Annotated in this window: 56 protein-coding genes, 4 tRNA genes and 3 pseudogenes (2 of these 63 cut by a window edge); 39 read left to right on the top strand and 24 right to left on the bottom strand. The window is 67.7% G+C overall.

The features are described 5' to 3' along the window. From A0O31_RS04850 to dnaX, 4 genes are all read right to left on the bottom strand, one after another. A protein-coding gene (locus tag A0O31_RS04850; protein ID WP_071676906.1) for a 2-oxoacid:acceptor oxidoreductase subunit alpha crosses the window boundary here: on the bottom strand, positions 1-1,495 show its 5' portion. Its footprint begins 356 nt before the window's first position; the window shows 1,495 of its 1,851 coding nt (coding positions 1-1,495); it begins with the start codon at positions 1,493-1,495; the stop codon falls past the left edge of the window. 67 nt (positions 1,496-1,562) lie between these two features. Further along, positions 1,563-2,024, bottom strand: coding sequence for an HD domain-containing protein (locus tag A0O31_RS04845; protein WP_071676905.1), 462 nt, complete (start codon positions 2,022-2,024; stop codon positions 1,563-1,565). Position 2,025: 1 nt separating this feature from the next. After that, positions 2,026-2,307 (bottom strand): metal-sensitive transcriptional regulator, encoded by a 282-nt coding sequence (locus A0O31_RS04840; RefSeq protein WP_039459634.1) that lies wholly within the window; start codon positions 2,305-2,307, stop codon positions 2,026-2,028. Between the two features lie 7 nt (positions 2,308-2,314). Continuing rightward, entirely contained in the window at positions 2,315-3,928 is a 1,614-nt protein-coding gene (gene dnaX / locus A0O31_RS04835; RefSeq protein WP_071676904.1) for a DNA polymerase III subunit gamma/tau, read from the bottom strand. A 17-nt stretch (positions 3,929-3,945) separates the two neighbouring features. On the opposite strand from dnaX, the gene A0O31_RS04830 reads away from it, so the two are divergent. Next, entirely contained in the window at positions 3,946-4,437 is a 492-nt protein-coding gene (locus A0O31_RS04830) for a hypothetical protein (RefSeq protein ID WP_152024397.1), read from the top strand. After that, complete coding sequence (gene argB, locus A0O31_RS04825) at positions 4,430-5,197, top strand: acetylglutamate kinase (protein WP_071676903.1); 768 nt, start codon at positions 4,430-4,432, stop codon at positions 5,195-5,197. Before A0O31_RS04830 ends, argB begins: the two co-directional genes overlap by 8 nt. Here argB and A0O31_RS04820 read toward each other — a convergent pair. Genes A0O31_RS04820 through A0O31_RS04805 form a run of 4 tightly spaced genes read right to left on the bottom strand, consistent with a single transcriptional unit; the run spans position 5,166 to position 7,140 of the window. Beyond that, positions 5,166-5,663 carry a type 1 glutamine amidotransferase domain-containing protein gene (locus A0O31_RS04820; protein ID WP_071676902.1) on the bottom strand — a complete coding sequence of 166 codons (498 nt, stop codon included), beginning with the start codon at positions 5,661-5,663 and terminating at the stop codon, positions 5,166-5,168. The two genes, argB and A0O31_RS04820, sit on opposite strands and share 32 nt — an antisense overlap. Continuing rightward, a complete protein-coding gene (locus A0O31_RS04815) occupies positions 5,626-6,096 on the bottom strand; it encodes an NUDIX hydrolase (RefSeq protein ID WP_071677919.1) in 471 nt (156 codons plus the stop codon). The genes A0O31_RS04820 and A0O31_RS04815 overlap by 38 nt, the downstream gene beginning before the upstream one ends. A gap of 29 nt (positions 6,097-6,125) precedes the next feature. Next, positions 6,126-6,719, bottom strand: a complete 594-nt coding sequence (locus tag A0O31_RS04810; protein ID WP_071676901.1) for a MazG family protein — start codon at positions 6,717-6,719, stop codon at positions 6,126-6,128. Continuing rightward, positions 6,694-7,140, bottom strand: a complete 447-nt coding sequence (locus A0O31_RS04805; protein ID WP_071676900.1) for a hypothetical protein — start codon at positions 7,138-7,140, stop codon at positions 6,694-6,696. Before A0O31_RS04805 ends, A0O31_RS04810 begins: the two co-directional genes overlap by 26 nt. Positions 7,141-7,218: 78 nt before the next feature. Here A0O31_RS04805 and A0O31_RS04800 point away from each other — a divergent pair, with 78 nt between their 5' ends. From A0O31_RS04800 to A0O31_RS04790, 3 genes are read left to right on the top strand one after another with little or no spacing between them, the layout of a single operon-like run. Next, complete coding sequence (locus tag A0O31_RS04800) at positions 7,219-7,638, top strand: copper chaperone PCu(A)C (protein WP_071676899.1); 420 nt, start codon at positions 7,219-7,221, stop codon at positions 7,636-7,638. Next, on the top strand, positions 7,635-8,216 hold the full coding sequence (locus A0O31_RS04795) for an SCO family protein (RefSeq protein ID WP_071676898.1): 582 nt from the start codon (positions 7,635-7,637) through the stop codon (positions 8,214-8,216). Before A0O31_RS04800 ends, A0O31_RS04795 begins: the two co-directional genes overlap by 4 nt. An 8-nt stretch (positions 8,217-8,224) precedes the next feature. Then, positions 8,225-8,551: a dolichyl-phosphate-mannose-protein mannosyltransferase gene (locus tag A0O31_RS04790; RefSeq protein WP_071676897.1), complete on the top strand. Its 327-nt coding sequence runs from the start codon at positions 8,225-8,227 to the stop codon at positions 8,549-8,551. Here A0O31_RS04790 and A0O31_RS04785 read toward each other — a convergent pair. Further along, on the bottom strand, positions 8,548-9,342 hold the full coding sequence (locus tag A0O31_RS04785; RefSeq protein ID WP_071676896.1) for a ZIP family metal transporter: 795 nt from the start codon (positions 9,340-9,342) through the stop codon (positions 8,548-8,550). The two genes, A0O31_RS04790 and A0O31_RS04785, sit on opposite strands and share 4 nt — an antisense overlap. Positions 9,343-9,407: 65 nt before the next feature. On the opposite strand from A0O31_RS04785, the gene prfA reads away from it, so the two are divergent. Both prfA and A0O31_RS04775 read left to right on the top strand, forming a co-directional pair. Then, the gene (gene prfA / locus A0O31_RS04780; RefSeq protein ID WP_071676895.1) at positions 9,408-10,472 is read left to right on the top strand and encodes a peptide chain release factor 1; all 1,065 of its coding nucleotides are present in this window, start codon (positions 9,408-9,410) and stop codon (positions 10,470-10,472) included. Further along, complete coding sequence (locus A0O31_RS04775; RefSeq protein WP_071676894.1) at positions 10,472-10,939, top strand: NUDIX hydrolase; 468 nt, start codon at positions 10,472-10,474, stop codon at positions 10,937-10,939. Before prfA ends, A0O31_RS04775 begins: the two co-directional genes overlap by 1 nt. Here A0O31_RS04775 and A0O31_RS04770 read toward each other — a convergent pair. Next, positions 10,936-11,601, bottom strand: a complete 666-nt coding sequence (locus A0O31_RS04770; RefSeq protein WP_071676893.1) for a hypothetical protein — start codon at positions 11,599-11,601, stop codon at positions 10,936-10,938. The genes A0O31_RS04775 and A0O31_RS04770 overlap by 4 nt on opposite strands. Positions 11,602-11,651: 50 nt before the next feature. On the opposite strand from A0O31_RS04770, the gene A0O31_RS04765 reads away from it, so the two are divergent. After that, a complete protein-coding gene (locus A0O31_RS04765; protein ID WP_071676892.1) occupies positions 11,652-12,701 on the top strand; it encodes an NADH:flavin oxidoreductase/NADH oxidase in 1,050 nt (349 codons plus the stop codon). Between the two features lie 131 nt (positions 12,702-12,832). Next, complete coding sequence (locus A0O31_RS04760; protein WP_071676891.1) at positions 12,833-13,792, top strand: quinone oxidoreductase family protein; 960 nt, start codon at positions 12,833-12,835, stop codon at positions 13,790-13,792. On the opposite strand, the gene A0O31_RS04755 is transcribed toward A0O31_RS04760, so the two are convergent. After that, positions 13,781-14,689, bottom strand: coding sequence for a carbohydrate kinase family protein (locus A0O31_RS04755; RefSeq protein WP_071676890.1), 909 nt, complete (start codon positions 14,687-14,689; stop codon positions 13,781-13,783). The two genes, A0O31_RS04760 and A0O31_RS04755, sit on opposite strands and share 12 nt — an antisense overlap. Positions 14,690-14,819: 130 nt before the next feature. Between A0O31_RS04755 and A0O31_RS04750 the strand changes: the two genes are divergently transcribed. Beyond that, positions 14,820-16,646 carry an aldehyde ferredoxin oxidoreductase family protein gene (locus tag A0O31_RS04750; RefSeq protein WP_071676889.1) on the top strand — a complete coding sequence of 609 codons (1,827 nt, stop codon included), beginning with the start codon at positions 14,820-14,822 and terminating at the stop codon, positions 16,644-16,646. Positions 16,647-16,697: 51 nt separating this feature from the next. Beyond that, positions 16,698-17,207: a ubiquitin-like small modifier protein 1 gene (locus tag A0O31_RS04745; protein WP_071676888.1), complete on the top strand. Its 510-nt coding sequence runs from the start codon at positions 16,698-16,700 to the stop codon at positions 17,205-17,207. Here A0O31_RS04745 and A0O31_RS04740 read toward each other — a convergent pair. Then, positions 17,204-17,833 (bottom strand): metallophosphoesterase, encoded by a 630-nt coding sequence (locus A0O31_RS04740; protein ID WP_203226801.1) that lies wholly within the window; start codon positions 17,831-17,833, stop codon positions 17,204-17,206. The two genes, A0O31_RS04745 and A0O31_RS04740, sit on opposite strands and share 4 nt — an antisense overlap. 28 nt (positions 17,834-17,861) lie before the next feature. Between A0O31_RS04740 and A0O31_RS04735 the strand changes: the two genes are divergently transcribed. Continuing rightward, positions 17,862-18,746 (top strand): histone deacetylase family protein, encoded by an 885-nt coding sequence (locus A0O31_RS04735; RefSeq protein WP_071676886.1) that lies wholly within the window; start codon positions 17,862-17,864, stop codon positions 18,744-18,746. On the opposite strand, the pseudogene A0O31_RS04730 reads toward A0O31_RS04735, so the two are convergent. Together A0O31_RS04730 and A0O31_RS04725 are read right to left on the bottom strand one after the other, a co-directional pair. Next, positions 18,716-19,569: pseudogene (locus tag A0O31_RS04730) on the bottom strand (GNAT family N-acetyltransferase). The gene A0O31_RS04735 and the pseudogene A0O31_RS04730 overlap by 31 nt on opposite strands. 33 nt (positions 19,570-19,602) lie before the next feature. Then, positions 19,603-20,241, bottom strand: a complete 639-nt coding sequence (locus A0O31_RS04725) for a histidine phosphatase family protein (protein ID WP_071676885.1) — start codon at positions 20,239-20,241, stop codon at positions 19,603-19,605. Positions 20,242-20,258: 17 nt separating this feature from the next. Between A0O31_RS04725 and A0O31_RS04720 the strand changes: the two genes are divergently transcribed. Together A0O31_RS04720 and aspC are read left to right on the top strand one after the other, a co-directional pair. Beyond that, a complete protein-coding gene (locus tag A0O31_RS04720; protein WP_071676884.1) occupies positions 20,259-21,179 on the top strand; it encodes a diacylglycerol/lipid kinase family protein in 921 nt (306 codons plus the stop codon). Positions 21,180-21,298: 119 nt separating this feature from the next. Beyond that, positions 21,299-22,455: pseudogene (gene aspC, locus A0O31_RS04715) on the top strand (aspartate/prephenate aminotransferase). Here aspC and lspA read toward each other — a convergent pair. Further along, positions 22,452-22,904 carry a signal peptidase II gene (gene lspA / locus A0O31_RS04710; RefSeq protein ID WP_071676883.1) on the bottom strand — a complete coding sequence of 151 codons (453 nt, stop codon included), beginning with the start codon at positions 22,902-22,904 and terminating at the stop codon, positions 22,452-22,454. The pseudogene aspC and the gene lspA overlap by 4 nt on opposite strands. Positions 22,905-22,977: 73 nt before the next feature. Here lspA and rpmB point away from each other — a divergent pair, with 73 nt between their 5' ends. Genes rpmB through A0O31_RS04695 form a run of 3 tightly spaced genes read left to right on the top strand, consistent with a single transcriptional unit; the run spans position 22,978 to position 25,127 of the window. After that, positions 22,978-23,274, top strand: a complete 297-nt coding sequence (rpmB, locus tag A0O31_RS04705) for a 50S ribosomal protein L28 (protein WP_071676882.1) — start codon at positions 22,978-22,980, stop codon at positions 23,272-23,274. Between the two features lie 55 nt (positions 23,275-23,329). Continuing rightward, positions 23,330-24,025, top strand: coding sequence for a M23 family metallopeptidase (locus A0O31_RS04700; RefSeq protein ID WP_071676881.1), 696 nt, complete (start codon positions 23,330-23,332; stop codon positions 24,023-24,025). Positions 24,026-24,029: 4 nt separating this feature from the next. Next, the gene (locus tag A0O31_RS04695; protein ID WP_071676880.1) at positions 24,030-25,127 is read left to right on the top strand and encodes an AI-2E family transporter; all 1,098 of its coding nucleotides are present in this window, start codon (positions 24,030-24,032) and stop codon (positions 25,125-25,127) included. On the opposite strand, the gene A0O31_RS04690 is transcribed toward A0O31_RS04695, so the two are convergent. The 4 genes from A0O31_RS04690 to A0O31_RS04675 are packed head-to-tail and all read right to left on the bottom strand — an operon-like array spanning position 25,124 to position 29,571. Further along, positions 25,124-26,359 carry a uracil-xanthine permease family protein gene (locus tag A0O31_RS04690; RefSeq protein ID WP_071676879.1) on the bottom strand — a complete coding sequence of 412 codons (1,236 nt, stop codon included), beginning with the start codon at positions 26,357-26,359 and terminating at the stop codon, positions 25,124-25,126. The genes A0O31_RS04695 and A0O31_RS04690 overlap by 4 nt on opposite strands. A gap of 12 nt (positions 26,360-26,371) precedes the next feature. Continuing rightward, positions 26,372-27,529, bottom strand: a complete 1,158-nt coding sequence (gene tgt / locus A0O31_RS04685) for a tRNA guanosine(34) transglycosylase Tgt (protein WP_071676878.1) — start codon at positions 27,527-27,529, stop codon at positions 26,372-26,374. Then, entirely contained in the window at positions 27,526-28,740 is a 1,215-nt protein-coding gene (gene ispG / locus A0O31_RS04680; protein WP_084720306.1) for a flavodoxin-dependent (E)-4-hydroxy-3-methylbut-2-enyl-diphosphate synthase, read from the bottom strand. Before ispG ends, tgt begins: the two co-directional genes overlap by 4 nt. A 48-nt stretch (positions 28,741-28,788) precedes the next feature. Then, on the bottom strand, positions 28,789-29,571 hold the full coding sequence (locus tag A0O31_RS04675) for an enoyl-ACP reductase FabI (RefSeq protein WP_071676876.1): 783 nt from the start codon (positions 29,569-29,571) through the stop codon (positions 28,789-28,791). 30 nt (positions 29,572-29,601) lie between these two features. Between A0O31_RS04675 and A0O31_RS04670 the strand changes: the two genes are divergently transcribed. After that, positions 29,602-30,108 carry a DinB family protein gene (locus tag A0O31_RS04670; RefSeq protein WP_071676875.1) on the top strand — a complete coding sequence of 169 codons (507 nt, stop codon included), beginning with the start codon at positions 29,602-29,604 and terminating at the stop codon, positions 30,106-30,108. Here the strand turns inward: A0O31_RS04670 and A0O31_RS04665 are convergent. Next, on the bottom strand, positions 30,087-30,341 hold the full coding sequence (locus A0O31_RS04665; RefSeq protein WP_071676874.1) for a glutaredoxin family protein: 255 nt from the start codon (positions 30,339-30,341) through the stop codon (positions 30,087-30,089). The genes A0O31_RS04670 and A0O31_RS04665 overlap by 22 nt on opposite strands. A gap of 67 nt (positions 30,342-30,408) precedes the next feature. Between A0O31_RS04665 and zapE the strand changes: the two are divergent. The 7 genes and pseudogenes from zapE to fmt all read left to right on the top strand — a co-directional run bounded on the left by zapE (position 30,409) and on the right by fmt (position 35,801). Continuing rightward, positions 30,409-31,379 (top strand): annotated as a pseudogene (gene zapE / locus A0O31_RS04660) (cell division protein ZapE). Between the two features lie 9 nt (positions 31,380-31,388). Beyond that, the gene (locus A0O31_RS04655) at positions 31,389-31,640 is read left to right on the top strand and encodes a hypothetical protein (RefSeq protein WP_071676873.1); all 252 of its coding nucleotides are present in this window, start codon (positions 31,389-31,391) and stop codon (positions 31,638-31,640) included. Continuing rightward, entirely contained in the window at positions 31,640-32,785 is a 1,146-nt protein-coding gene (locus tag A0O31_RS04650) for a phosphopentomutase (RefSeq protein WP_071676872.1), read from the top strand. The genes A0O31_RS04655 and A0O31_RS04650 overlap by 1 nt, the downstream gene beginning before the upstream one ends. Positions 32,786-32,787: 2 nt before the next feature. After that, complete coding sequence (gene cdaA / locus A0O31_RS04645) at positions 32,788-33,501, top strand: diadenylate cyclase CdaA (protein ID WP_071676871.1); 714 nt, start codon at positions 32,788-32,790, stop codon at positions 33,499-33,501. After that, the gene (locus tag A0O31_RS04640; RefSeq protein WP_071676870.1) at positions 33,494-34,309 is read left to right on the top strand and encodes a CdaR family protein; all 816 of its coding nucleotides are present in this window, start codon (positions 33,494-33,496) and stop codon (positions 34,307-34,309) included. Before cdaA ends, A0O31_RS04640 begins: the two co-directional genes overlap by 8 nt. Positions 34,310-34,314: 5 nt before the next feature. Further along, entirely contained in the window at positions 34,315-34,890 is a 576-nt protein-coding gene (gene def, locus A0O31_RS04635; protein WP_071676869.1) for a peptide deformylase, read from the top strand. Then, positions 34,887-35,801: a methionyl-tRNA formyltransferase gene (fmt, locus tag A0O31_RS04630; RefSeq protein WP_071676868.1), complete on the top strand. Its 915-nt coding sequence runs from the start codon at positions 34,887-34,889 to the stop codon at positions 35,799-35,801. Before def ends, fmt begins: the two co-directional genes overlap by 4 nt. Here fmt and A0O31_RS04625 read toward each other — a convergent pair. Together A0O31_RS04625 and A0O31_RS04620 are read right to left on the bottom strand one after the other, a co-directional pair. Then, positions 35,798-37,498, bottom strand: a complete 1,701-nt coding sequence (locus A0O31_RS04625) for a hypothetical protein (protein ID WP_071676867.1) — start codon at positions 37,496-37,498, stop codon at positions 35,798-35,800. The genes fmt and A0O31_RS04625 overlap by 4 nt on opposite strands. Beyond that, the gene (locus tag A0O31_RS04620) at positions 37,495-38,094 is read right to left on the bottom strand and encodes a hypothetical protein (RefSeq protein ID WP_071676866.1); all 600 of its coding nucleotides are present in this window, start codon (positions 38,092-38,094) and stop codon (positions 37,495-37,497) included. Before A0O31_RS04620 ends, A0O31_RS04625 begins: the two co-directional genes overlap by 4 nt. 74 nt (positions 38,095-38,168) lie before the next feature. On the opposite strand from A0O31_RS04620, the gene A0O31_RS04615 reads away from it, so the two are divergent. From A0O31_RS04615 to A0O31_RS04590, 6 genes are all read left to right on the top strand, one after another. Continuing rightward, a tRNA-Gln gene (locus A0O31_RS04615) sits at positions 38,169-38,242 on the top strand. A gap of 7 nt (positions 38,243-38,249) precedes the next feature. Then, positions 38,250-38,324 (top strand) — tRNA-Glu (locus tag A0O31_RS04610). Between the two features lie 21 nt (positions 38,325-38,345). Beyond that, positions 38,346-38,421, top strand: a tRNA-Glu gene (locus A0O31_RS04605). A 118-nt stretch (positions 38,422-38,539) separates the two neighbouring features. Then, complete coding sequence (gene trxB, locus A0O31_RS04600) at positions 38,540-39,532, top strand: thioredoxin-disulfide reductase (RefSeq protein ID WP_071676865.1); 993 nt, start codon at positions 38,540-38,542, stop codon at positions 39,530-39,532. A 6-nt stretch (positions 39,533-39,538) separates the two neighbouring features. Beyond that, positions 39,539-40,756, top strand: a complete 1,218-nt coding sequence (locus tag A0O31_RS04595; protein WP_071676864.1) for a DUF4127 family protein — start codon at positions 39,539-39,541, stop codon at positions 40,754-40,756. Between the two features lie 8 nt (positions 40,757-40,764). Next, a complete protein-coding gene (locus tag A0O31_RS04590; protein WP_071676863.1) occupies positions 40,765-42,333 on the top strand; it encodes an HD domain-containing phosphohydrolase in 1,569 nt (522 codons plus the stop codon). 1 nt (position 42,334) lies between these two features. Here A0O31_RS04590 and glmS read toward each other — a convergent pair whose 3' ends face one another. Further along, positions 42,335-44,149, bottom strand: a complete 1,815-nt coding sequence (gene glmS / locus A0O31_RS04585; protein WP_071676862.1) for a glutamine--fructose-6-phosphate transaminase (isomerizing) — start codon at positions 44,147-44,149, stop codon at positions 42,335-42,337. Positions 44,150-44,616: 467 nt separating this feature from the next. Here glmS and A0O31_RS04580 point away from each other — a divergent pair, with 467 nt between their 5' ends. From A0O31_RS04580 to rplI, 7 genes are all read left to right on the top strand, one after another. Beyond that, a complete protein-coding gene (locus A0O31_RS04580) occupies positions 44,617-47,457 on the top strand; it encodes an S-layer homology domain-containing protein (protein ID WP_071676861.1) in 2,841 nt (946 codons plus the stop codon). 64 nt (positions 47,458-47,521) lie between these two features. Further along, on the top strand, positions 47,522-49,519 hold the full coding sequence (gene uvrB / locus A0O31_RS04575; RefSeq protein ID WP_071676860.1) for an excinuclease ABC subunit UvrB: 1,998 nt from the start codon (positions 47,522-47,524) through the stop codon (positions 49,517-49,519). Positions 49,520-49,572: 53 nt separating this feature from the next. Continuing rightward, positions 49,573-49,648 (top strand) — tRNA-Asn (locus A0O31_RS04570). Between the two features lie 97 nt (positions 49,649-49,745). Beyond that, entirely contained in the window at positions 49,746-50,051 is a 306-nt protein-coding gene (rpsF, locus tag A0O31_RS04565; RefSeq protein WP_071676859.1) for a 30S ribosomal protein S6, read from the top strand. A 9-nt stretch (positions 50,052-50,060) separates the two neighbouring features. After that, positions 50,061-50,861 (top strand): single-stranded DNA-binding protein, encoded by an 801-nt coding sequence (locus A0O31_RS04560; RefSeq protein WP_071676858.1) that lies wholly within the window; start codon positions 50,061-50,063, stop codon positions 50,859-50,861. Then, complete coding sequence (gene rpsR / locus A0O31_RS04555; protein ID WP_071676857.1) at positions 50,858-51,127, top strand: 30S ribosomal protein S18; 270 nt, start codon at positions 50,858-50,860, stop codon at positions 51,125-51,127. Before A0O31_RS04560 ends, rpsR begins: the two co-directional genes overlap by 4 nt. Positions 51,128-51,136: 9 nt before the next feature. Next, positions 51,137-51,580 carry a 50S ribosomal protein L9 gene (gene rplI / locus A0O31_RS04550; RefSeq protein WP_071676856.1) on the top strand — a complete coding sequence of 148 codons (444 nt, stop codon included), beginning with the start codon at positions 51,137-51,139 and terminating at the stop codon, positions 51,578-51,580. Between the two features lie 43 nt (positions 51,581-51,623). Here rplI and A0O31_RS04545 read toward each other — a convergent pair whose 3' ends face one another. Beyond that, a complete protein-coding gene (locus A0O31_RS04545) occupies positions 51,624-52,880 on the bottom strand; it encodes an alpha-hydroxy-acid oxidizing protein (RefSeq protein ID WP_071676855.1) in 1,257 nt (418 codons plus the stop codon). Positions 52,881-52,908: 28 nt separating this feature from the next. On the opposite strand from A0O31_RS04545, the gene A0O31_RS04540 reads away from it, so the two are divergent. Beyond that, positions 52,909-53,226, top strand: the 5' portion of a protein-coding gene (locus A0O31_RS04540; protein WP_071676854.1) for an SDR family NAD(P)-dependent oxidoreductase. The gene runs 504 nt beyond the window's last position; only the first 318 of its 822 coding nucleotides appear in the window; the start codon lies at positions 52,909-52,911; the stop codon falls past the right edge of the window.

Here is a 53,226-nt window from a genome sequence, read left to right as displayed (position 1 = left end):
CCTCCAGGGGGATTTCCCGCCTTGCGGTGAGGAGCTTTTGCATGCGCTTTTCCATCTGGTATTCCCGGAGGACGGGGTCTTCCGTGATGTGCCCCTCGAGGTCGTGCTCGTCCGAGGTCATCCAGTAGACCCCCCCCGGGGTTCCCAAGGGGATGAAGGGGGAGATGCCGTCCTCCGCGGGCGCGTAGCGCTCGTAGGGGCCAAAGCCTTCCCGTGGGGCTAGGCGCTTTTCCCCGTTTAGGGAGAGGACCTTCAGGGCCTCCTTGGGGAGGCTTTGCGCCATGGAGGCCAGGAACTTGTCCAGGAGGTGGACCACCACCGTCTGGTACCGCCAGGCCCAGGCCAGGGCCTTCTGGGCGTCCAGGAAGGCGTCCAGGATGTCCCCGGAGGCGAGGACGAGCCTCGGGTACTCCCCGTGCCCGCCCCGGATGGCGAAGAGGAGGTCCCCCTGCTCCGTGCGGGTGGGAAGCCCCGTGGAGGGCCCGCCCCGCTGGTAAAGGGTTACCACCAGGGGGGCCTCAATCATCCCGGCGAAGCCCATCCCCTCGGCCATGAGGCTGAAGCCGGGGCCGCTCGTGGCCGTGGCCGCCTTGGCCCCGGCGAGGGCCGCCCCCACCGCCATGGTCACGGCGGCGATCTCGTCCTCCGTTTGCACCACGGCCACGTCCGCCCCTGGGAAGGCGGTGTGGGCCTCGAGGTAGACGCTTTCGTCCGTGGCGGGGCTGATGGGGTAGTAGGTCTGGAAGCGGAGGCCCCCGGCTAGCTTCCCCAGGGCGGCGGCCTGGGCCCCGGTGAGGTAGACCCGGCCCGGCTCGTAGCCGTTGAGGTGCAGTTGGAAGGAAAGCCTCGGCACCTCCTCGCGGTAGACGGCCTCGGCCACCTTCTCGTTCAGCTCCAGCACCTTGCCCCTAAACTGCAGGGCCAGGGCCTCCAGAAGGGGCTTTAGGGGGAAGCCCAAGAGGTGGAGGCTCGCCGCCACGGCGATGGTGTTCAGCGTGCGCCGGGCCTGCAGGGAGGGCACGCCGAGCTCCGCCCCGATGCGGTCCGCCACCTCCTCGTAAGGGTAGGGTAGGGGCTGGACCCCCGCCTCGGCGTAGGCGGCGAGGATTTCCTTTAGGCTCGGGTCCGCCTTGCCGAAGCGCTCGGCGAGGGCCTCCTGCACCCGGTGGTCCAGCATGGGGAGCTTGTGGACCGTTAGGTCCAGCACCTTGGGGTCGTAAAGGAGCACCCCCCCGGGCCGCACCTCGTCCAGGTGGCGGGCCAGGGTCTCCCCGTCCAGGGCCACCAGGAAGTCCACCTTGCCCCGGAAAGCCCCCACCGGTTTTCGCCCTAGGCGCACGTCCAGGTAGGAGTGCCGCCCCATGATGTTGGAGTGGTACTCCCGCTTGGTGGCCACCCACCACCCCCCCTTGGCCACCGCCCGGGCGAAGAGGGTGGCCGCCGTTTCTATCCCGCCCCCTTGGGGGCCGCCCACGCGCCAAGTGAACTCCTCCATAAGCCCTCCTTGGTCCAGGACTACCCTACTCCTTATGCCTCGGGTTGGCTAGGGGCATTTGCCCAAATCACTCCTCCTGGTCCGCTTGGTGGAGCCTTTTGCCCCAGGGGCTTTGGGGGGCGTGGTGCTCTAGGACTAGGCTCCGCACCCAGGGGTCTTGGATGCGCTCGGCGGCGTAAAGGGGGTGGTGGCGGCGCACCTGGAAGGCGCCCAAGAGCCCCCGGCGCAGGGGGTAAGGGGGTAGGGGCGGGGCGAAAAGCCCCGTGAGGATGCGCTCCAGGGGGCGGTAGGGCCTTAGGGCCTTGCCGGCGTCGTGGAGGAGGGCGGCCCGCACCACCTCCTTGGGGGCCTCGGGGTGGGCCCTGAGGAGGCGGCGGGCCACCCGCACCGCATGGGCCCGGTCCCGGGGGTCCATGGCGAGGTAAAGCGCCCCTTCTTCCCCCTCCAGGAAGGCCAGGGCAAAGGCGTCGTCGGGAGGGGTTTTGGGGGGGAAGAAGGCCTCGAGGAGGCGGAAGAGGCGCTTGGCCAAGCTAGATGAACTTCTTGAGCATGTTGGCGATTTCCTCGGGCTTCTTGGGGTCCACCTTGCCCTCGGAAACCTCCGTGGCGCAGACGTTGAGGAACTCGTGGAGGATCAAGGTGGCTGCCGCCTCCATGGCCTTCTTGGTGGCGGTCATCTGGGTGAGGACCTCATCGCAGGGACGGCCCTCGGCCACCATCTTCTGCAGGCCCCGAACCTGGCCCTCAATGCGCCGTAGACGCTTCAGGATGTTCTCCACGGTGTCCTGTCCCAGCTCGGTGGTCTTGGTCATGGGGGCATTATATACCACTACCCCCTATGGCGTCTTCGCTCATGGGTTCCTCAGATTCCGGGGCCTTGGGCCTGCGCACCCAAAGGAGCCTTCCCCCCAGGAGGCGGGTGATTTGGTGAAGGCGGGCTTCGGGGTCTTCGGTAGGCGCCTCGTCCTTGGGGGCTTCTTCCGGGTCCTCCTTGGGCGGGGCCGCCGGGGCGGGGGTACGGGGAGTGGGTTTGGGAGGGGGGCTTACGGGCTCAGGGCTTTTTTTTTCCAGGACGAGGAGGATCTCCTCCACCCCGAAGTGCTCCTGGGCCAGGGGCAGAAGCGCCCCCTTTTGCTCCTCGGCCTTTTTGTGGTGGAAGGCCTTGCTCTCGGGGAAGCGGAGGTAGAGGGTAGACCCCACCACCTCGGGCCTGGCCTCCCGCACGAAGGCCCGTAGGGTGGGCCTGAGGGCCTCCAAAAAGGCGCGGAAGCGGGGTGCCAGGTCTTCTCCCCCCTTGGGTTCCGGCCGAGCCCCCTCCTCCCGGCGCGGCGCGGGTGGGGGGGCGAGAGGGTCAAACTCGGGCAAGGGGGGTTCTGGGGGTTGGACCCTGGGCGCTTCCCCTTGGGCCTTGGGGGTGGGGGCGAAGGCGGAGAGGAGGGCCGCCTCGAGGGAGAGGAGGTCGGAACGCTTGCCCAGCCGCTCCGAGGCCTCGTCCAACCGGGTGAGGGCGGAAAGGAGGGCTTCGGGGGAAAGGGGAAGGGGCCTACCCGGGAGGCCGTAGGCGGCATAGAGGGCTTCCCGCAAGGCCTCCATAAGCCCCCCCACCAGGCTCCTCGGGGCGAAGCCTTGGCCGTAGAGCCTCCGGGCCGCCTCCAAGGCTTCCTTAAGCCGGCCCTCGCCCAGGGCCTGGGCCAGGCCGAAGAGGGCCTCCTTGGGGGGGAGGCCCAGGGCCTCCTCCACCTTGGCCCGGGTGAGGGGGTCCTCCAGGAGGAGGAGGCGGTCCAGGAGGCTTTCCGCATCCCGCATGGCCCCGTCTGCCAGGCGGGCCACCAGGAGGAGGGCCTCCTTCTCTGCCCTGCGCCCCAGGGTCTGGAGGATGCGCTCCAGCTTGCCGGCGATCTCCTCCTCCGTGAGGCGGCGGAAGCGGTAGTGCTGGGTGCGGGAGAGGATGGTGGGGGGCATCCTCTCGGGTTCCGTGGTGGCGAAGACGAAGAGGACATGGGGAGGGGGCTCTTCCAGGGTCTTGAGGAGGGCGTTGAAGGCGCTTTTGGAGAGCATGTGGGCCTCGTCCAGGATGAAGACCTTCTTGGGGGCGGAAAGGGGGGCGAGGAGGATCCTCTCCCTTAGCTCCCGCACGTCCTCCACGGAGTTGTTGCTGGCGGCGTCTATCTCCACCACGTCGGGGTGGCTCCCCTTTTGCACCGCCTGGCAGTGGGGGCAGGCCCCGCAGGGGCGCTCCTCCCCTTGGCACCCCACGGCCATGGCCAGGAGGCGGGCGGTGGTGGTCTTTCCCACCCCGCGGGGGCCGGAGAAGAGGTAGGCCTGGGCCAGCCTCCCTTCCCGGATGGCCCGAAGGAGGGGTTCTTTCACGTGTTCTTGGCCCACCACCTCGGCGAAGGTGAGGGGGCGCACCCGGCGGTAGAGGGCGCTCACAAGGGCTAGTATAGGGCGTGGTGCGGAGCTTTCTCTCCTTCCACGTCAAAGCCCCCTTGGAGGAGGTGGCGGCCTGGGCGGGAGGCCACACCCAAGGGGCCGGGGTGTACCTGGTGCCCGACCCGCCCTGGGTGAGCCTCTACCACGAGGCCCTCGAGGCCGAGGAGGACCCCAAGGCCATACGGGCTTTCCTGAAGGCGCTTTCCCGGCTGGGCCCCGCTTTGGCCTTCATGGTCCTGAACGAGGAGGACCTCCTTTTCCTCCAGGCGGAAGGGGGCGAGGTGGTGGCCGAGCTCAGGCGGGGCCCGGAACTGGGGGAAGCCCTCTTGGCCCCCGAGGCGCTTCTTCCCCTTCTGGCGGAGGCTAAGCGGATGCCCCCTATGGGCGCCGTCCAGGCCCTCGCTGCCCATTTCGGCCTCCACCCCGACCACGCCCTGCTAGGGTTTTTGGACCTTTTGGAAGCCGAGGAGGAGGAAGGCTTGCCCGAGGAGGTGGTCTACCTTGAGTGAGGCCCTGGTGGTGAAGGTGGGAGGGAGCCTAAGGGGGGCGGAGGCCCTTTTGGACGAGCTCGCCCCCTATCCTGGGCCCCTGGTCCTGGTCCACGGCGGCGGCCCCGAGATCGGGGCCCTCCTCGCCCGGCTGGGCTACGAAAGCCGCTTCGTGGGGGGCTTGCGCGTGACCCCCAAGGAGCACCTCGAGGCGGTGGAGATGGCCCTCTACCTCACGGGCAAGCGCCTGGCCGAGGGGCTTTCCCGAAGGGGAAGAAGGGCCCTGGCCCTTTCCGGGCGGGACGCCCTTTGCCTAAAGGGCAGGGCCCTGCCCGAGCTCGGCCGGGTGGGGGAGGTGGTGGGGGTGGAGGCGGGGCTTTTCCTGGACCTCCTGGAGAAGGGCTACACCCCCCTCCTCGCCCCCATCGCCCTGGACGAGGAGGGCCCCTTGAACGTCAACGCCGACACCGCCGCCGGCGCCGTGGCCGGGGCCTTGGGGTGGGGGGTGGTGTTCCTCACCGACGTGGAGGGGGTCTATGCGGACCCCAAGGACCCCACGACCCGCCTCCCCCGCCTCACCCCGGAGGAGGTGGAGGCCCTGAAAGCCCAAGGGGTCATCCAGGGGGGGATGATCCCCAAGGTGGAGGCGGCCCTGGCGGCGCTCCGGGCCGGGGCCCCCTGGGCGGCCATCGCCAAGGGGGGCCTAGGGGTTTTGGGGAGGGTGCTTTTGGGCGAGGCGGGTACCCTGTTCACCCCAAAAGCTGCAGAAAGGCCCGCATGAACCCGGGCAGGTCCTTGGGCCCCTGGGCGGTTACCAGGTTGCCGTCCACCACCACCCCTTCCTCCTGGTAAAGCCCGCCGGCGTTCACCAGGTCGTCGCGGATGGAGGGAAACCCCGTGACCCTCTTGCCCCGCACCACCCCGGCGCTGATGAGAACCCAGCCCGCATGGCAGATGGCCCCCAGGGGCTTGCCTTCCCCTGCCGCCTTCCGCACCAAGGCCAAGACAGCCTCGCTCCGCCGCAGGTAGTCGGGGGCGAACCCCCCGGGGATGAGGAGCCCCGCAAGCTCCGGGGCCTCCCCTGCGCCAAGCTCCGCCTTCCAGGCCAAGCCCGACTTGGCCCGGTACTCCCGGGCCTCGGGCCCCAGGACCACCGGGGTGTAGCCCGCCTCCTGCACCCGGTAGTAGGGGTAGAGGAACTCCCGCTCGTCAAAGAGGTCCGCTAGGAGCATCCCGATGCGCCGCACGCCACACCTCCAGGAACTCCTTCAGGATATTCCCCGTTACCCCCCAGATGTCCACCCCCCGCCAGGGGAAGTGCCACACCGTGCGCCCTAGGCGCACCTCGCTCCAGGGAACAAGGGCCAAAAGCTCCTCCAGGGGGGCGAGGAGGACCTCGGCCACCTCCTCCGGGCTGGGCTTTAGGGGGGGGAGGTCTTCCCGAAAGACCACCACGGGCTGCACCCAAAACCCCTGGGGGGAAAGGGCGGGGGAGAGGAAGCCCAAGGCTTCCACCCCCCTTAGCCCTACCTCCTCCTCCGCCTCCCTTAAGGCCGCCTCCACCACCCCTTCCCCCGCTTCCACCACCCCCCCGGGGAAGCTCACCTGGCCGGCGTGGGTGGGGAGGGAGGGGCTACGCCGGGTGAAGAGGAGGTGCCCCCCCAGGAGGGGCACGGCCACCGCCGCTAGCCGAAAGCCCTGGGGGAGGGCTACTTCTGGCAGGCTTTGCGGGAGCGCCTTCTTAAGGCGGTCTCGGGGTCCAAACCCCTTTTGGCGAAAAGCCCCACCAGGTTCCAAAGCGCCTCCTCCAGGTCATCCCTCTCCAGCGCCCTCAAAAGCCCCTCCTCGCTTCCGGGGTCTATGCCCTTGCGCTGGAGCTCGTAGGCCCTTAGCAGGGTGGGGAGGTTCTTGGGCAGGCCGCAGGGGTCTTCCCCCTTACCCTCCTGGGCCTTCAGGTCTTCCCAGCGGGCCTTGACCTCCTCTGGGGTCTTGGCTTCCGCCTCCCCGAAGACGTGCGGATGGCGGCGGATGAGCTTTTCCACGATGGCCCTTTCCACGTCCTCGTAAGCGAAGCGCCCTTCCTCCTCGGCGATGACGCTGTGGAAGGCCACCTGGAGGAGGACGTCCCCAAGCTCCTCCGCCATCTCCTTGGGGTTCCCGCCCAGGAGGGCGTCCGCCGCCTCCGAGGCCTCCTCCAGGAGGTAGGGGACCAGGCTCTCGTGGGTCTGGGCCCGGTCCCAAGGGCACCCTCCGGGGCCCCTAAGGCGGCGCATCACCTCAAGCAGGCGTTCCATGCCCCCCATTCTCGCGCAAAAGAAGCCCACCCAAAAGGGATAGCCCCACCAAAAGGAGGCCCAAGGGGTCCAAGGGAGCGGGTTCCAGGACCACACCTGCGGGGGTGGGTATGGGAAGCCCGGTGGTGCGGGTGAGGAGGAAGAGGACCAGGAGCACCCCCACCAAAAGGCGCCCGGCTCGGAGCCAAGGGGGGCCAAGGCGCACCTCCAGAAGGGGCAAAAGGAGGAGGGAAAGCCCGTAGCCCAGCTCCAAGGCCAGGAGGAGCATGAAGAGGAGGCCGTACCAAAAGCCCGGGGTTTGCAGGGCAAGGCTAGGGTCCTTCAGGCGGAAGACCTCCCCGCAAAGCCCCCCGCCCAAGGGGGTATCCCCCAGGCCGAGGAGCTGGAGGAAGAAGGGGAGGGTAAGGAGAATGCCGGCTAAGCGGAGCATAGTCCCAAGGCTCCTTCCAGGGGGCATCTTACCCCGGTGAAGTACATTTGTCCCCCTGAGGCCCCCTATCCTGTAGCCATGCGGCGTTGGATGGCACTCCCCTTTCTTCTCGGTCTGGCCCTGGCCCAGGAGGTGCGGCTGGTGGAGGGGTGGGTCCGTTACCCGGCTAGCCTGGCCGTTACCGCTGCGTACCTAACCTTGGAGAACCCGGGTGAACGCCCTTTGCGCCTTTTGGGGGCGGAGGCGGCGTGGGCCGAGCGGGTGGAGCTTCACGGCACCTTCCACCAGGAAAAAGACGGCAAGATGGTCATGGGAATGCGGCCTGTGGACTTCGCGGAGGTCCCGCCCAAGGGAAGGCTTGTCCTCAAGCCGGGCGGGTACCACCTCATGCTCTTCAACCTCAAGCGGCCCCTCAAGCTGGGGGAAAAGGTGGAGCTTGTCCTGAAGTTCCAAAACGGCACCCAGCTTAAGGTGCTCCTGCCCGTGGAGGCCCGATGAGGTGGCTTGGGCTTTCCCTTGCCCTCTTGGCCCTCCTGGGGGTGGCCTACCTTTTCCTGCCCAAGGGCCATAGCTTCTACGGCACCAGGCTCATGCAGCCTAAGCCCGTGGACTTTGCCCTGCAAGGCCCAGGGGACCCTGTGCGCTTGGCCGATTTCCAGGACAAGGTGGTCCTCCTCTTCTTCGGCTACGTGCACTGCCCCGATGTCTGCCCCACCACCCTTCTCGCCTTGAAGCGGGCTTACGAGAAGCTTTCCCCGAAGGAGCAGGAAAGGGTGCAGGTGGTCTTCGTCAGCGTGGACCCAGAGCGGGACCCGCCCGAGGTGGCGGACCGCTACGCCAAGGCCTTCCATCCCCGCTTCCTGGGCCTTTCCGGAAGCCCCGAGGCCATCCGGGAGGTGGCCCAGGGCTTTGGCGTCTACTACCAGAAGACCCAGTACCGGGGGCCCGGGGAGTACCTGGTGGACCACACCGCCACCACCTTCGTGGTACAAGGGGGGAAGCTTGTCCTCCTCTTCAGCCCGGACAAGGTGGAGGCCACGGACAAGGTGGTGGCGGACCTTAGGGCCTTGTTGTAGCATGAAGCATGGCGGATTTCAGAGATTTCTTGGAAAAGACCAAGGAGACGGTGCGGTCCGTGGCCGATGAGGCGGAGAAGCGCCTCTTGGAGCTCAAGGACAAGCTGGACCAGGACAAGGATGGCCGGCCCGACGTGGTGGAGCGGGCCTTGGAGGAGGCCAAGAAGGCGCTGGAGGAGGCGAAGGCCCGCCTGAGGGAGTTGGACCAGGACCAGGACGGACTACCCGACCAGCTCAAAGGCTTGGCGGAGGCGGCCAAGAAGGCGGCGGAGACCGCCAAGGCCAAGGCGGAGGAGGCCGCCCGCCTCCTTCGGGAGCGCCTGGGCCGGGGCTAGCCCAAGGCCACGTCCAGGGCCATCATGGTGGCGAAGCCCACCATGACCCCGAAGGTGGACACGTCCCCGTTCCCTTCCGCCTGGCTTTCCGGGATCACCTCCTCCACGATGACGAAGACCATGGCCCCCGCCGCCAAGGCCATGAGGTAGGGAAGGAGGGCCATCATCTGCCCCACCAAAAGCGCTCCTAAGACCGCTCCCAGGGGTTCCACGATGGCGGAAAGCTGGCCGTAGAAGAAGGCGAGCCCCGCCCCCACCCCTGCCCGCCGCAGGGGCCAGGCCACGGCGAGGCCCTCGGGCAGGTTTTGCAGCCCAATGCCCACGGCTAGGGCAATAGCTGCCCCCAGGCTTGCCGCTCCTGTGGGGTCCAGGTCCGCAGCCCCGAAGGCTACCCCCACCGCCAGCCCCTCGGGGAAGTTGTGCAGGGTGATGGCCAGGATGAGAAGGGTGGTGCGCCGCCAATGGGTGGGGAGGCCCTCCGCCCTGGCCTCCGGCATGAGGTGGATGTGGGGAAGAAAGCGGTCCAAAAGGCGCAGCAAGGCCCCGCCCAGGAGGAAGCCCACCACCGCCGGAACGAGGGGGTTTTGCCCTTGGGCTTCCGCCATCTCCATCCCCGGCAGGAGGAGGGAGAAGACGCTCGCTGCCAGCATCACCCCGGCGGCGAAACCTAGCATGCCGTCCAGAAGTTTGCGGCTGGGCTCTTGGGCGAGAAAAACGCTGGCGGCTCCCACTGCGGTCAGCCCCCAGGTGAAAAGGCCGCCCAGGAGGGCGTGGAGGACCGGGGTGTCCATGCCCCTGATTTTAGGCAAACCTAAACCCCGAGGCAAGCCCGCTTTGGGGTATCCTGAGGTAAGGTATGCTGGATAAGCTCGCGCGCCTAGAAGAAGAGTACCGGGAGCTGGAAGCGCTCCTTGCCGACCCCGAGGTCCTAAAGGACCCCGGGCGCTACCAGAACCTTTCCCGGCGCTACGCTGAGATGGGGGAGATCATCGCCCTCATCCGGGACTACCGCAAGGTGCTGGAGGACCTCGAGGGCCTGGAAACCCTCCTGGAGGACCCCGACCTGAAGGAGGAGGCCAAGGCGGAGAAGGAACGGCTTCTTGCCCGGAAGGACGAGCTGGAGCGGGAGCTTGAGCGCCACCTCCTGCCCAAAGACCCCATGGACGAGCGGGACGCCATCGTGGAGATCCGGGCCGGCACCGGGGGGGAGGAGGCGGCCCTTTTTGCCCGGGACCTCTTGGAGATGTACCTCCGCTTCGCCGAGGAGATGGGGTTTGAAACGGAGATCCTGGACTCCAACCCCACGGACCTTGGCGGCTTTTCCAAGGTGGTTTTTGAGGTGCGGGGTCCGGGCGCTTACGGCACCTTCAAGTACGAGAGCGGGGTCCACCGGGTGCAGCGGGTTCCGGCCACGGAAACCCAGGGGCGGATCCACACCTCCACGGCCACGGTGGCCGTCTTGCCCAAGGCGGAGGAGGCGGACTTCCAGCTCAACATGGACGAGATCCGCATTGACGTGATGCGGGCCTCGGGGCCTGGGGGGCAGGGGGTGAACACCACGGACTCTGCCGTGCGGGTGGTGCACCTGCCCACGGGGATCATGGTCACCTGCCAGGATTCCCGGAGCCAGATTAAAAACCGGGAGAAGGCCCTCATGATCCTAAGGAGCCGCCTCCTGGAAATGAAGCGGGCGGAGGAGGCGGAAAAGCTCCGCCAGACCCGCCTGGCCCAGATTGGCACCGGGGAGCGCTCGGAGAAGATCCGCACCTATAACTTCCCCCAGTCCCGGGTCACGGACCACCGCATCGGCTTCACCACCCACGACCTCGAGGGCGTCCTCTCGGGCCACCTCCAGCCCCTTTTGGAGGCCCTCAAGCGGGCTGACCAGGAGCGCCAGCTGGAGGCCATGACGGAAGCGTGATGCGCCGCGAGATCCTGGTGGTGGCGGCCATCCTCCTGGACCGCCAGGGCCGGGTTCTCTTGGTGGGGAACGACTGGGGCCGCAAGGGCCAGGTGCGCTATACCCTTCCCGGGGGCACGGTGGAGCCGGGGGAGACGGTACTGGAGGCCCTGGCCCGGGAGGTGCGGGAGGAGACGGGGCTTTGGGTTAAGGCGGTGGAGCACCTGGCCTACGTGATCCAGGTGGAGGACCGGCGCAAGAACGAGCGCACCCTGGCCATGGCCTTCAAGGCCAGCTACGAGGGGCTTTTAAACCCCAAGGACCCCGATGGGCACATCGTGGAGGCCCGCTTTTTCACCCCGGAAGAGGTGGCGGCCAAGCTGGCCGGCCACCGCCCCTTGCAGGAACCCCTTCTGGATTACCTCTCCGGGGAGCGGGGGCGGTTTTACGCCTACACCGGCTGGGGCCAACCGGGGGTGCGGGTCTAGGGGCCGAGCTTCCGCTTGAGGTAGCTAAGGAGCTCCTCCAAGGTTTTCCTTAGGGCCCTTTGCTCCTCCGCCAGGGCCTCGAGGGGGTCCTTGGGCGCCTCGTTGCCGCTCAAGGTTTTAAAGAGCAGGGTGGGGTTGCCGCACCGGGGACAGGACACCTCTACCGGCCGCACCGAGGGGGCATAGAAGACCCGGGCCCCACACCGGGGGCAGAGGAGGTACTTGACTCCCAGGGCTTCCCCCTTGCGCACCGCTTCCGCCAGCTCCTTGGCCTCTTCGCGGGGAAAGCCCAGGAAGTAGTCCTCCCCCACTTGGACCAGACCCAGGCTTTCCTCGGTACTCCTTAAGTCACCCCGCTTCCCCTCGGGCACCTCCCAGGTATAGCCGTTCCAGCGGAAGTGGCGGAGGTGCTTTCTCCCCTCCAGGTCCTCTATTTCCACGATGAGCTGGAGGTTGAGGTCTTTGGGGTAGTAGAAAAGGCGTACTGCTTGGACGCCGGAAAGGCTTTTGGTGGGGGGGAGGGTGTAGCTCAGAGGTCCTTCGCCCTTGGCGGGGTAGCCCACCAGGCGCTCCAGGTCGTAGAGGGTGAGGCCAGGGCGCTCCTCGTTGCCAAAGAGGAGGCGCTCCACGTAGCGGAAGGCGGCCTCGAGGCCGGGGTCCATGGAGAAATCTTACCATGCGGGGCAGGGTGTCCCTTGGCGATAATGGGGGCATGTCCCTTCTCTTTACCCCTCTAGCGCTTCGCGGCGTGCGGCTCAAAAACCGCCTGGCCATGTCCCCCATGTGCCAGTACTCGGCCACGGAGGACGGGAAGGTCACGGACTGGCACCTCCTCCACTACCCTACCCGGGCCCTAGGGGGCGTGGGGCTCGTGCTCCTCGAGGCCACCGCTGTCCTCCCCGAGGGGCGCATCAGCCCCTTTGACCTGGGCATCTGGTCGGAGGAGCACCTCCCGGGCCTTGCGGAGCTAGCCCGCCGCATCCGGGAGGCGGGGGCGGTGCCGGGCATCCAGCTGGCCCACGCCGGGCGCAAGGCGGGGGTGGCGAGGCCCTGGGAAGGGGGAAAGCCCTTGGGCTGGCGGGTGGTGGGGCCAAGCCCCATCCCTTTTGCCGAGGGCTACCCCGTGCCCGAGCCCCTGGACGAGGGGGGGATGGAAAGGGTTTTGGAGGCTTTCGTGGAAGGGGCGAGGCGGGCCCTGAGGGCGGGCTTCCAGGTGGTGGAGCTCCACATGGCCCACGGCTACCTCCTCTCCTCCTTCCTCTCCCCCCTGAGCAACCGGCGGGAGGACGCCTATGGAGGGAGCCTGGAAGGCCGCATGCGCTTCCCCCTAAGGGTGGCCCAGGCGGTGCGGGAGGCCCTGCCCGAGGAGGTTCCCCTCTTCGTGCGGGTTTCCGCCACGGACTGGGCGGAAGGGGGGTGGGGCCTGGAGGACACCCTGACCTTCGCCCAAAGGCTTAAGGCCCTAGGGGTGGACCTTTTGGACTGCTCCAGCGGGGGCGTGGTGCCTGGGGTGCGGGTGCCGGTGGCCCCTGGGTTTCAGGTGCCCTTCGCCGATGCCGTGCGCAAACGGGTGGGGCTTCGCACGGGGGCCGTGGGCCTCATCACCGCCCCTGAACAGGCGGAAACCCTCCTCCAGGCGGGTAGCGCCGACCTCGTCCTCCTGGGGCGGGTCCTCCTCCGCGACCCTTACTTCCCCTTGCGGGCGGCCCAGGCCCTGGGGGCCAGGGCGGAGGTCCCTCCCCAGTACGCCCGGGCCTTTTAGCCCCGGTGGTCCGGCAGGGCTTATCGGTGGGCCTTTGGGTCCGGGCCCCCTGCCTTTTACCCTGCTTGGGGACTTGGGCGGTCGGACCGCTGCCTAAGGGTCCCTACGCCCATCTTGGGTAGACTAGGCCCATGCGGGCGATCCGGGTACACGAGGTGGGCGGGCCCGAGGCGTTGCGGCTAGAGGAGCTTCCCCTCCCCAAGCCGGGGCCGGGGGAGGTTTTGGTCCGGTTGGAGGCCATCGGGGTCAACTACATTGACACCTACAAGCGGAAGGGCCTCTACCCCATGCCCCTCCCCTTCACCCTCGGCGAGGAGGGGGCTGGGGTGGTGGAGCAGGTGGGGGAAGGGGTCCTGGGCGTGCGCCCGGGGGACCGGGTGGCCTTCGCCAACGTGCAGGGCGCTTACGCCGAGTACCAGCTCGTCCCTGCCGAGCGTCTGGTGCCCATCCCCGAGGGGCTCAGCCCCAAACTGGCGGCGGCGGTCCTCCTCCAGGGGATGACCGTGCACTACCTCCTGAAGAGCACCTACCCCGTGGGGCCGGGGACCCAGGTCCTGGTGCACGCCGCCGCGGGAGGGGTGGGCACCCTCCTCGTCCAGTGGGCCAAGCGGCTTGGGGCCACGGTCTACGCCACGGCCAGCACGGAGGAGAAGCGGGCCCTGGCGCGCTCCTTGGGGGCGGACTACGCCCTCCCCTACGAGGGCTTCGCCCAGGCGGTGAAGGCCCTTTCCGGGGGCGGGGTGGATGTGGTCTACGACGGGGTGGGGCAGGCCACCTTCCTGGAGAGCCTCGAGGCCCTCCGCCCCCGGGGCTACCTGGTCCTCTTCGGCCAGTCCTCGGGTCCCGTGCCGCCCCAGGACCCCCAGATCCTGAACCGCAAGGGAAGCCTCTTCCTCACCCGCCCCACCCTCCACCACTACACGGCAAGCCGCAAGGAGCTCCTTTGGCGGGCGGGGGAGGTTTTCCAGGCGGTGCGGGAAGGGTGGCTTAAGGTCCTCATCGGGGCCGAGTTCCCCCTGGAAAAGGCCCAGGAGGCCCACGAGGCCCTGGAGGGGAGGAAGACCACGGGGAAGGTCCTCCTAATCCCCTAGGAAGCGGGCCCGCCAGGCCCTAAGGCCCTCCTCCGGCAGGTAGGCTCCCCGCACGGTACAGGCGAGGGCGGCGAGGGCCGTGGCGCCCCTTAGGCTTGCTTCCAGGTCCTCCGGAGCGAGGGTGGGGAGGCTTGCCCGGGTGTAGCCCTTCCGGAGGAGGAGGGTGAGGAGGCCCGCCGTGAAGCTATCCCCCGCCCCCACGGTGTCCACCACCGCCACCCTTTCCGCCGGCAGGCGCACCTCCCTTTCCCCCAGGAAGGCCAAGGCCCCCTCCTCCCCCAGGGTGAGGACCTTGAGGGGTGGGGGAAGCCGCCGGACCCCTTCCAGGGGGCTTTCCGGGAAGAGGAGGCGGGCGTCCTCCAGGGAGAGCTTCAGGAGGTCCACCCGGTTTAGGTAGGCTTGGATGCGCTCCCTTTCCTCCCCCGTGGGGGGATGGCGCAGGTTGGGGTCGTAGGAGCGGAGGGCCCCTTCCCCCTCCGCCTCTTCCAAAAGGGCCAGGACCCCATCCGCCGTGCGCCCTTCCAGGGCGAAGAGGGAACCGAAATGGAAGGCCTTGGCTCCCCGTAGCCCCCCGGGCGCTGGCCGGTAGGGGGCTTGGAAGGGGCGGTGGAAGCTATAGGTGGCGTTTCCTCCTTCGCCCAGGCGCACCAGGGCCAGGGGCATGGGGCCCCGGTGGCGCACGAGATGGGCTTCCAAGCCCCTTCGGGCCATCTCCGCCTCGCTCCACTGGGAAAGCCAGTCCGTGCCCACCTCCGAGAGGAAGCGCACGGGGAGGCCAAGCCGGGCCAGGGTGGTGGCGGTGTTCAGGGCCGAGCCCCCCAGGACCCCGGTGAAGCGCAAAGGCTCTTCCCCCTCCAGGATGAGGTCCACCAGGACCTCGCCGGTTAGGGCCAGCATGGGTCCATTATCCCCGAAAGGCCTCACATTTTTCCCCAGGGGAAGTGGTATAATCCCCCCGAAACCAGGGCAACCCCGCGCGGTCTTCACGGCGCCCTTCGCTTCCATCCCGCCCTCAGGAGGTGTGAGCATGCTTGGAGGATATGCCCATAGGATTGCCCGTATTGACCTCACGAGCGGCAAGGTGGAGTACTTCGCCCCCGACCCCAAGGACCTGGAGATGTACGTGGGGGGCCGGGGCCTTGGGGTGAAGTACGTGTTTGAGAACGGCCCCCAGGTGGACCCCTTTAGCCCGGACAACCTCCTGGCCATCATGAACGGCCCCCTCTCCGGTACCCGGGCCAAGATGTCGGGGCGGCTCGCCGTGGTCACCAAAAGCCCCCTCACGGGCACGGTCACGGACAGCCACATGGGGGGCTGGACCGCCGCCAAACTAAAGTGGGCGGGGTTTGACGGCCTCCTCATCAAGGGGGCCTCGGAGAAGCCCGTCTACCTCCTGGTCAAGGACGGGGAGGTGACCCTCCACGACGCCAGCGACCTCTGGGGCAAGACCACCCACGAGGTGCACCGCATCCTCCGCGAGCGGCACGGGGAGGAGGCGGACGTGATGGCCATCGGCCCCGCCGGGGAGAACCGGGTGCGCTTCGCCAACTGGATCAACAACGACGAGCGGGCGGCGGGCCGGGGGGGCACTGGGGCGGTGGCGGGGAGCAAGCGGCTCAAGGCCATCGTGGTGGTGGGCAAGCAGGAGCAGATGCCCCAGCCCAAGGACCCCGAGCTTTGGCGGGAGGCGGACCGGCTGGCCTCCGCCACCATCAACGACCCCAAGAACGTCACCGCCCCCAAGAAGGGCGGGCTTTCCCTCTACGGCACCAACGTTCTCATGAACATCACCAACGTCATGGGGGCCCTGCCCACCTTCAACGCCCAGCACACCTGCATAGACGGCGTGCAGGCCATCTCCGGGGAGTACATCCGGGAGCACCGCCTCGTCAAGGACAACACCTGCCACGCCTGCCCCGTGGCCTGCAAGAAGATGGTGGAGGTCCACATCAACGGCAAGACCATCCGCTTTGAGTCCTACGAGTACGAGTCCGCCTGGGCCCTGGGGGCCCAGGCCGGGCACACGGACACCGACTGGACGGGCTACGCCATCTACCTCTGCAACGCCTACGGCATGGACACCATTGAGGCGGGCAACGCCATCGCCGTCCTCATGGAGGCCACGGAGAAGGGCTACTACACCGGGGAGGACGGCCTCCGCTTCGGGGACAAGGAAGGGGAGATCCGCATCCTCGAGGCCATCGCCCTCCGCAAGGGGGTGGGGGACATGCTGGCGGAAGGCCCGGCCCGCTTCGCCAAAGCCATCGGTCACCCGGAGATCTCCTTGGAGGTGAAGGGCCAGTCCATCCCCGCCTACGACCCCCGGGGCCTCAAGGGCATGGGCATCGCCTACGCCACCTCCAACCGCGGGGCCTGCCACCTTAGGGCCTACACCCCCGCCTCGGAGATCCTGGGGGTGCCCTACAAGACCGATCCCTTGGCCTGGGAGGGCAAGGGCAAGCTCACCAAGCTCTTCCAAGACCTTTCCGCCTTCACCGACTCCCTGGACCTCTGCAAGTTCAGCCAGTTCGCCGAAGGGCCCGAGGAGTACGCCAAGCAGCTCGCCGCCTACTGGGGCCGCCCGGTGAGCCCGGAGGAGATCCTGCAGATTGGCGAGCGCATCTACAACCTGGAGCGCTACTACAACAACCTGGCGGGCTGGGCCGAGGGCTCGGACTACCTGCCCAAGCGCTTCCTGGAGGAGCCCTCGGACTGCGCCGGCTCCAAGGGGCAACGCGCGGAGCTGGACCTCATGCTGGAGGAGTACTACCGGGAGCGGGGCTGGGAAAAGGGCGTGGTGCCCAGGGCGAAGCTCGCCGAGCTCGGCATCCTCTCCCAAGCGGCGGACGATTAAGCCCCCTCCCTAGCCCCGGCCCTCTAGGGGGCCGGGGTTTAAACTGGCCCTATGCCCAAGGTGAACCTGTACGCCACTTTCCGCGACCTCACGGGGCAAAGCCACCTGGAGGTGGAGGGCAGGACCGTGGGGGAGGTGTTGGAAAACCTGGTCCGGGCCTACCCCAAGCTAAGGGAGGAGCTTTTTGAGGGGGAGGCCTTGGCGGAGCGGGTTTCGGTCTTTTTGGAGGGGCGGGACGTGCGCTACCTGGAGGGCCTTTCCACCCCCCTTTCCCCGGAAGCCACCTTGGACCTCTTCCCGCCGGTGGCGGGCGGGGCGCCGGAGGCCACCTTCGGGGCACTTCCCCCCTGGCTTCTAGAGGAGTACCTGGTTTCCTGGGGCGGAAGGAAGCTAGGGGAAGGCCATTACGCCCTCCCCGGGGCCATGGTCCGCTTCGCCGAGGCCGAGCCCTTAAGGGTGGGAAGCCTGAGCATCCCGCAGCTTTGGGTCGGGGTGGAAGGGGAGGAGGCGGAGGCTTGGTTTAACCGCATCGCCTTCGCCGCAAGCCGCGGGGGTGGCTAGAGGTCCCAAAGGGCATAGCCCTGGGCGTGCACCACCTCTACCCCCAAAGGGGTTTGGTAGCGCCTTTGGGGGTTGGCCCCCACGAGGGGGGTGTGGCCGTGGACGTGGAGCCGGGGGCGGAAAAGGCGGTGGAAGAGGAGGAAGGCGCCGCTTCCCCTATGGGCGAAGTCCTCCCCCGCCGTGGGTCCCGGGGGCGGGGCGTGGGTGAGGAGGACGTCTACGCCCCGGCCCCTAAGGAACCGGCGGGGCAGGAGAAGCAAGGGTTTGAGGGCCATGCGGTAGAGCTCGGCTTCCGCAAGCTGTCCTTCCCCTTCGCGGTACCGGGGCACCCCCCCGATGCCGTAGAAGAGGAGCCCCCGGTGGCGGTAGAGCCTGCCGTGGAGGTTCACCACGCCCCCGGGGCGTTTCTTCCGCCCCTCTTCCCACACCCATTCCTCCCCGTGGTTGCCGGGCACGAAAAGCACCGGCACCGCCACCTTGCTGGCCACGTACTCCAGGTATTCCCCCGGCAGATCCCCCGCCGCCAGGACCAGGTCAAAGGGGGGCAGGTTTTGCGGGAAGCGGGGGGAGTGGATGTGGGGGTGGACCTGGTCGGAAAGGAGAAGGAGGCGCACGCTTCTTTTCATTCTGGCAGGAAGGCGCAAGGATAGGGGCGTGCGGGCTTACACCACGGCCCACCTCTCCTTCTCCTTGCCTGAGGGGCACCCCTTTCCCCTCTACAAGTACGGGGGGGTGGCGGAGGCCCTAAAGGGGCTTCTTCCCATCCTCCCCGCCCCCGAGGTGCCGAGGGAGGCGCTTTACCTGGCCCATGAGGGGGAGTACTTGGCAAAGCTCTTCACCCAAGGCCTTACCCGGGAGGAGTCCCTGCGCTTGGGGCTTCCCTTTAGCCAAGCCCTCCTCCAAAGGGCCCTCCACGCCGCTGGGGGGACCCTAAGGGCGGCGGAGGACGCCTTGGAGGAGGGCCTTGGGCTTAACCTTGCGGGGGGTACCCACCACGCCTTCCCGGGCCGGGCCGAAGGGTATAGCCTCTTCAACGACGTGGCCGTGGCCATCCACTGGCTAAGGGCCAAGCGGGGCTTTGGGGGGCGGGTCTTGGTGGTGGACCTGGACGCCCACCAGGGGAACGGCACCGCCGTCTTTTTCCAGAGCGACCCCCTGGTTTTCACCCTTTCCCTCCACGGGGAGCGGAACTACCCCCTGAAAAAGGAGCGGAGCGACCTGGACGTGGGCCTGCCCGACGGGGTGGGGGACGAGGCCTACCTGAGCGCCCTCGAGGCCGCCCTCGAGGTGGCCCAGGACTTCCGCCCCGGCCTCGTCTTCTACAACGCCGGGGTGGACGTCCTGAAGGGGGACCGTTTCGGCCGCCTGGCCTTAAGCCCCGAAGGGGTGAGGCGGCGGGACCTCGCCGTCTTCCGCTTCGTGAAGAGGCTCGGCGTGCCCTTGGTGGTGGTCATGGGCGGGGGGTATAACCGGGACCCCGCCCTCACCGTGGCCGCCCATGCGGAGACCTACCGCCTGGCCCTAAGCTCCTTGGCGTAGGTGGCCACCGCCTCCTCGAGGCTAAACCCCAAGGAGCGGTAAAGCTCCAAGGCCCCCTTCTCGTGGTCGTGGGCCCGCACCCGGAGAAGCCTTGCCCCCTTCCTTTGGGCGAGCCTTGCCGCTTCCGCCAGGAGGGCGCGCCCGATGCCCTTCCCCCGCGCCCGGGGCACCACGCCGATGTAGGCCACGCTGGCCTCCCGGTCTTCCAACTCCACCTCGGCCATGCCCACCGGCTCCTCCCCCTGGTAGGCCACCAGGAGGTGGATGGCGGGGTCGGCGAAGTGCTCCCCAAGCTCCTCGTCCGTCCACTTGAGGCGGAGGGCCCAGCCCTCCTCGCTTTCCCGGTAGAGCTCCCGGTACACCTCGGGCCCCGGGAAGCCCTCCCGGATGCGCACGCCTTCGGGGGCGGGAAGTCCAGGCCCTCCGGGTTTTTCACGAAGAAGTAGGTGACGTGGAGGAGGCCGTACCCCGCTTCCTCCAGGGCCTGGCGCACCTCCCGGTTCTCCTCCCGGGGAAAGGCGTAAAGCCTGTCCACCCCAAGCTCCCTGGCCCGCCTTTCCGCCGCCTCGAGGAGGGGGAGGAGGTCCTCTTTCCGGTAGGCCAAGGGGCCCTCCAGGGCCGCCCCGTCCCAGAAGGGGTAAAGGCCCACGTACCCCGCCACCTCCCCCTCCCGGAGGAGGACGAGGCCGTCCTCCAGTTCCTCGGCCAGGCCCTCGAGGTCCCGCGCCTCCGGGGCCAAAACCCCCCTTTGGGGGCTTTCGTCCATGAAGCGGAGGAGCTGCAAAAGCCCCGGGAGGTCCTGGCGGGCCACGGGCCGGATCATGCCTTCAGTCTACCCCCATGGCCCCAAGGGCGGCTAGGGACAAGGGTCCAGGTTGAGGGCCTTCACCACCCCTTCTTCCCCGTAGAAGTCCACCGCGGTGAGCCGGGCGTAGTCCTGCTCTAGCCTTAGGCCCTCCTCCGGGGGAAGGGGGAGGGCGAGGCTTAAGGCGGCGCGGTTGACCGTGCAGTTCCCCACCACCAGGATGGCCTGGCCCCAGTGCCTGCGTAAAAGCTCCTTTACCGCCTCCTTCCCCCGCGCCCACGCTTCCCGCAGGCTCTCCCCCAAGGGCGGGGCGAAGCCCGCCTCGTCCGCTAGCCAGGCCCGCACCACCTCGGGGTAGCGGGCCTCCACCTCGGCGAAGCTGAGCCCTTCCCAAGCCCCCCAGCGCCTTTCCCGAAGGGCGGGGAGGAGGGCATAAGGGATTCCGAGCGCCTCCCCCAAAAGGGCCGCCGCCTCCCCTTCGGCCAGGCTATCGGCGGCGTAGACCTGGACCAAGGGGTAGCGCTTTAGGAGGGGAACAAGCCTGTGGAGCGCCTCTCTTCCCTCCCCGGAGAGGGGGAGGCCCGGGTGGCTATGGAGGAGGTGGTGGGGGTTTTCCACCGGCCCGGCCCGGGTGAGGAGGAGGGAGGTCTTGGGGTGGGGCCCTTGGAGGAAGTGGGCGAGAAGGCCCATGGCCCTAGAATACGGGGGTGGAACGTTGGGTCATCGTGAACCCGGCGGCGGGCCGGGGCAAGGTGGGGAGGCTTTCTGGGGCCATCTTAAGGGCCGCCCGGGAAAGGGGCGCCAAGGCCTTCCTCACCGAAGGCCCAGGCCACGCCACGGAACTCGCCCAACGGGCCCCCGAGGGTGCGCGGGTGGTGGCCGTGGGGGGGGACGGCACGGTCCACGAGGTGCTCCGGGGCATAGCCGGCACGGAAAAGGTTCTCGGGGTGGTGCCCATTGGGAGCGGGAACGATTTCGCCCGCATGCTAGGCCTAAGGGGGCTTCCCTGGCCTTTGGCTTTGGAGCACGCCCTCCTCGCCCCCGAGGAGGCGGTGGACCTCTGCCGGGTCAACGGGGAGCCCTTTGGCGCCTCCTTGGGCGTGGGCTTTGACGCCCTGGTGGCCCAAAAGGCCCTTTCCGCCCCCCCCTTCCTCCGGGGGATGCCCCGCTACCTCTACGCCCTCTTTGCCGTGCTCAAGGAGCTCCGGCTACCCGAGGGGCGGCTTCTTTTGGACGGGCAGGAGGTCTACCAAGGCCCCCTGTTGCTCCTCGCCGCCATGAACGGCCCCGCTTACGGGGGCGGCATCCCCATCGCCCCCATGGCCGACCCCCAGGACGGGCTCCTCTCCGTGGTCCTGGCCAAGCGCTTTTCCCGGCCCGGGGTGGTTTTCATCCTGCCCAGGCTCCTTTTGGGCCGGCACCTCTCCCATCCCCAGGTGGAAGCCTTTTCGGCGAAGGCGGTGGAGCTGGACTTCCCCTACCCCGTGCCTGCCCATGCCGACGGGGAGCTTTTGCCGGAGGCGAGGGTGTACCGGGCCACGGTGGAGCCCTTGGGCCTTAAGGTGGTGGGCCGCCGGGCCGGGGCAAAGGGGCGTAAGCCCCTCCTGCGCCCTTTGGAGGCTTCCTAGAGGGGTTCCTGAAGGCGCTCTGGAAGGTGGTACCGCAAGCGGCACGGCCTTCGCACCCCACCCACCGCCCGGGCCAGGGCCCCGTTCCCGTCCTACCCCTTCCGCCCTATACTTAGGCCATGCGCGGCCTCTCGCAAAGGGTCAAGGCCATGAAGCCCTCGGCCACGGTGGCGGTGAACGCCCGCGCCCTGGAGCTCAGGCGCCAAGGGGTGGACCTGGTGGCCCTCACCGCCGGCGAGCCCGACTTTGACACCCCCGAGCACGTGAAGGAGGCGGCGAGGCGGGCCTTGGCCCAAGGAAAGACCAAGTACGCCCCCCCGGCGGGCATCCCCGAGCTGAGGGAGGCGGTGGCGGAGAAGTTCCGCCGGGACAACGGCCTTGAGGTGCGCCCGGAGGAGACCATCGTCACCGTGGGGGGGAAGCAGGCCCTCTTCAACCTCTTCCAGGCCATCCTGGACCCCGGGGACGAGGTCATCGTCCTGGCCCCCTACTGGGTGAGCTACCCGGAGATGGTGCGCTTCGCCGGGGGGTGCCGGTGGAGGTGGCGACCTTGCCGGAAGAGGGCTTCGTGCCCGACCCGGAGCGGGTGAGGCGGGCCATCACTCCCCGCACCAAAGCCCTGGTGGTGAACTCCCCCAACAACCCCACGGGGGCCGTCTACCCCGAGGAGGTCCTTAAGGCCCTGGCCGAACTGGCCCAGGCCCACGATTTCTACCTGATCTCCGACGAGATCTACGAGCACCTCATCTACGAGGGGGCCCACTTCTCCCCGGGGCGCGTGGCCCCCGAGCGCACCATCACCGTGAACGGGGCGGCCAAGGCCTTCGCCATGACGGGCTGGCGCATCGGCTACGCCTGCGGGCCCAAGGAGGTCATCAAGGCCATGGCCGACGTTTCCAGCCAGTCCACCACGAGCCCCGACACCATCGCCCAGTGGGCTACCCTCGAGGCCCTCACCAACCAGGAAGCCTCCCGCGCCTTCGTGGAGATGGCCCGGGAGGCCTACCGGAGGCGGCGGGACCTGCTCCTTGCGGGCCTAGCCCAGATCGGCCTGAAGGCGGTGCGCCCACAGGGGGCCTTCTACGTCCTGATGGACACCGCCCCCCTCGCCGAGGACGAGGTGAAGGCGGCGGAGCGCCTCCTGGAGGCGGGGGTGGCCGTGGTCCCGGGCACGGACTTCGCCGCCTTTGGCCACGTGCGCCTTTCCTACGCCACCAGCGAGGAGAACCTGAAGAAGGCCCTGGAGCGCTTCGCCCGGGTCCTGGAAAGGGTTTAGAATCCTCTTTTTCGCCGCCTGGGGGCGAAGAGGAGAAGGAGCGCCCCGAGCGTCACGCAAACATCCGCCAGGTTGAAGACGGGGAACTGGGCGATGAGGGGGATGGAGGTGCCCAGGTCCAGGTAGTCCACCACCCACCCCCGGCCCAGGCGGTCTATCCCGTTCCCCAAGGCCCCGGCGGCGATGAGGGAGAGGGCGAGGGCTTGGCCTAAGGGGTAGCGGCGGCTTGCGAGGAGGTAGAGGAGGACCGTCCCCACCGAAAGGCTCAGCCACCCGAGGAGGGGGGCTTTCCCCTGCAAAAGGCCAAAGCCCGCCCCACTGTTATGCACGAGGGTCAGGTAAAGGAGGTCGCCCAGGAGGGGCTTCGGCACCGGGGAGAGGTTCTCCAGGGCCCAGAGCTTGAGGATCTGGTCAAAGGCCATCAGCAAGGGCACGAGCACCGTGGGCATCCCCAAGAGTCTACCGGATGGGGCCCCTTGTGCTATACTCCATAGGGTTTGCCTTCGGGCACGGGAGGGTGCCATGGCTAAGGTGTGTGAGATTAGCGGAAAGCGGCCCATCGTGGCCAACAGCATCCAGAGGCGGGGTAAGGCCAAGCGGGAAGGGGGCGTGGGCAAGAAGACCACGGGGATTTCCAAGCGGCGCCAGTACCCCAACCTGCAGAAGGTGCGGGTGAAGGTGGCCGGCCAGGAGATCACCTTCCGCGTGGCCACGAGCCACATCCCCAAGGTCTACGAGCTTTTGGAAAGGGCCAAGGGCCTTAAGCTGGAGGGCCTTTCCGCCAAGGAGATTAAGGAAAGGCTCCTCAAGCTCCTCTAGCCGTTAACCTCCTCCGGGGGCCCGGAAAGGGCCCCTTTTCTTGTAGCATGGCCCCATGGGGTGGAAGCCGGGGCATTACCTTCTCCTGGTCCTTGCCCTCTACGCCTTGGTGGTCACCTGGGGCTTTTCCTCCCGGGGGCGGCAGCTTGCCCTCCTCCGCCAGGAGGTGGCCGCCGCCAAGGCCCAGGCCCTCTGGGCCCCCGAGGGCTACCGCCTGCCCCTTCCCGGGGCTTGCCTCCCCACCCGGCCCGAGAACCTGCCCAACGCCCCCCGCCCCTACCGCAAGGGGGTGAACGCCGGCTTCGTCTTCCAAGGGGGGGATGCCTGCGTGCCCGTGGTGCGGGGCATGGGGGTGGTGGCGGCGGCCAGCGGGGAGGTGGTGAAGGTGGACCTGGACTACCAAGAACCCTCTCCGGAGGCTTTCCAGGCCCTTCTGGAGCGGGTTAGGGAAGGGGCGGGCCCCGAGGAGATGGACGTGTTGAGGGGCCTCGAGGTCTGGGTCCGCCACCCCGACGGCCGCACCTCGGTCTACGGCCACCTCCTTGCCCCCTACCGGGGCCTAAAGGTGGGAAGCCGCCTCCACCGGGGTGACCCCTTGGGCTACGTGGGGAATACCGGCCTCCAGGGCGGGGCCCCCAGGCTTCTCTTGGAGGTCTGGGAAGGCGAGCCCGACCGGGGCCGTTTCCTCTTCCAGGGCCTTGTGGGCGAGGCCCTTTTGCGCCAGGCCAAGGCCTTCTTCGGCCTAGAATAGCCCCATGCGCGAGGCCTTCGCCAAGGTCTGGGAAAACCCCTACGTGCGGGTTCTGGTCTACCTCCTCCTCCTTTTCCTCCTCTACCGCCTCCTGGCCCGGGCCTGGCCCGCCCTTTCCGTCCTCCTCTTCGCCTTCGCCTTCGCGTACCTTTTCCACCCCTTGGTGCGTTTCTTTGAGGGCCTCCGCCTCCCCCGGGCTTTGGGGGTGGCCTTGGTCTACCTTCTTTTAGGGCTTTTCCTGGGGCTTGCCTCCTTCCTCACCGCCCAAACGGTCCTGGAGTTGTCCCGCCTGGCCCAGGAGCTACCCCGCCTTCTGGACCCCTTGTTCGCCTGGCTCCTCTCCCTCCCCGACCGGGTGCGGGCGGTGCCGGTGCCCGAGGGCCTGAGCCCCATCCTCGCCGAGGCCAGCCGCAACCTGCAGGGGCTCCTCCAGGGCTTCTTGGAAACCCTCGTCCGCTGGTTTCAGGCCCTCCTTTCTCAAGGGGGCAATCTCCTGGGCTTTTTCACCGGTCTCCTGGGCGGCATCTTCCAGCTCTTCACCGCCCTCGCCCTTTCCATTTACCTCCTCTACGACCTGCCCCGCCTGGGCCGGGCCTTCCTCCTGGCCTTCCCCGAGCCCTACCAGCCCCTGGTGGCGGAGCTCGCCGCCAAGCTGGACCGGAGCGTGGGGGGGTATATCCGGGGCCAGCTCCTCGTGGCCTTCTTGGTGGGCCTCATCGTGGGGGTGGGGCTTTGGTTCGTGGGGGTGCCGTTGGCGGCCAGCCTGGGCTTTTTGGCGGGGGTGTTCAACCTCATCCCCTTCGTGGGGGTGATCGTCTCCGGGGTGCCCGCCCTGCTCCTCGCCGCCACCGGGGGCTGGCTCAAGGTCCTCCTCGCCCTTCTGGTCCTATGGCTCGCCAACCAGCTGGAGGGGAACCTCTTCGGCCCCTTCATCGTGGGCCGGGCCACGAGGCTCCACCCGGTGACGGCCATCGCCGCCATCCTTACCGGGGCGAGCCTCTTTGGCCTTTGGGGTGCCCTTTTGGGGGTGCCCGCCGCCGCCTTCTTGAAGGTCCTCCTGGAGGACTACTACAAAGGGAGCCGTTTTTACCGGGAGGGCTAAGGTAGGCGTTCCTCCTCCGTGGCCAGCTCCTCCGGTTCAAGCTGCTTGGGCAAAAGGAGGTTCAGGGCCACGCCCGCCAAGGCGGCCAGGGCCATCCCGCTCACCTTGAGGGGCACCGCTGCCCCCGCCACCTGCACCGAGCCCAGGTTGGCCACGGCCCCGCCCAGGCCTAGGACCAGAACGGCGGAGACCACGATGAGGTTCCGGCTATGGGTGAAGTCAATCTCGGCCTCCGCCAGGGTGCGGATGCCCACGGAGGCGATCATGCCGAAAAGGAGCATGGAGATCCCCCCCAGGACCCCCTGGGGCAGGGTCTGGAGGAGGGCGGCGAGCTTGGGGGAGAAGGAAAGGAGGATGGCGAAGACCGCAGCGATGCGGAGGACCAGGGGGTCATAGACCTTGGTCACCGCCAGGACCCCGGTGTTCTCCGAATAGGTGGTGTTGGCGGGCCCGCCCAAAAGCCCCGCCAGGCTGGTGGCCAGGCCATCCCCTAAAAGGGTGCGGTGGAGGCCCGGGCGGGCGAAGAAGTCCTTCCCCACCACCCGGCCGTTGGTGAGGATGTCCCCGATGTGCTCCATCACCGTGACCAAGGCCACGGGGGCGATGAGGAGCACCGCTCCCCACTCAAAGGAAGCCAGGGTGAAGCTGGGAAGGCCGAACCAGGAGGCCTCCCCCAGGGGCCTTAGGTCCACCCGGCCCAGGAGGAGGGCGAGAAGGTACCCCACCCCTACCCCCATCAGCACGGGGATCATCTGGAAAAGCCCCCGGAAGAAGACGGCGCTCACCACCGCGCCCAAAAAGGTGGCGATGGCCAGGAGCCAGTCCTTGGCCGCCATGCTGACCGCCACCGGGGCCAGGGTGAGGCCGATGACCACGATGACGGGGCCCGTGACCACCGGGGGGAAGACCTGCCGTACCCTTTCGGAACCGATGAGGAGCACCAAAAGGGCAAAAAGGGCATAGACGAGCCCCGCCGCCGCAATGCCCCCGCCCACCGCCGCCAGGGAAAACCCCGCCTCCTTGGCCGCCAGGATGGGGGCGATGAAGGCGAAGCTGGAGCCCAAGAAGACGGGAACCATCCGCCCCGTGACCAGGTGGAAGAGAAGCGTGCCTGCCCCGGCGGTGAAGAGGGCCACCGCCGGGTTGAGCCCGGTGAGGAGGGGCACCAGCACCGTGGCCCCGAACATGGCCACCGTGTGCTGGAGGCCCAAAATAAGGTGCCTTGGCGTCATACCAGGGGCATTTTACCAGTGTCCCCCGGCGGCCAAGGCCTCCCGGAACCAACGGGGCACCTCTTTGCCAAAGCGCCTTTCGGCGAAGGCCCGGGCGAAATCCCCGTAGGTTCCTTCCCTTATGGCCCTCCGGGCTTCCTCCGTGAGGCGGTGGAGGTAGCGGAGGTTGTGCAGGGAAAGGAGGATGCCCCCAAGCATCTCCCCGGCCCGCACCAGGTGGGCGATGTAGCCCCGGCTGAAGGTTTGGCAGGCGTAGCAGTCGCACCCCTCCTCCAAGGGGCCCTTTTCCTCCAGGAAGCGGGCGTTTTTCAGGTTGAGGCGGCCCTCGGGCACCAAGGCGCTCCCGAAGCGGCCCGTGCGGGTGGGGTAGACGCAGTCAAAGAGGTCTACCCCAAGGCCCATGGCCGCCACCAGGTCCTCGGGATGGCCTACCCCCATGAGGTAGCGGGGCCGTGCTTCGGGGAGGAGGCGGGTGGAGAGCTCCACCATGCGGAACATGGCCTCCTTGGGCTCCCCCACCGCCAGCCCTCCGATGGCGTAGCCGGGGAGGTCAAAGCGGAGGGTTTCCTCCGTGGAAAGCCGCCTGAGCTCGGGGTCCGTCCCCCCTTGGGTGATGCCGAATAGGGCCTGGTCTTCCCGGGTCTTGGCCTTTAGGGAGCGCTCCAGCCAGCGCAGGGTGCGCTCCAAGGAGGCTTTTAGGTAATCCCGGCTTGCGGGGTAGGGGGGGCACTCGTCAAAGGCCATGACGATGTCCGCCCCCAGGGCTTCCTGGACCGCGAGGCTCCTTTCCGGGGTGAGCCGGATGAGGCTTCCGTCCAGGTGGTTTTGGAAAACCACCCCTTCCTCGTCTATGCGCCTTAGGTGCCCCAGGCTCATCACCTGAAAGCCCCCGGAGTCCGTAAGCCAAGGCCCCCGCCACCCGGCGAAGCCGTGAAGCCCCCCAAGGGCCCTTACCCGCTCGGGCCCCGGGCGCAGGAGAAGGTGGTAGGTGTTGGCGAGGAGGATCTGGCTCCCAATCTCCTTAAGGTCTTTGGGCAGGAGGCCTTTGACCGAGCCCTGGGTGCCCACGGGCATGAAGAGGGGGGTTTCCACCACCCCGTGGGGCGTGAAAAGGCAGGCCACCCGGGCCCGGCCGCTTTGGGCCTCCACGGAAAAGGCGAAGGGCTTCATTGGGCCTTGGGGGCGAAGCGCTCCTTCACGTAGGTTTCCAGGAGCTTTAAGAACTCCTCCGCCAGGTTTTCTCCCTTGAGGATGGTGAGGAGCTTGCCGTCGGCGTAGACCGGGGCCTTGGGCTCCTCCCCCGCCCCCGGGAGGGAGATGCCGATGTGGGCGTGCTTGCTCTCCCCGGGGCCATTCACCACGCACCCCATCACCGCCACCTTGAGCCCCTCCACCCCGGGGTAGCGCTTACGCCATTCGGGGAGTTTTTCCTTAAGGTGGCGGGATACCTCTTCGGCCAACTCCTGGAAGCGGGTGCTGGTGGTGCGGCCGCATCCGGGGCAGCTCGTCACCTCGGGGGCAAAGGTGCGCAGGCCCAGGGCCTGGAGGATCTCCTGGGCCACCTCCACCTCCTTGGTCCGGGGCTCGCCGGGAGCAGGGGTGAGGGAGACGCGGATGGTGTCCCCAATCCCTTCTAGGAGAAGGGGGGCGAGGGCGGCGGCCGAGGCCACGATGCCCTTCACCCCCATGCCCGCCTCCGTGAGGCCGAGGTGGAGGGGAGCCTGGGTGCGCCGGGCGAGCTCCCAGTAGACCTGGACCAGGTCGGGCGCCTTGGACACCTTGGCGGAAAGGACGATCTTGTCCTCCCCTAGGCCCATTTCCAAAGCCGCCTCGTAGGCCCGCACCACGCTTTCCACCAGGGCCTCCAGCACCACCTCGTGGGCGCTTTTGGGCTCTGGGCGCCGGGCGTTTTGGTCCATGAGCTCGGTGAGGAGGGCGGGGTCCAGGCTACCCCAGTTGCCGCCGATGCGGATGGGCTTGCCCAGGTCCAGGGCGATTTGCACCATCTCGGCGAAGTGCTCGTCCTTGTGCCGGCCCCGGCCCAGGGTGCCCGGGTTGATGCGGAACTTGTCCAGGGCCTCGGCCATCCGGGGGTACTTCCTGAGGAGGAGGTGGCCGTTATAGTGGAAGTCCCCCACCAGGGGCACGTCCATGCCCTCGGCCAAAAGCCTCTCCTTGATCTCGGGCACCGCCTGGGCGGCGGCCTCGTCGTTCACCGTAATGCGGACGATCTCGCTCCCCGCCCGGTAGAGCGCCGCCACCTGGCGGAAGGTGGCCTCCACGTCGGCGGTGGGGGTGTTGGTCATGGACTGCACGGCCACGGGGTGGGCGCCCCCCAAGGGAACGCGCCCCACCCAGACCGTGGGGGTGGGCCGTCTCATCCCTCCCATGCTAGCGGAAACAGGCTTGAGCGGTTTGGGGGCCAGGCGCTATTCCAGCTCCATCCCCATGATGTGGTACCCGGCGTCCACGTAGACCACCTCTCCCGTGATGCCGCTTGCCAGGGGGGAGAGGAGGAACAGGCCCAGGTGGCCCACCTCCTCGTGGGTGACGTTGCGCTTGAGGGGGGCGGTCTGGGCCACCCGGTCGTACATCTTGGTGAAGCCGGGGATGCTCCGGGCGGCCACGGTGCGCACGGGGCCAGCGGAGATGGCGTTCACCCGCACCCCCTTGGGGCCGAGCTCGTAGGCCAGGTAGCGGACGCTGGCCTCCAAAGCGGCCTTGGCGATGGCCATGACGTTGTACTTGGGCACCACCTTCTCGCTGGCGTAGTAGGTGAGGGTGACGATGCTACCCCCTTCGTTGAGGAGGGCTTCCGCCCGCTGGGCCACCGCCACCAGGGAGTAGGCGGAAACCTCCAGGGCCAGGAGCCAGTCCTGCCGCTTGGTGTCCAGGTAGCGGCCCTCCATGGCCTCCCGGGGGGCGAAGGCGATGGCGTGGACCAGGTAGTCCAGGCTTCCCCAGGCCTCCCTTAGGCCGGCGAAGAGGGCGTCCAGCTCGGCGTCTTGGGTCACGTCCGCCTGGAAGAGGAGGGCCCCGCCCAGGGCCTCGGCGAGCTTTTCCGCCTCGGGCCGAAGCCTTTCCCCTTGGTAGCTTAGGGCCACCTCGGCCCCCGCTTGCCTTAGCTTTTCGGCGATGGCGTAGCCCAGGCTTCGCTGGTTGGTGACCCCCATGACCAGGGCTTTTTTGCCAGAAAGGTCCAGGGTGAGCATGGGGGGATTATACCCTTGGTAAACTGGGGCATGCCCCTGGAAGCCTACGGCACGTGGGAAGAGGCCCTGGCCCGGCTTGGTGAGACCCGGAAGGCCCTTTTGGCCCTTTTGCAAGGGGCAGAGCCCGCTTGGCTTTCCACCCCGTTGCGGGAAGGGGCCTGGACCCCTCTGATGGTGGCGGAGCACATCGCCTTGGTGGAGGAGTCCACCGCCCGGGTGCTCCGGCGGCTGAGGCGCCTGGCCTCTGGGGAAAGCCTCCCCCCGGTGCCCTTCGTCCCGGGGACGTACAAGGAGGGGAAGCCCCAGGCCCCCGAGGGGGTGAGGCCTAAAGGGGGGTTATCCCTGGAGGAGGTGCTGGACCTCCTGCAACGGGCCCGGGGCTTCCTCCTGGAGGAGGCGGCCAAGGCCGACCCCCACCACCCCGCCACCTTCCCCCACCCCTTCTTCGGGGAGCTCAACGCCCTGGGCTGGGTGCGCGCCGCCGCCTACCACGAGGCCCACCACCTGAAGGCCCTTCAGGAGGCCTTCTCCCGGTAGCGGGCGTACCAGGCGTTGAGGGTGGCGGGGGATACCCCCCGGATCACCTCGGTCTTGCCGTCCCACTCCAGGACCACGCCGGCGGTGGGGCTTCCGGCCAGTTCCGCCACCTTTTTCGCCGCCTCCTGGTCCTCCCGGGCGTTTACAAAGGTGAAGGGCACGCCCTTTTGCGCCAGGAACATCTTCACGATCTCGCAGGGGCCGCACCCGGGGACGCCGTAGAGCCGCACCATACCCCTATAGGGTAGCAGAGGGCCGGCCCCAGGGGCCACCCTCCCACCCTCCCTTACAATCTTCCCTATGCGCCTGGTGGAACGCCACCCCGAGGTGGACCTGGAGGAGCTTCTACAGGGCTTTGCCCCCCGCCCCGCTTCCGGGGGGCCACCTTCCTTGCCTACCGCCCCGACCCCCGTTACCCTTCCCAGGCCTTGGCCAAGGAAAGGCTCCGAAGATGGGTGCATGACCGTCCCCAGGGGCTTTTCCGGCGGCGGATGCCGGGGCCCCAGGGGATCTATTTGGACGGGGGCTTTGGGGTGGGGAAGACCCACCTCCTGGTGGCCGCCTACCTCGAGGCCCCCCCACCCAAGGCCTTCCTCACCTTTGAGGAGCTCACCTATACCCTGGGCCTCATGGGCTTAAGGGAAGGGGCGAGGCGCTTTTCTGGGCTTCGCTACCTCTTCCTGGACGAGTTTGAGCTGGATGACCCGGGTAACGCCCAGATGATCACCCACTTTCTGGCCCTCACCATGGAGAAGGGCCTCAGGGTGGCCACCACCTCCAACACCCCGCCCGGGGCCCTTGGGGAGGGGCGGTTCAACGCCGAGCAGTTTCGGCACCAGATCCAAAGCCTGGCCAAGCGCTTCGCCGTGGAGCGCATAGAGGGGGAAGACTTCCGCCACCGCGACCCCGAGCGGCTCCCCGAGCCCCTTTCCGACGGGGCCCTCCTCGCCCTTTACCGGGAGGACCCCAGGCGGAAAAGCCTGGACGCTTTCCCCGAGCTCCTCGCCCACCTCCGCACCCTCCACCCCATCCGCTACCGGTACCTTTTCCGGGATCTGGAGGTGGTCTATCTTCAGGGCCTCGCCCCCATCCCCGACCAGAACGACGCCCTGCGCTTTGTGCACTTCGTGGACCAACTCTATAACCTAGGCCTCCCCTTGCGGGCCTCCGGGGTACCCCTTCGGGAGGTCTTCCCGGAGAGCTACCGCCACGGACCCTTCGCCAAAAAGTATGGGCGGGCGCTTTCGCGGCTTGCGGAGCTTTTGGGGTAGCATGGGAGTATGGACCTAGCGGAAAGGCTTTCGGAGTTGGCCCAGGCCCTCTCCCAGGCCAGCGCGGCGGTGGGGATCCTCGAGGCCATAGAGGAAGTGGTGGACGGGTACAAGGACGGGGAGCTTTCCCTGAAGGAGGCCATGGAGGAAATCCAGGATCTTGTGGAGGAGTTCCAGGCGGTGCGGGCCCTTTCCGAGATGACCCCGGAGGAGCTCATGGCCTTGGCGGAGGAGGAGGACGAGGAGGGGCTTCGCTCCTGATGAAGGTCACGGCCATCGTCTTGGACTCCGTGGGCCTAGGCTACCTGCCGGACGCCCCTAGCTTCGGGGACGAGGGGGCGGATACCCTGGACCACACCGTGCTGAAGACGGGGGTCGCCCTGCCCCACTTCGCCCGCCTGGGCTTGGGGCTTGTGCCAGGGGTACACACCCTAGAGCGCATCCCCTCCCCCCAAGGGGGGTTTGGCCGCATGCGGGAGGTGAACCCGGGGAAGGACACCACCACCGGGCACTGGGAGTTCGTGGGCATCCACCTGGAAAGGCCCTTCCGCACCTTCCCCGAAGGCTTTCCGGAAGAGTTTCTGTGGGCCTGGGCCGAGCGGATTGGGGTAAAGGGCTGGCTTTTGAATCGGCCCTACTCCGGCACGGAGGCCATCCGCCACCACGGCGAGGCCCACCTGAAGACGGGCTACCCCATCGTCTACACCTCGGCGGACTCCGTCTTCCAGGTGGCGGCCCACGTGGGGGTGGTGCCCCCGGAGGTGCTTTACCACTGGTGCCAGGTGGCCCGGGAGATGCTCGTGGGCGAGTACCAGGTGGCCCGGGTCATCGCCCGGCCCTTCGCCGGGGAGCCGGGGGCCTTTTACCGGTTGGAGGCCTTGCGCAAGGACTTCGCCCTGGAGCCCCCGCGGAACGTCCTGGACGTCCTGAAGGAGGGGGGCCTCGAGGTGGTGGGGGTGGGGAAGATCCCGGATATCTACGCCCACCGGGGCTTCACCCGGGAGGTGAAGACAGAGGACAACGCCGATGGCCTAGAAAAGACCCTCGCCCTCATGCAAGAGCCCTTTTCCGGCCTCCTCTTCGTCAACTTGGTGGACTTTGACAGCAAGTACGGCCACCGCCGCAACCCCCAAGGCTATGGGGAGGCCTTGGCGCAGGTGGACCACTTCCTCCCCCGCCTCCTGGAGGCCCTGGGGCCTAAGGACCACCTCTTCCTGGTCTCGGACCACGGGAACGACCCCACCTTCTTCGGCACCGACCACACCCGGGAGTACGGGATGCTCCTCTGGGTGGGGCCGGGGGTGGAGGGGGATCTGGGCACCCGGGAGACCTTCGCCGACCTCGGGGCCACCTGGGCGAGGCTCTTTGGCCTTTCCTGGGAGGGCCCGGGGACGCCCATCCGCTAGCCATGCCCTTCACCTGGCGCGACCTCCTGGACATCCTCCTGGTGGCCGTGCTCTTCTACTCCCTGGGCCGGCTCATGGCCGGTACCCGGGCCCTGAACCTCGTCCGCGGGGTGCTCGTCTACCTTGGGGTCTGGTTTTTGGCAAGCCTCCTTGGGCTTTCCACCCTCTCCTGGCTTTTGGGAAACGCCGCCACCCTGGGGGCTTTCGCCCTCATCGTGGTCTTCCAACCGGAGCTTAGGGGGCTTTTGGAGCGGCTTGGCCGGGCCCAGGGGCCAAGGGCCCCCTCCTTGGCCCTGGAGGAGCTTCTCCTCGGCCTTTCCCGCCTTTCCGAAAGGCGCTACGGGGCCCTGATCGCCCTGGAGCGGCGCACCCCTTTGGGGGAGTACGCCGCCACGGGGGAGGTTTTGGAGGCGAGGCTTTCCGCCCGGCTTCTAGAAACCCTTTTCTACCCCGGCACCCCCTTGCACGACGGGGGGGCCATCCTCCGGGGGGACCGGGTCTTCGCCGCCGGGTGCATTTTCCCCCTTTCTGAAGCGCGGCTTGGCCTCGGCACCCGGCACCGGGCCGCCTTGGGGCTTTCCGAGGTGTCCGACGCCCTGGTCCTGGTGGTGAGCGAGGAAACGGGGGCCATCCGGCTTGCGGAGGGGGGGAGGCTTTCGCCCCCTTTGGCCCTCGAGGCCCTGCGGGAGCGGCTTAAGGAGGTCATCCGTGCGTGAGTGGGGCGGTTTCCTCCTGGCGCTTTTGGCGGCCTTGGCCCTTTGGTACTCCTTGCGGGAAAGGGCCCCGGTGGTGGAGCGGGCGGTGAGCGTACCCCTGCGGGTGGTGGGCCTGGAAGGGGAGAAGGTGGCGGAGGGTGTCCCCAAGGAGGTCCTCCTGCGCCTTAGGGGGCCGGCCCCCTTGGTGGAGGGCACCCCCCCGGTTTCCGCCTACCTGGACCTTTCCGGGGTGGAGGGGGCCTTTGCCCGGGAGGTGCGGGTGGCGGTGCCCCAGGGGGTGGAGGTCCTGGAGGTGCGCCCGGCCCGGGTGGAGGGCCGGGTGGAGGCGGTCTTAAGCCGCACCCTCCCCGTGGAGGTCCTGGCCCAGGGGGCTTGGGTGGAAACCGAGCCCGCCTTCGTGGAGGCCAAGGGCCCACGGAGCCAGGTGGAGGGGGCGGTGGTGGCCTTGGGGCTGGACCTTGGGGGGGAGGAGGTGGCCCTCACCGCCTTCGGCCCGGAAGGCCCCTTGCCCGGGGTGGAGCTTATCCCGCCAAGGGTGCGCCTCGTGGCCCGGGAAGCCCCCCTTTTCCGCAAGGAGGTGCCCCTGGTCTTCCGCCCCCCGGAGGGGTTTCGGGTGGAGGACTATACCCCCAAAACCCTCGAGGTGGTGGGGCCCAAGGAGGCCCTGGAGGGCCTCAAGGAGGTGGAGGCGAGGCCCCAGGGGGGTTTCCGCCCCGGGGTGGTGGAAGGCCCCCTCCTGCTTGACCTCCCCCCGGGGGTGAGGGCCCTGGGCCAGGTTTTGGGAAGGGTGCGGCTTGCGCTACAATAGCTAGGATGATCTACCCCATCCGCCTCTATGGGGACCCCGTGCTGCGCCGCAAGGCACAGCCCGTGCGGGATTTTTCCCGGGTGAAGAAGCTCGCCGAGGACATGCTGGAAACCATGTTTGAGGCCCGGGGGGTGGGCCTTGCCGCCCCGCAGATCGGGCTTTCCGAGCGCCTTTTTGTGGCGGTGGAGTACGCCGACGAGCCCGACGAGGAAGAGCGGCCCCTTCGCGACCTGGTGCGCCGGGTCTACGTGGTGGCGAACCCCGTCCTCCTCCACCAGGAGGGGGAGGTGGAGGGCACGGAGGGGTGCCTCTCCCTTCCCGGCCTCTACTCCGAGGAGGTGCCCCGGGCGGAGCGCATCCGGGTGGCCTACCAGGACGAGGAGGGTACCCCCCGCACCCTGGAGCTGGAGGGCTACATGGCCCGGGTTTTCCAGCACGAGATGGACCACCTGGACGGGATCCTCTTCTTTGAGCGCCTGCCCAAGGCCAAGCGGGAGGCCTTTTTGGAGGAGAACCGGGCGGAGCTGGCCCGCATGCAGAAGGAGGCCAGGGCGCTCCTTAAGGAGCTTTCCGGGCGATGAGGGTGGCTTTTTTCGGCACCCCGGAGTGGGCGGTGCCGGTGCTGGACGCCCTAAACCGCCACCACCAGGTGGTCCTGGTGGTGACCCAGCCGGATAAACCCAAGGGCCGGGGGCTAAAGCCTGCGCCAAGCCCTGTGGCCCAGTACGCCGAGGCCCACGGGCTTCCCCTTTGGAAGCCCAAGAGCCTTAAAGGAAACGAGGCCTTTCTGAAGGCTTTCCGGGAGGCTGCCCCCGAGGTGGCGGTTACCGCTGCCTACGGCAAGATCCTGCCCCGGGAGGTCCTCGAGGTGCCCCCTTGGGGTTTCCTCAACCTCCACCCCTCCCTCCTCCCCAAGTACCGGGGCCCGGCCCCGGTGCCTTGGGCCCTCATCCGGGGGGAGAAGGAGACGGGGGTGGCCATCATGAAGACGGAGGAAGGGGTGGACACCGGGCCCCTTTACGCCCTCTGGCGCACGGAGATCGGCCCCCATGAGGACGCCCTCGCCCTTTCCGAGCGGCTACGGGACAAGGGGATAGAACTCCTCCTAAAGGTGCTGGAGGACCTCCCCCACCTCACCCCCACCCCCCAGGAGGGCGAGCCTTCCTACGCCCCCCTCCTCACCAAGGAGGAGGGGCGGATCCGCTTTGGGGAAAGCGCCCAGGCCATCTACAACCGCCACCGGGGGGTGCAGCCCTGGCCGGGGAGCTACTTCTTCCACGGGGGCAAGCGGGTCAAGGTCCTCGCCCTGCGGCCCGAACCCGGGGAGGGGGAGCCCGGGGTGGTCCAGGCGGTGGACCGGGAGGGGGTCTTGGTGGGCACCGGGGAGGGGCTTATCCGCCTCCTCCAGGTTCAACCGGAGGGTAAGCGCCCCATGCCCGCCGCCGACTGGGCCCGGGGGTACGGGGTCACCCCCGGGACCCGGATCGGCTAGAACTCCTCGTCCCACTCCACGATGGTTTCGCTCGTCAGGGTGGTGGCGGGGCGCTCGGCGGTGGCCGCCACCTCATCCCCCCGTTCCTTCAGGAGGCCGAACTGGGCGGCAATGCCCCTAAGCCCTGCCCCGGCGAAGGCCACCACCAGGAAGACGGTAAGCCCCCAAGCCAGGTAGGGGATGAGGCCCTGGCCGATGGAGAGGTTAGCGAGGAAACCCAAGAGGGGTAGGTTGCCGTAGTCCGCCATGATGGAGCCGAAGTAGGAGAGCCCCTCGGCCAGGATGGGCAGAAAGAGGAAGAGGAAGGCGAGGCCCAAAAGGTTCCAGTACACGTTCCGCCCGCCAAAGGTGAGGCGGATGAGGTAGAGGGGAAAGAGGCTTAGGGCCGCCGCCAGGAGGAAGAAGACGGCCCGGGGAACCCCTGCCGTTTGGGCCAGGAGGAGTTTCAAGAAGAGCCACGGGTTCGGGCTAGGGCCTTGGCTAAAACTCCCCCTTAGCTCCTCTAAGGCCTCGTACACCACCAAGGCGTCCAGGGTCCGGATGCCCGTGGCCCCGGAGAGGTGCACAAGGGTGCGGGAAATCTGGTCGGTAAGGGCAGGGTGGATCACGGCGAAGACGGGCTCGAGGTTGGCGCGGAATTGCCACAATGCCCGGTCCAAGTGGTACCTTCCCTCGGTCGGGTTTCCCCGCCCCAAAGCGGCGATGGCTAGACCCACCTCCGCTTGGATTTGGTTGAGGGCCTCTAGCAGCTCAAAGTTGTAGTTATAGCCCAGGGTATAGGCCTGGCGCCGTACTGCTTCTGCCGTAGCTCGGTCCATCCAGGGAGGGATGTAAAAGGTTTCCACCCCGGGGGAGCTGGCCTGGGCCGTGTCCGTGGGCGGGGCGGGGGAGGGTTGGGGAGGACTGGAAGGCGGGGTGGGTGCGCTGGGGGCAGGCGGCGTTGGCGTAGCAGGGGGGGCGGTTTGCGCGGCGGGAGGGGATGGGGTTTGCGTGCGGGGACCAACAGCCAAGAGGGCCTTGCGCCAGGTGGCCACCTGGTTCAAAAGCCCCCCTACCTCGGGGCGGAAAGGTTCCCCGGCGGAAACCTTGGCCAAGGCCTGGATGAAGTCCTGGGCCTTCAGGGTGCTTTGCGGGCTATCCTGGACCACGAGGAAGCGGGCATAGGCCCGGGCCAGGGCCAAGTAGGCCTCGGGCCTCGAGGCCGCCCCCAGGGTTTTGTTCAGGTCCTCGGCCATGGCTTGGAGGAAGAAGGCCTCGAGGCGGCGCCTGGCCTCCTCGGCTCCTAAGCCTCGGACCTCTTGCACGAGGGACGGGGGCAGGGCCGTGGCCCGGGCCAGGCGGCTTAGGTAGGTGGGTTTATCCTGGGACCCCGCTTGGAAGAAGCCGTCGTAAAGCGCCTTGCCCAGGAGGTGGCGGACGAGGAGGAGGCGGGCCTCCAGGTCGGCCCGGCTTTTCTGCACCACCGCCTGCCGCAGGCCCTCCAGGTTATTCAAAATGGCGTCCCGGATCACGGGGGGAAGGCCCTCCGCCTCCTGGCGCAATAGGCTTTGCGCCCGGTCCAAGGCGGCCAGGGCCTGGGTGGGGTTGGCGAGGCCCACCTGGGCCAGGGCTTCTTCTAAGCGGTCGTACGCCTGGGGCAAGGGAGCGGCTAGGGCCGGAAGGGCAAGGGCCAGAACCAGGGAAAGCCATCCTCTCATCCGCTTACCTCCGTGATGGGAACAAGCCGCCTCAGGGCGTGGAGCAGGCGGCCGATGTTGGTCTCCTTGCGGGCCAGAAGGCCCACGTAACCCGAGCCTAAGGGCCTTAGGGCCACCAGGTTTCCCTGGAGAAGGGCATAGAAAACGCCGTAGCCTTGGCGGGCGAGGAGGTGGTGGACAAGCTCTAACGGGATAGGCTCCCCGGCGAAAAGCTCCTCTTTGCCGCCCCTACCGGCCACCACCACCCCCAGAACCCCCTCCAGACGGGCAAGCCGCCTTGCCAGGTGCTCCCGGGCGGCGGGGTCCTCGAGGTCCACTACCTCCTCCAGAAGGGCTTCCTCTTCCTCCGCTTCCTCGGCTTCCTCTACCTCCTGGAGGGCGAGCTGCTTGAGCTCCCGCACCAAGGCCTTAAGCTCAGGGGGCATCTCGCGAAAAGGGAGGAGCCGGCCAAGCTCGGGCCAAAGGTTCGCCTCAATGAGCCGCGCCCACTCCCCTGGCGTGGCCGGTTTCCTGGAGCCTAGAACCCGGCGCAAGAGGTTCTCCGCGGCCATGGGCGAGATATACCGGCTCAGGATTTGTAAAAGGCTTTCCTCCATAGGCATCAGGGGCTTGCCAATCCGCCCTTTAGAGTGTACCATAACCTCTGCCCGAGGGATCGGGCGCCCGCCGCTGGGGTGTCGTCTAACGGCAGGACAGCGGACTCTGGATCCGCCGGTCGTGGTTCGAGTCCACGCACCCCAGCCAAACGTTTGGCCCCATCGACTAGTGGTTAGGTCACCGCCCTTTCAAGGCGGCGGCGGGGGTTCGAATCCCCCTGGGGTCACCAGAAGCGATCCGAGCCGCACGCGGCCCCATCGTCTAGAGGCCTAGGACACGGCCCTCTCAAGGCCGAGACGGGGGTTCGAATCCCCCTGGGGTCACCAGGAGCGGCTCGGATTGCTTTTCTCCCTTGACAGGCAGGGGGCTTTTGGCCAAACTGGGCTTGCTATATACCCCCCATAGGTATATGGGGGTGTAGCCTAAAACCTAAGGAGGGGGAGGATGGAGTTTTCCTTGGCAGGGCTTGCGGCAAGCGGTCAGACGGGGGAGCGCTACGACGTGGTCATTATCGGTGGGGGCCCGGCGGGCCTAACCGCCGGCATCTACGCGGGCCGGGCGGGGCTCAAGACGGTCATCGTGGAAAAGGGCCTGCCCGGAGGGCAGATCGCCCAAACCGAGGAGGTGGAAAACTACCCGGGTTTCCCCGAGGGCATTTCCGGGCCCGAACTGGCAAGCCGCATGGTGCAGCAGGCGGAGAAGTTCGGGGCCCGGATCGTCATGGACGAGGTCTTGGGGATAGAGCCTCTGGAGGAGGGCTTCCTGGTCCGGGGTTTTGAGCGGACGTACCCCGCCCGGGTGATCATCGTCGCCACCGGGGCCAACCCCAGGCGGCTTGGGGTGCCGGGTGAGGACAAGTTCTACGGCCGCGGGGTTTCCACCTGCGCCACCTGCGACGGCTTCTTCTACCGGGACAAGGAGGTGGTGGTGGTGGGCGGGGGGGATGCCGCTGTGGAGGAGGGTCTATTCCTCACCAAGTTCGCCCGCAAGGTAACCCTGGTCCACCGGCGGGATGAGCTTCGGGCCAACAAGGTGGCCCAAACCCGAGCCTTCCAAAACCCCAAAATGCACTTCCTCTTCTCCCACGTGGTCACGGAAATCCTGGGCGAGGACCAGGTGACGGGGGTGCGGCTCAAGAACCTGAAGACGGGAGAGGAGTACGTCTACCCCACGGACGGGGTCTTCGTCTTCATCGGCCACGAGCCCAACACCGGCTTCCTTAAGGGGGTGGTGGAGCTCAGGCCCGATGGCTACGTGGCCGTGCGGGACGAGGTCTACACCTCGGTGCCGGGGATCTTCGCCGCCGGGGACGTGGCCGACCCCATCTACCGCCAGCTCACCACCAGCGTGGGGGCGGGCACCCGGGCGGCCATGACCGCGGAGAAGTACCTGGCGGAACAAGAAGCCAAACCCCACGAGGAAGCCGCCAAGCCTTAAGGAGGCGTGGCTAGGCTTGTGTTCCTCGCCCTCCTCTGGGGGTTCGCCCTGGGGGCGGGGGTTTTGTACCTCCCCCTGGACGACCGCCCGCCCAACTGGGCCCCGTGCGGCTGGGAGGGGGTGCGCTGTCCTCCCCGGGAGGTTTACCGAGGCCCGGAGGGGGCGGACCTCCCCCTCCTTAGGGCCTGGCTTCTTTCCACCCCGGGGAAGGGGTTGGTGGCCAGCCTGGACGCCCTCGCCTATGGCGGGCTCCTGCAAAGCCGCCACCTTGACCTCCCCGCCGAGGACGCTTTGGCCCGGCTTGGGCCCCTTTTGGCCTGGAAGGCGCGGTATGGCGGGGAGGTCTTCCTCTTCGGCGTGGTGCCCCGCTTTGACGCCACCCAAAGGGAACGCAACCTCCGGGTACTCCAGGTCCTCGCCCCTTGGTCCCGCCTGAGGGGACTTTACCTGGAAGCGGTCTGGGACGATGCCCTTCGGGGCTCTCCTGCCCCCAGGGAGGCCCAGGCCCTCCCTTACCCGAGCCGCCCGGGGGCGGACGAGGCGGGGCAGGTCCTCCTCCTTAGGGCCCTTTCCCCGGGGCTTAGGGTGGCGGTGGTCCACGAGGAAGCGGCCTTAGCGGAGCGCACCACCCCGTATGAGGCCTTGCCCCTAGAGGAGACGGTAAGGAGGCTTTTGCGAAGCGCCGGGGCGGAGGAGGTGGCCCTGGAGAATATTCCGGACCTGGTCCTTTACGTTTACGGGGGCAAAAGCCCTAGAGGAGCCACCCAAGACCTCCTCCGCCTGATGGCCCAATACCCCGTGGCTTTGGCGGACCTTTCCCGGGTGAACCGGGGGGATGCGGGGCTCATGGGCTACCTCCAGGCCCTGGGGCTTTACGGCCGGCTCGCCGCCTACGCCGCTTGGGGCACCCCGGCCAACAACCTGGGGAGCGCCCTGGCCCAAGGGGGGCTTTTTCTAAGGGACCGGGAAGGGCGCCTTCAGCGCTTGGCCGAGGCCTACTTCGCCTACTGGTGGGGGGAGGTGGGGAGGCCTTGGGTGCGGGGCCGTTTTCCCGAGCCCTTGGGGGAGGAGGCGCTTGGGGTGGCCTCCCTTTGGCCCTACGTGGCGTGGGAAGGGTACCGGGTAGACCTTAAGGCCCTCGCTTTTCCCTGGCACCGCTCCTTTGAGGCTGAGGCTCGGTTAAGCCTCGTCCCCCTGCCTTCCCCGGTTCACCTGGTAGAGTGAAGGGCGTCATGGCCTCAGGGGTGCTGGAGCTAAAACGCCTGGAGGCCCTGGTCCGCGCGTGGCGTCTCCTCGCACCTTTAGACCGGCGGGAGGAGGTCTTCCGCCAGGTGGTGCAGGCGGCCAAGGCCCAAACCCGGGCGGTCTCGGTCCTTCTTTTCCTCTACCGCCCGGAGGAGGACGCCTTGGAGCTGGTGGCGGCGGAGGGTCTTTCTCGGGAGCGTGTGGGCTTTCGCCTACCCCGTGGTAAAGGGGTTTCTTGGGTGGTGTTGGAAAGCGGGGAGCCCCTTTTCGTACCTGATGTTTCCCAAGATCCCCGGGTGGTTTTCCTAACAGGCCAGCCGCAGCCTGGGGTTTACCTGGGTGTCCCCCTTCGGGATCCGCGGGGGAAGGTCTTGGGAGTGCTTTCCATGGACACCGCTGGGGGGGTGGGGGAGATCCTCCCTGAGGAGCGGTTCTGGCTTCAGGCCCTGGCGGAGGCGGCGGGGATGGTCTTGGGCCGCATAGAGGCTTTGGAGAAAGCCCGGGAGGAGGCGGAGCGCACCCGAGCGCTCTTGGAGCTTTCCCTTTCCCTGGAGAGCGCCCGCGAGCCTTTAGGGATGGCGCAAGAGGCCCTGGAAACCCTGCTAAGGCTAACCCCATATCATGGGGGGGCCCTTTACCTCTTCCAGGGGGGGCGGGTGCGGCCGGCGGTGATGGCGGGCCGTTACCCCTCGGGTTTCTCCAGGCTTTACGTGGAGCATCCTATCCGCTTTGGCGAGGGGCTCCTGGGCCACCCCCGGCTGTGGGAAGGCCCCATTTACGTGGAGGATTACGCCACCTTTCCTGGGGCCCTGAGGCCCTATGTAGAAGCGGGGTTGCGTTCAGCCCTCTTGGTTCCCCTAAAACCCGAAGGGCGGCGGTACGGGGTGCTGGCCTTGGGCTCGTTTGGGGAAAAGGTGCCCCACCGCCGGGAGGACGAGGCGGTTTTGCGGGTGGTGGCCAAGCGGTTGGAGGAGGCTTTAGAGCGGCTTTTCCACCTCCGGGTCCTCAAGAGCACCCGTGAGGCGGCCCTGCGGGCCCTTTCCCGGGTGCTGGAGTACCGGGACCTGGAAACCCAAGGGCACACGGAGCGGGTGGCGGAGCTCTCCTTGCGCTTGGGCCAGGCTTTGGGGTTTTCCGACCTCGAGGGCCTCCGCCTGGGGGCCTACTTCCACGACCTGGGCAAGCTGGCCTTGCCCGACGAGATCCTGCGCAAGCCCACCGCCCTTTCCACGGGGGAGTGGAAGGTGGTGAAAACCCACCCCGAGGTGGGCTTGGAAATCTTGCGAAACTTGCCCTTTTTGCCCCAGACCGCTTTGAACGTGGTCCTCTACCACCACGAGCGCTTTGACGGCTCGGGTTACCCCTTTGGCCTGAAGGGGGAGGCCATTCCCCTCGAGGCCCGCATCTTCGCCGTGGTGGACGTTTACGATGCCCTTATCTCGGAACGCCCCTACAAGCGGGCCTGGAGCAAGGAGGAGGCTTTAGAAGAGCTTCGGGCCCAGGCGGGGAAGGGCCTGGACCCGGAAGTGGTGGCGAAGTTTGTGGAGATAATCTAGACTATTCCACGGTCACGCTCTTGGCCAGGTTCCGGGGCTGGTCCACGTCCCGGCCCAGGAGTACCGCCACCTCGTAGGCGAGGAGCTGGAGGGGCACCACGCTCACGATGGGGGCGAGGAGGGGGTGGACCTCGGGTACGTAAATCACGTCCTGGACGAGCTTCTTGATCTCCTCGTCCCCTTCCGTGGCCACGGCGATCACCCTGCCCCCCCGGGCCCGTACCTCTTGGATGTTGGAGAGGGTCTTCTCGTAAAGGGGCCCCTGGGTGGCCAGGACCACCACGGGAAGGTGCTCGTCAATGAGGGCGATGGGGCCGTGCTTCATCTCCCCGGCGGGGTAGGCCTCGGCGTGGATGTAGCTGATCTCCTTGAGCTTTAAGGCCCCCTCGTGGGCGGTGGGGGCTTGCACGTGGCGGCCCAGGAAGAGGAAGTCCTGGGCCTGGTGGTACTTTTCGGCGATGTGGGCCACGAGGGGCCGCTTCTCCAGGGCCTCCTCCACCAGGCGGGGGAGCTTGCGCATCTCCCGGATGAGGGCCTGGGCCGCCTCCCGGGAGAGGGTGCCCCGTCCCCGGCCAAAGCGCACCGCCAAAAGGGCCATGGCCGCCAGCATGGCGGTGTAGGCCTTGGTGGAGGCCACGCCGATCTCGGGCCCAGCGTGGATGTAAAGCACCTCCTCCACCTCCCGGGTGATGCTGGAGCCCTTGGCGTTGATAACCCCCAGGGTGCGGGCCCCCTTGGCCTTGGCCTCGCGGACGCCCTCCAGGGTGTCAATGGTCTCCCCGGACTGGCTGATGGCGATGGCCAGGGTCTTCCCGTCCACCACGGGGTCGCGGTAGCGGTACTCGCTCGCCACCTCCCACTCCGCCGGGATGCGGGCGAGGATCTCCATGAGGTATTTGCCGTACCAACCGGCGTAGGCGGCGGTGCCGCAGGCAATGAAGTGGACCCTTTCCACTTCCCTGGGGTCCAGGGCGAGGCCCAGGTCCACGTCCCCCTCCTCCTCCCTCAGGCGCCCCCCCAGGGTGTTTTCCAGGACCCAGGGCTGCTCGTAGATCTCCTTGAGCATGTAGTGGGGGAAGCCCCCCTTCTCGGCGGCCTCGAGGGTCCAGTCAACCTCCACCACCTCCCGCGCCACCGGGTTTCCGGCGAGGTCCGTGACCTCCACGCCCTCCCGGGTTAGGCGCACCAGGTCCCCGTCGTGGAGGAAGATGACCCGGCGGGTATAGGGGAGGAGAGCGGGCACGTCCGAGGCCAGGAAGTTCTCCCCTGCGCCAAGGCCCACCACCAAGGGGCTCACGGTGCGGGCGGCCACGATTTCCTCGTGGTCTTCGTGGACCACCACCACGGCGTAGGCGCCCCGCACCTCCTTTAGGGCTTCCCGCAGGGCCTGGAAGAGGTCGCCTTGGTACTTTTCCTCCACCAGGTGGGCGAAGACCTCGCTGTCCGTTTCCGAACGGAACCGGTGCCCCCGGGCCAGGAGGGCTTCCTTGAGCTCTAGGTAGTTCTCAATGATGCCGTTGTGGATCACGGCGATCTTGCCGTCCTCCGTGGTGTGGGGGTGGGCGTTGGGGTCGGTGGGGGCCCCGTGGGTGGCCCAGCGGGTGTGCCCCACCCCCAGGGGGCCCTCCAGGTGCTCCTCCTTGAGGAGGGCCTCGAGGGCGGCAAGCTTCCCCGAGCGCTTCACCACCCTAAGCCCCTCTGCCGTCCTCACCGCCACCCCGGCGGAGTCGTAGCCCCGGTACTCCAAGCGCCTAAGGCCGTCTACCAGGATGTCCGTGGCGTTGCGAAAGCCTACGTAGCCCACAATGCCGCACATGCTTTACTCCTTGCTAGCGAGGGCAAAGTGCCCCCTTTGGGGTACGCCCTGCCCCCCGGTTGTCCCCCCCTCGCGGGGCTGGCTTTCCCGAGGGGCTTTGCTCAGGCGGGCGGGGCGGGCACACCCCGGGCGGCATCCGCGGATTCCTCGATCTTTCCCGGCCTTGCCGGTAATCCCCTTGCGGGGTCCGCCACCTCGTGAGGTCCTATAGGACCCCCTGCGCTTCCCGCCTTCCCAAGAGCCGTTTCAGGCCAGGCTCCCACCCCCCTCGGGGGAGTATAGCAGGCCTAAAGGCGCTAGGGCTTGACACGGCCTGTGTGAGCCTTTTATGATACCTGCGGATGCAGGGAAAAAAAGCCTTTGTGCTGGCTAACCCTGCATCTTAGGGGAAAGGCGGTTCGGAGAGGAAACGCGGCAACTCGCCCGTCCCGTCTTCCCCAAAATCCCTGAAGGGGGTGTACGGGAATATGAAGAAAAGGCTAGTGGTACTTCTGGCAGGGCTCTTGACCGTGCTCTCCATGGGCTTCGGTCTAGCCCAGTTCTCCGACGTGCCCGCAGGGCACTGGGCCAAGGAGGCGGTGGAGAGCCTGGCGGCCAAGGGCATCATCGTGGGCTTCCCCGACGGCACCTACCGGGGGAACGAGACCCTTACCCGCTACCAGGCGGCCCTCATCATCTACCGCCTCCTGCAGCAGATTGAGGAGGAGCTGAAGGCCAAGGGCGAGTCCCCCACCATGGAGGCCATGTCCTCCGAGGACCTGGAAGCCCTTAAGAATGCCGTGCAGGAGCTCGCCGCTGAGCTCGCCGCCTTGGGCGTTCGGGTTTCCGCCCTGGAGGACAGCGCCGCCACCAAGGAGGACATCGCCCGCCTCGAGGCCCTGATTGAGGAGCTCAAGGCCCAGCCGGCCTCCGAGCCCGGCATGGACGCCGCCGCCCTCCAGGACCTCGCTGACCGGGTGGAGGCTGCCTCCATCGCTGCCGACACCGCCCTCGCCCAGGCGCAGCAGCTTGCCGAGCAGCTGGACGCCCTGGCCCAGGACGTGGAGGGTGTGAAGGGCGACCTCTCCGCCCTCGGCACCCAGGTGGAGGCCAACGCCCAGGCCATCCAGGCCCTGAACGAGCTCGCCGTCCTCCTCAACCAGGACGTGCTGGCCCTCCAGGACCGGGTGACCGCCTTGGAGAAGATGGTTTCCGGTGGGGCCGAGCTCCCTGACCTGGAGCAGTTCGCCTCCAAGGAGGACGTGGCCGCCGTCCAGGAGTTCGCCGCCGCCCTCCGCTCCGACCTGGTGGGGCTTTCCGAGAAGGTGTCCAAGCTGGAGTCCCAGGTGGCGGAGCTCTCCAAGGTGCGGTACTCCATTTCGGGTAGCCTCACGGCCACGGCGGGCCTCCGTTACTTCACCCAAGGCAGCACGGCCTTTGACTGGGACCGCCTCTTCCCTGGGAGCGTCTTTTCTACGGGGCAAACAGGTACTGCTTCGTACGCTGCTAGCAGGGTAGGGTTGGCTGAGGGGGCCGGTAACCTCTTCCGGGGGGATGCCACGCTTACCTTGGGGGTGAAGAACAACGCCCCTGCCGCTAGCGGTGTGGCGGTGGCAGAGGCCTCGGCCACCTTTGGGGTTCGTGTGTATGACACGAGCCTTGTTTCCACCCCCACCGTGCGCCTGGACGGGGTTGCGATTAAGGGTCAAGTGGACGGCCAACCCTTTAGCGTGACCTATAGCCGGGTGGCTAGCAAGTTCAAATTCAACGACTACCTCTTAGCCAACGACGCTGAGGGTGGTGTGGCCCACTACCGCCAGGGCGTGGTGGCCACCTTCTCGGGCACCAACCTGCCCTTTAGCCCTGAAGTCACCCTCGTGGGGGGTGTGGCGGGGCCGGGCTCTCCGGCGGACGCAGCGCCTGCCATCAACGGCAACTACTTCGGCATTCGCACGGTGCTCAAGCCCCTCCAGGGCGCAAGCCTTGGCCTGAACTACGCCCTCAACGTGGGTATCCGCTCCGCCATTGGGGCCGATGCCAGCCTGGAGCTTGGCCCTGCTAAGCTCTCCGGGCTCTGGGTGAGCTCCAAGACCCTGGGCCTCGGCGAACCCTTCACCGCCTACTTTGACAGGAACCGCTCCAGCTGGGCCTACTACGGCGAGGCCGAGGTGAACCTGGGCTCCGTGAACCTCTCCGCCAACTACCGGGCCGTGGACACCGAGTACGCCGACGGCCAGGCCAGCATGTCCGAGAACGAGGACGCCAACTACTACGGCGAGAATATCTCCACGGTCCCCTACGGCTACAACACCCGGGGCTTCGGCGTGGAGGCCAAGGCCAGCGTGGGCCCGGTGGGGGTGGAGGCTTACCTTGACAGCAAGCGGGGCTACAACGACGCTGCCAACTCGGCGAACAACGACATCGCCTTCGGCCTTGCGGCCGAGGTTTCCCTCTTCCGCGGCTTCAGCCTCACGGGCTACTTCAACCGGGCTTGCGACAACGCCACCAGCCCCACCGCCTTCGGCTGCACGGGCGGTACCCAGAGGGACTTCTTGAATTCTGGCTCGGATTACTTCCTCAACAACCCTACCCAGCGCTACTCCTCCAGCTTCGGCGCCCGCTTGGAGCATCAGGCCGACGCCGAGGATGCCCTGATCAAGGGGCTTTCCGTGGTGGCCCAGTACACCCGCTTCACCGTGAGCAACCACAACGACTTCCAGGTGGCCGCCTTCTTCGCCCAGCCCATGGCCCTTGGCCCCATCAAGGCTCAGCCTGGGGTCCGCTTCCACTACTTTGACGATGGCACCGGCGGCGGCAATGCGGACTACAGCGCCCTTAAGGCGGGCGTGCGGCTCAGCACCGACCCCTTGGCCCTGCCCTTCAAGCCAAGCTTGAGCGCCGACGCTGCTTACCGCTCCACCCGCTTTGGCGGCGGTGCCCGCGCGGGCGAGGTCTACGGCCGGGCTGGGCTCACCCTGAATGAGCTCTTCGCTCCTGGCCTCAGCTTCACCGTGGCGGGGGCCATCTACGGGGCTTGGAACGTGGCCCAGGGTGCGGGGGGTCTCATCACCGTGGGCGCTGGGGAGAACGCCTTCTCCTACGACCGCGACCGCCTCTTCGCCAGCCCGGGTGGCACGGGTGCTCCCACGGCTTCCTTCGGCAGCAACTCGGGCTCTGTGGAAGGCCTCTACGGGGAGCTTAAGTACTACGACCTCTCTGTGGCGGGCGGTTACTTCCGCCTCCGCCAGGGCCAGGCCAACTCCCCCTTCGGGGGCACGGTGGACACCGTGGCCAAGGCCTTCCGTGTGAGCTACACCGTGAAGTTCTAAGGGCTCCTTGGGCCCTTCCCCCCGCCCCTGGGCGGGGGGTTTTCCTTTGCCCTAAACTAAGGGGATGACCTTCCGCTACCGGGGTCCCGAACCCAAGGGGGACCAGCCCAAGGCCATCGGGGAGCTGGTGGCAGCTTTAAGAGATGGAGAGCGCTACCTGACCCTCCTCGGGGCCACGGGCACGGGGAAGACGGTGACCATGGCCAAGGTCATAGAGGCCCTGGGCCGCCCCGCCTTGGTCCTCGCCCCCAACAAGATCCTGGCGGCGCAGCTCGCCGCGGAGTTCCGGGAGCTTTTCCCGGAGAACGCCGTGGAGTACTTCATCAGCTACTACGACTACTACCAGCCCGAGGCCTACGTGCCGGGGAAGGACCTCTACATAGAGAAGGACGCCAGCATCAACCCCGAGATTGAGCGCTTAAGGCACTCCACCACCCGAAGCCTCCTCACCCGGCGGGACGTGATCGTGGTGGCCTCGGTTTCCGCCATTTACGGCCTGGGGGATCCCAGGGAGTACCGGGCGCGGAACCTGGTGGTGGAGCGGGGGGCGGTCTACCCGCGGGAGGCGCTCTTGGAGCGCCTCTTAGAGCTGGGCTACCAGCGGAACGATATAGACCTTGCCCCCGGGCGCTTTCGGGCCAAGGGGGAGATCCTGGAGATCTTCCCCGCCTATGACACCGAGCCCATCCGGGTGGAGCTATGGGGCGACGAGGTGGAGCGCATCAGCCAGGTCCACCCCGTCACCGGGGAAAGGCTTCGGGATCTTCCCGGCTTCGTGCTTTTCCCCGCCACCCACTACCTCTCCCCGGAGGGCATGGAGGAGATCCTGGCCGAGATCCGCAAGGAATTGGAGGAACGGGTCCGCTACTTTGAGGAGCGGGGGGAGGTCCTCTACGCCCAGCGCCTCAAGGAACGCACCCTTTATGACCTGGAGATGCTCAGGGTCATGGGCACCTGCCCGGGGGTGGAGAACTACGCCCGCTACTTCACGGGCAAGGCCCCGGGGGAGCCCCCTTACACCCTTCTGGACTACTTCCCCGAGGACTTCCTGGTCTTCCTGGACGAGTCCCACGTGACCGTGCCCCAGCTCCAGGGCATGTACCGGGGGGATTACGCCCGCAAGAAGACCCTGGTGGACTACGGCTTCCGCCTGCCCAGCGCCCTGGACAACCGCCCCTTGCGCTTTGAGGAGTTCTTGGAGCGGGTGTCCCAGGTGGTCTTCGTCTCCGCCACCCCGGGACCCTTTGAGCTCGCCCACTCGGGCCGCGTGGTGGAGCAGATCATCCGCCCCACGGGGCTTTTGGACCCCTTGGTGGTGGTGAAGCCCACGGAGAACCAGATCCTGGATCTCATGGAGGGGATCCGGGAAAGGGCGAAGCGGGGGGAGCGCACCCTGGTCACGGTGCTCACCGTGCGCATGGCGGAGGAACTCACGAGCTTTCTGGTGGAGCACGGCATCCGTGCCCGCTACCTCCACCACGAGCTGGACGCCTTTGAGCGCCAGGCCCTCATCCGGGACCTTAGGCTAGGCCACTACGATTGCCTGGTGGGCATCAACCTGTTGCGGGAAGGCCTGGACATCCCCGAGGTTTCCCTGGTGGCCATCCTGGACGCCGACAAGACGGGCTTCCTAAGGAGCGAAAGAAGCCTTATCCAGACCATCGGCCGGGCGGCGCGGAACGCCCGGGGGGAGGTGTGGCTTTACGCCGACCAGGTGTCCGAGGCCATGGCGAGGGCTATTGCCGAGACCCATCGGCGGCGGGCCCTCCAGGAGGCCTACAACCGGGAGCACGGCATCGTGCCGGAGACGGTGCGGAAGGAGGTGCGGGCGGTGATCCGCCCGGAGGGGTACGAGGAAGCCCCCTTGGCGCCTTCGTTGGCGGAAGAGGACCTCAAGGAGCGCATCGCCGAGCTGGAACTCGCCATGTGGCAGGCGGCGGAGGCCTTGGACTTTGAGCGGGCGGCGCGGCTTAGGGATGAGCTTCGGGCCCTCGAGGCCCACCTCCAAGGGCTTAGGACCCCCGAGCCCGTGCCGGGGAAGCGGAAGCGGAGGAAGCGCTAAAGGGCCATCTTGACGCCTTCCCCGCCTCTTGGTATAGTGCATCCTGCGGTCGGTCCGCGGTAGCTCAGCTGGTAGAGCGGCCGGCTGTTAACCGGTTGGTCGCAGGTTCGAGTCCTGCCCGCGGAGCCAGATGGGGGCCTAAGGGCCCCCTGGGTCTTTTATTGGGGGAGGGGAAAGGGTATAATCTTTCCTCGTGCGGCCTGCCGGGCCCGGAGAGGAGGTGAAGATGCGCAGGTACGAGGTGAACATCATCCTTAACCCCAGCCTGGAGCAAAGCCAGCTCGCCCTGGAGAAGGAGATCATCGGGAAGGCCCTCGAGGCCTACGGGGCCCAGGTGCTGAAGGTGGAAGAGTGGGGGGTGCGGCGCCTGGCCTACCCCATCGCCAAGGACCCCCAAGGGTATTTCCTCTTCTACCAGGTGGAGATGCCCGAGGACCGGGTGAACGACCTGGCCCGGGAGCTCCGCATCCGCGACAACGTGCGCCGGGTCATGGTGGTCAAGGCCCAGGAGCCCCTCCTTAGCAAGGCGTAAACTTTTGACATGGCAAGAGGCCTGAACCGCGTATACCTCATCGGCTCCCTCACCTCCCGGCCCGACATGCGCTACACCCCGGGGGGGCTCGCCATCCTGGAGCTCAACCTGGCCGGGCAGGACACCCTTTGGGACGAGTCCGGCCAGGAGCGGGAACTCCCCTGGTACCACCGGGTGCGGCTTCTGGGCCGCCAGGCGGAGATGTGGGGGGATGTTTTGGAGAAGGGCCAGCTCCTCTTCGTGGAGGGAAGGCTGGAATACCGCCAGTGGGAGCGGGACGGGGAGAAGCGGAGCGAGCTCCAGGTGCGGGCCGACTTCATTGACCCCTTAGACGCCCGCGGGCGGGAAACCCAGGAGGACGCCAAGAGCCAGCCCCGCCTCCGCCACGCCCTGAACCAGGTGGTCCTCATGGGCAACCTCACCCGCGACGCCGAGCTCCGCTACACCCCCCAGGGGACGGCGGTGGCCCGGCTGGGCCTGGCGGTGAACGAGCGCCGCCGGGGGCCGGGGGCCGAGGAGGAAAAAACCCATTTCATAGAGGTTCAGGCCTGGCGCGAACTGGCCGAGTGGGCCGGGGAGCTCAGGAAGGGCGACGGGCTTTTGGTGATCGGACGTTTGGTGAACGACTCCTGGACGAGCTCCAGCGGGGAAAGGCGCTTCCAGACCCGCGTGGAAGCCCTCCGCTTGGAGCGACCCACCCGTGGGCCTGCCCAGACCGGCGGAAGCAGGCCCCAACCGGTCCAGACGGGTGGGGTGGACATTGACGAGGGACTCGAGGACTTCCCGCCGGAGGAGGATCTGCCGTTTTGAGCACGAAAACCGCTAAACCCACCAAGAAGGAGGCGCAGCGGCGCCCCTCCCGGAAGGCCAAGGTGAAGGCCACCCTGGGAGAGTTTGACCTGAAGGACTACCGGAACGTGGAGGTTTTGAAGCGGTTCCTGTCGGAGACGGGGAAGATCCTTCCCCGCCGCCGCACGGGGCTTTCCGCCAAGGAGCAGCGGATCCTGGCCAAGACCATCAAGCGGGCCAGGATCCTGGGGCTTCTTCCCTTCACGGAGAAGCTGGTGCGCAAGTAGGGGGTGGAGATGAAGGTCATCCTGCTGGAACCCCTGGAGAACCTGGGCGACGTGGGCCAGGTGGTGAACGTCAAGCCCGGCTACGCCAAGAACTACCTCCTTCCCCGGGGCCTGGCGGTCTTGGCCACGGAGAGCAACCTGAAGGCCCTGGAGGCCAAGATCCGCGCCCAGGCCAAGCGCCTGGCGGAGCGCAAGGCGGAAGCGGAGCGGCTTAAGGAGATCCTGGAAAACCTCACCCTCACCATCCTGGTGCGGGCGGGGGAGAACAAGATCTACGGCTCCGTGACCGCCAAGGACATCGCCGAGGCCCTGGCCCGCCAGCACGGCATCACCATTGACCCCAAGCGCCTCGCCCTGGAGCGGCCCATCAAGGAACTCGGGGAGTATGTCCTCACCTACAAGCCCCACCCCGAGGTGCCCATCCAGCTCAAGGTGAGCGTGGTGGCCCAGTAGGGGCGAAGCCCGGCAGGCCGCAGGGCGGGGGAAGCCCCGCCCTTTAGCTTTGCAGCCAGGCTGGGCCGAGCTCCTCGAGGCGGGCCACCCCCACGAGGGCCAAGGTGAGCTCCACCTCCGCCAGGAAGTGGTCCAAGAGGGCCCCCACCCCTTCCTCCCCCTTCAGGGCCAGGGCGTAGACGTAGGGCCGCCCCAGCCCCACCGCCTTGGCCCCCAGGGCCAGGGCTTTGACCGCGTCCGCCCCGGTGCGGACGCCGCTATCCATCAGAACGGGGACCTTGCCCTCGGCCGCTTCCACCGCCAGGGGAAGGGCCTTTAGGGCGGCTATGCTCCCGTCCACCTGCCGCCCTCCGTGGTTTGAGACGTAGACCCCGTCCACCCCGAGGGCCACCGCCTTGGCCACGTCCTCGGGGTGGAGGAGGCCCTTGAGGAGGAGGGGAAGGGAAGTGGCCTCCCGCACCCGGCGCACCTCCTCCCAGGAGAGCTCGGGGAAGGAGTAGGTGGCCACGAAGCGGCGCACCGCCTTTTGCATCTGGGTGAGGCTTAGGCCGAAGCGCCTCCCCGTCCGCCGGAGGGCGAGGAGGTTCTTGAGGAGGGCCAAGGTGGGCCTGGGGCGCAGGGCAGGCCCCTCCAGGGGTTCTTCCAAGGCCCTTAGGAAGGCGGGGTCGGTGAGGTAGATGGCCAGGCCCTGCCCCTTGAGGAAGGGGAGGTGGCCTAGGGCGAGGTCCCTAGGGCGCCAGCCGAGCTGCACCGTGTCCACGGTGAGGACCACCCCGGCGCACCCTGCTTGCTCCGCCCGCCGGAGGAAGCTTTCCACCACGCGGGCGTCCGTGGAGTGGTAGAGCTGGAAGAAGACGCTGGCCTCCGGGTTCACCCCCTTGGCGGCCTCCACCACCTGCTCCAAGGGGTAAGAGGCCTGGTTGGAGACCATGAGGGGGATTCCCCTCCGGGCCGCGGCCCGCGCCGCCGCCAGCTCCGCCTGGGGGTGGGCGAGTTCCAAAACGCCGATGGGGGCGAGGAAGAGGGGGGCGGACCAGGTCTTGTGCCAAAGGATGGTTTTGAGGTCCGGGGGCGGGACCCCCCGGAGCATCCTGGGCCAGAGGGCGATCTCGGTGAAGGCCTTTCGGTTTTGCACCATGGTGGCCTCCGCGCCCGCCCCGCCCGCCACGTAGGCGAAGGCCTCGGGGGACATGCGCTTTTTCGCCGCCTCCTCCAGGGCCTCGGGGTGCAGGGGCAAAGGCGGCCTTTCCCCCAGGAAGCCCCGCAGGTAGATGGCCTGTTGCACGCTTCTTCCCCACATGGGTTTGCCCGGATTATACTCCGTCCAAATGGAAAGGCAAGTGCTCATCACCGGGGCGGGAAGCGGCATCGGCCGGGCCACGGCGAGGCTTCTTTGCCAAAGGGGCTATCGCGTCTACGGCGGGGTGCGGCGGGAGGAGGAGGCGGAGGCCCTAAGGGCGGAGGGGATCACCCCCCTTCTCCTGGACGTGACCCGGGAGGAGGACCTGGCGAGGGCCCGGGAGGCCTTGCAGGAGGGGCTCTATGGCCTCGTGGCCAACGCCGGCGTGGCGGTGGCTGGGCCCTTGGAGCTTGTGCCCGTGGCTGCTTTTCGCGAGGCTCTGGAGGTGAACGTCCTCGGGGCCTTC

It is taken from the genome of Thermus brockianus (genome assembly GCF_001880325.1).
GTDB classification, from domain to species: Bacteria; Deinococcota; Deinococci; order Deinococcales; family Thermaceae; genus Thermus; species Thermus brockianus.
This window is presented reverse-complemented; position numbering and strand designations above follow the sequence as displayed.

Bases quoted from the DNA above. Each gene is read 5' to 3' on its own strand.
- A0O31_RS04690 (WP_071676879.1), bottom strand. From the start codon at position 26,359: ATGACGCCAAGGCACCTTATTTTGGGCCTCCAGCACACGGTGGCCATG.
- A0O31_RS04795 (WP_071676898.1), top strand. From the start codon at position 7,635: ATGAGGTGGCTTGGGCTTTCCCTTGCCCTCTTGGCCCTCCTGGGGGTG.
- def (WP_071676869.1), top strand. From the start codon at position 34,315: ATGATCTACCCCATCCGCCTCTATGGGGACCCCGTGCTGCGCCGCAAG.
- A0O31_RS04725 (WP_071676885.1), bottom strand. From the start codon at position 20,241: ATGGGCCTTCTCGCCCACTTCCTCCAAGGGCCCCACCCCAAGACCTCC.
- A0O31_RS04665 (WP_071676874.1), bottom strand. From the start codon at position 30,341: ATGGTGCGGCTCTACGGCGTCCCCGGGTGCGGCCCCTGCGAGATCGTG.
- cdaA (WP_071676871.1), top strand. From the start codon at position 32,788: ATGCCCTTCACCTGGCGCGACCTCCTGGACATCCTCCTGGTGGCCGTG.
- A0O31_RS04790 (WP_071676897.1), top strand. From the start codon at position 8,225: ATGGCGGATTTCAGAGATTTCTTGGAAAAGACCAAGGAGACGGTGCGG.
- glmS (WP_071676862.1), bottom strand. From the start codon at position 44,149: ATGTGCGGCATTGTGGGCTACGTAGGCTTTCGCAACGCCACGGACATC.
- A0O31_RS04770 (WP_071676893.1), bottom strand. From the start codon at position 11,601: ATGGACCCCGGCCTCGAGGCCGCCTTCCGCTACGTGGAGCGCCTCCTC.
- A0O31_RS04775 (WP_071676894.1), top strand. From the start codon at position 10,472: ATGCGCCGCGAGATCCTGGTGGTGGCGGCCATCCTCCTGGACCGCCAG.
- A0O31_RS04560 (WP_071676858.1), top strand. From the start codon at position 50,061: ATGGCAAGAGGCCTGAACCGCGTATACCTCATCGGCTCCCTCACCTCC.
- prfA (WP_071676895.1), top strand. From the start codon at position 9,408: ATGCTGGATAAGCTCGCGCGCCTAGAAGAAGAGTACCGGGAGCTGGAA.
- lspA (WP_071676883.1), bottom strand. From the start codon at position 22,904: ATGCCCACGGTGCTCGTGCCCTTGCTGATGGCCTTTGACCAGATCCTC.
- A0O31_RS04695 (WP_071676880.1), top strand. From the start codon at position 24,030: ATGCGCGAGGCCTTCGCCAAGGTCTGGGAAAACCCCTACGTGCGGGTT.
- A0O31_RS04740 (WP_203226801.1), bottom strand. From the start codon at position 17,833: ATGAAAAGAAGCGTGCGCCTCCTTCTCCTTTCCGACCAGGTCCACCCC.
- A0O31_RS04670 (WP_071676875.1), top strand. From the start codon at position 29,602: ATGCCCCTGGAAGCCTACGGCACGTGGGAAGAGGCCCTGGCCCGGCTT.
- A0O31_RS04590 (WP_071676863.1), top strand. From the start codon at position 40,765: ATGGCCTCAGGGGTGCTGGAGCTAAAACGCCTGGAGGCCCTGGTCCGC.
- A0O31_RS04745 (WP_071676888.1), top strand. From the start codon at position 16,698: ATGCCCAAGGTGAACCTGTACGCCACTTTCCGCGACCTCACGGGGCAA.
- fmt (WP_071676868.1), top strand. From the start codon at position 34,887: ATGAGGGTGGCTTTTTTCGGCACCCCGGAGTGGGCGGTGCCGGTGCTG.
- A0O31_RS04765 (WP_071676892.1), top strand. From the start codon at position 11,652: ATGTCCCTTCTCTTTACCCCTCTAGCGCTTCGCGGCGTGCGGCTCAAA.
- trxB (WP_071676865.1), top strand. From the start codon at position 38,540: ATGGAGTTTTCCTTGGCAGGGCTTGCGGCAAGCGGTCAGACGGGGGAG.
- A0O31_RS04625 (WP_071676867.1), bottom strand. From the start codon at position 37,498: ATGAGAGGATGGCTTTCCCTGGTTCTGGCCCTTGCCCTTCCGGCCCTA.
- A0O31_RS04755 (WP_071676890.1), bottom strand. From the start codon at position 14,689: ATGCTGGCCCTAACCGGCGAGGTCCTGGTGGACCTCATCCTGGAGGGG.
- A0O31_RS04810 (WP_071676901.1), bottom strand. From the start codon at position 6,719: ATGGGGGGCATGGAACGCCTGCTTGAGGTGATGCGCCGCCTTAGGGGC.
- A0O31_RS04760 (WP_071676891.1), top strand. From the start codon at position 12,833: ATGCGGGCGATCCGGGTACACGAGGTGGGCGGGCCCGAGGCGTTGCGG.
- A0O31_RS04655 (WP_071676873.1), top strand. From the start codon at position 31,389: ATGGACCTAGCGGAAAGGCTTTCGGAGTTGGCCCAGGCCCTCTCCCAG.
- A0O31_RS04840 (WP_039459634.1), bottom strand. From the start codon at position 2,307: ATGACCAAGACCACCGAGCTGGGACAGGACACCGTGGAGAACATCCTG.
- ispG (WP_084720306.1), bottom strand. From the start codon at position 28,740: ATGAGACGGCCCACCCCCACGGTCTGGGTGGGGCGCGTTCCCTTGGGG.
- A0O31_RS04580 (WP_071676861.1), top strand. From the start codon at position 44,617: ATGAAGAAAAGGCTAGTGGTACTTCTGGCAGGGCTCTTGACCGTGCTC.
- A0O31_RS04750 (WP_071676889.1), top strand. From the start codon at position 14,820: ATGCTTGGAGGATATGCCCATAGGATTGCCCGTATTGACCTCACGAGC.
- A0O31_RS04545 (WP_071676855.1), bottom strand. From the start codon at position 52,880: ATGTGGGGAAGAAGCGTGCAACAGGCCATCTACCTGCGGGGCTTCCTG.
- tgt (WP_071676878.1), bottom strand. From the start codon at position 27,529: ATGAAGCCCTTCGCCTTTTCCGTGGAGGCCCAAAGCGGCCGGGCCCGG.
- A0O31_RS04700 (WP_071676881.1), top strand. From the start codon at position 23,330: ATGGGGTGGAAGCCGGGGCATTACCTTCTCCTGGTCCTTGCCCTCTAC.
- rpmB (WP_071676882.1), top strand. From the start codon at position 22,978: ATGGCTAAGGTGTGTGAGATTAGCGGAAAGCGGCCCATCGTGGCCAAC.
- A0O31_RS04785 (WP_071676896.1), bottom strand. From the start codon at position 9,342: ATGGACACCCCGGTCCTCCACGCCCTCCTGGGCGGCCTTTTCACCTGG.
- A0O31_RS04650 (WP_071676872.1), top strand. From the start codon at position 31,640: ATGAAGGTCACGGCCATCGTCTTGGACTCCGTGGGCCTAGGCTACCTG.
- rplI (WP_071676856.1), top strand. From the start codon at position 51,137: ATGAAGGTCATCCTGCTGGAACCCCTGGAGAACCTGGGCGACGTGGGC.
- A0O31_RS04800 (WP_071676899.1), top strand. From the start codon at position 7,219: ATGCGGCGTTGGATGGCACTCCCCTTTCTTCTCGGTCTGGCCCTGGCC.
- A0O31_RS04805 (WP_071676900.1), bottom strand. From the start codon at position 7,140: ATGCTCCGCTTAGCCGGCATTCTCCTTACCCTCCCCTTCTTCCTCCAG.
- A0O31_RS04620 (WP_071676866.1), bottom strand. From the start codon at position 38,094: ATGGAGGAAAGCCTTTTACAAATCCTGAGCCGGTATATCTCGCCCATG.
- A0O31_RS04675 (WP_071676876.1), bottom strand. From the start codon at position 29,571: ATGCTCACCCTGGACCTTTCTGGCAAAAAAGCCCTGGTCATGGGGGTC.
- uvrB (WP_071676860.1), top strand. From the start codon at position 47,522: ATGACCTTCCGCTACCGGGGTCCCGAACCCAAGGGGGACCAGCCCAAG.
- rpsF (WP_071676859.1), top strand. From the start codon at position 49,746: ATGCGCAGGTACGAGGTGAACATCATCCTTAACCCCAGCCTGGAGCAA.